General features: G+C 35.7%; 54 protein-coding genes, 2 riboswitches and 1 other annotated feature. Of the genes, 48 read left to right on the plus strand and 6 right to left on the minus strand.

Going from position 1 to position 57,671, the window contains the following annotated elements; genetic code table 11:
- Nucleotides 1-390: 390 nt before the first annotated feature.
- From FG384_RS04000 to FG384_RS04010, 3 genes are read right to left on the minus strand one after another with little or no spacing between them, the layout of a single operon-like run.
- Nucleotides 391-1,959, minus strand: a complete 1,569-nt coding sequence (locus tag FG384_RS04000; protein WP_142641300.1) for an ABC-F family ATP-binding cassette domain-containing protein — start codon at nt 1,957-1,959, stop codon at nt 391-393.
- 36 nt (nt 1,960-1,995) lie between these two features.
- Entirely contained in the window at nt 1,996-2,178 is a 183-nt protein-coding gene (locus FG384_RS04005) for an SE1832 family protein (RefSeq protein WP_142641301.1), read from the minus strand.
- A gap of 47 nt (nt 2,179-2,225) precedes the next feature.
- On the minus strand, nt 2,226-3,230 hold the full coding sequence (locus FG384_RS04010) for a type 1 glutamine amidotransferase family protein (protein ID WP_142641302.1): 1,005 nt from the start codon (nt 3,228-3,230) through the stop codon (nt 2,226-2,228).
- 231 nt (nt 3,231-3,461) lie between these two features.
- Between FG384_RS04010 and FG384_RS04015 the strand changes: the two genes are divergently transcribed.
- The 5 genes from FG384_RS04015 (at nt 3,462) to FG384_RS04035 (ending at nt 8,488) form a co-directional block, all read left to right on the plus strand.
- Nucleotides 3,462-4,217 carry an NAD(P)H-binding protein gene (locus FG384_RS04015; protein ID WP_142641303.1) on the plus strand — a complete coding sequence of 252 codons (756 nt, stop codon included), beginning with the start codon at nt 3,462-3,464 and terminating at the stop codon, nt 4,215-4,217.
- A 146-nt stretch (nt 4,218-4,363) separates the two neighbouring features.
- Nucleotides 4,364-4,927, plus strand: coding sequence for an NADPH-dependent FMN reductase (locus FG384_RS04020; protein ID WP_142641619.1), 564 nt, complete (start codon nt 4,364-4,366; stop codon nt 4,925-4,927).
- Nucleotides 4,928-6,175: 1,248 nt separating this feature from the next.
- Nucleotides 6,176-6,694 (plus strand): sigma-70 family RNA polymerase sigma factor, encoded by a 519-nt coding sequence (locus tag FG384_RS04025; RefSeq protein WP_142641304.1) that lies wholly within the window; start codon nt 6,176-6,178, stop codon nt 6,692-6,694.
- A complete protein-coding gene (locus tag FG384_RS04030; RefSeq protein ID WP_166462377.1) occupies nt 6,687-7,994 on the plus strand; it encodes a DUF4179 domain-containing protein in 1,308 nt (435 codons plus the stop codon). The genes FG384_RS04025 and FG384_RS04030 overlap by 8 nt, the downstream gene beginning before the upstream one ends.
- Nucleotides 7,995-8,314: 320 nt before the next feature.
- Nucleotides 8,315-8,488: a hypothetical protein gene (locus FG384_RS04035; RefSeq protein ID WP_420849944.1), complete on the plus strand. Its 174-nt coding sequence runs from the start codon at nt 8,315-8,317 to the stop codon at nt 8,486-8,488.
- Between the two features lie 98 nt (nt 8,489-8,586).
- On the opposite strand, the gene FG384_RS04040 is transcribed toward FG384_RS04035, so the two are convergent.
- Nucleotides 8,587-10,779, minus strand: coding sequence for a DNA topoisomerase III (locus FG384_RS04040; RefSeq protein WP_142641306.1), 2,193 nt, complete (start codon nt 10,777-10,779; stop codon nt 8,587-8,589).
- Between the two features lie 243 nt (nt 10,780-11,022).
- Between FG384_RS04040 and FG384_RS04045 the strand changes: the two genes are divergently transcribed.
- From FG384_RS04045 to FG384_RS04065, 5 genes are all read left to right on the plus strand, one after another.
- Nucleotides 11,023-11,937, plus strand: a complete 915-nt coding sequence (locus FG384_RS04045) for a plastocyanin/azurin family copper-binding protein (protein WP_142641307.1) — start codon at nt 11,023-11,025, stop codon at nt 11,935-11,937.
- An 87-nt stretch (nt 11,938-12,024) separates the two neighbouring features.
- Entirely contained in the window at nt 12,025-12,312 is a 288-nt protein-coding gene (locus tag FG384_RS04050) for a metal-sensitive transcriptional regulator (protein WP_142641308.1), read from the plus strand.
- Between the two features lie 98 nt (nt 12,313-12,410).
- A complete protein-coding gene (gene copZ, locus FG384_RS04055) occupies nt 12,411-12,614 on the plus strand; it encodes a copper chaperone CopZ (RefSeq protein ID WP_142641309.1) in 204 nt (67 codons plus the stop codon).
- A gap of 123 nt (nt 12,615-12,737) precedes the next feature.
- Nucleotides 12,738-15,155, plus strand: a complete 2,418-nt coding sequence (locus FG384_RS04060) for a heavy metal translocating P-type ATPase (RefSeq protein ID WP_142641310.1) — start codon at nt 12,738-12,740, stop codon at nt 15,153-15,155.
- Between the two features lie 125 nt (nt 15,156-15,280).
- The gene (locus FG384_RS04065; RefSeq protein WP_142641311.1) at nt 15,281-15,850 is read left to right on the plus strand and encodes a YdhK family protein; all 570 of its coding nucleotides are present in this window, start codon (nt 15,281-15,283) and stop codon (nt 15,848-15,850) included.
- A 293-nt stretch (nt 15,851-16,143) separates the two neighbouring features.
- Here the strand turns inward: FG384_RS04065 and FG384_RS04070 are convergent, their stop codons facing one another.
- Entirely contained in the window at nt 16,144-17,322 is a 1,179-nt protein-coding gene (locus FG384_RS04070; RefSeq protein ID WP_142641312.1) for an FtsW/RodA/SpoVE family cell cycle protein, read from the minus strand.
- A 389-nt stretch (nt 17,323-17,711) separates the two neighbouring features.
- Here FG384_RS04070 and FG384_RS04075 point away from each other — a divergent pair, with 389 nt between their 5' ends.
- The 27 genes from FG384_RS04075 (at nt 17,712) to spoIIP (ending at nt 44,242) form a co-directional block, all read left to right on the plus strand.
- On the plus strand, nt 17,712-18,125 hold the full coding sequence (locus tag FG384_RS04075) for a BlaI/MecI/CopY family transcriptional regulator (protein ID WP_142641313.1): 414 nt from the start codon (nt 17,712-17,714) through the stop codon (nt 18,123-18,125).
- Between the two features lie 3 nt (nt 18,126-18,128).
- On the plus strand, nt 18,129-18,977 hold the full coding sequence (locus FG384_RS04080; protein WP_142641314.1) for a M56 family metallopeptidase: 849 nt from the start codon (nt 18,129-18,131) through the stop codon (nt 18,975-18,977).
- Nucleotides 18,978-19,029: 52 nt separating this feature from the next.
- The gene (locus FG384_RS04085; protein ID WP_142641315.1) at nt 19,030-19,671 is read left to right on the plus strand and encodes a DsbA family protein; all 642 of its coding nucleotides are present in this window, start codon (nt 19,030-19,032) and stop codon (nt 19,669-19,671) included.
- The gene (locus tag FG384_RS04090; RefSeq protein WP_142641316.1) at nt 19,661-20,065 is read left to right on the plus strand and encodes a disulfide oxidoreductase; all 405 of its coding nucleotides are present in this window, start codon (nt 19,661-19,663) and stop codon (nt 20,063-20,065) included. The genes FG384_RS04085 and FG384_RS04090 overlap by 11 nt, the downstream gene beginning before the upstream one ends.
- Nucleotides 20,066-20,118: 53 nt before the next feature.
- The gene (gene resA, locus FG384_RS04095; protein WP_142641317.1) at nt 20,119-20,652 is read left to right on the plus strand and encodes a thiol-disulfide oxidoreductase ResA; all 534 of its coding nucleotides are present in this window, start codon (nt 20,119-20,121) and stop codon (nt 20,650-20,652) included.
- A 211-nt stretch (nt 20,653-20,863) separates the two neighbouring features.
- Nucleotides 20,864-20,992: riboswitch (FMN riboswitch) on the plus strand.
- A gap of 146 nt (nt 20,993-21,138) precedes the next feature.
- A riboswitch (FMN riboswitch) is annotated at nt 21,139-21,267 on the plus strand.
- A 153-nt stretch (nt 21,268-21,420) separates the two neighbouring features.
- Nucleotides 21,421-22,059 carry a riboflavin synthase gene (gene ribE, locus FG384_RS04100; RefSeq protein WP_142641318.1) on the plus strand — a complete coding sequence of 213 codons (639 nt, stop codon included), beginning with the start codon at nt 21,421-21,423 and terminating at the stop codon, nt 22,057-22,059.
- Between the two features lie 16 nt (nt 22,060-22,075).
- A complete protein-coding gene (locus FG384_RS04105; RefSeq protein WP_142641319.1) occupies nt 22,076-23,287 on the plus strand; it encodes a bifunctional 3,4-dihydroxy-2-butanone-4-phosphate synthase/GTP cyclohydrolase II in 1,212 nt (403 codons plus the stop codon).
- Nucleotides 23,280-23,747 (plus strand): 6,7-dimethyl-8-ribityllumazine synthase, encoded by a 468-nt coding sequence (gene ribH, locus FG384_RS04110; protein ID WP_142641320.1) that lies wholly within the window; start codon nt 23,280-23,282, stop codon nt 23,745-23,747. The genes FG384_RS04105 and ribH overlap by 8 nt, the downstream gene beginning before the upstream one ends.
- Before the next feature lie 534 nt (nt 23,748-24,281).
- The gene (locus tag FG384_RS04115; RefSeq protein ID WP_142641321.1) at nt 24,282-24,959 is read left to right on the plus strand and encodes a hypothetical protein; all 678 of its coding nucleotides are present in this window, start codon (nt 24,282-24,284) and stop codon (nt 24,957-24,959) included.
- Nucleotides 24,960-24,970: 11 nt separating this feature from the next.
- Nucleotides 24,971-25,450, plus strand: coding sequence for a Cys-tRNA(Pro) deacylase (ybaK, locus tag FG384_RS04120; protein ID WP_142641322.1), 480 nt, complete (start codon nt 24,971-24,973; stop codon nt 25,448-25,450).
- Nucleotides 25,451-25,560: 110 nt separating this feature from the next.
- A complete protein-coding gene (locus FG384_RS04125) occupies nt 25,561-26,211 on the plus strand; it encodes a YczE/YyaS/YitT family protein (protein ID WP_142641323.1) in 651 nt (216 codons plus the stop codon).
- Nucleotides 26,212-26,291: 80 nt separating this feature from the next.
- Entirely contained in the window at nt 26,292-27,353 is a 1,062-nt protein-coding gene (locus FG384_RS04130) for a hypothetical protein (RefSeq protein ID WP_142641324.1), read from the plus strand.
- 976 nt (nt 27,354-28,329) lie between these two features.
- A complete protein-coding gene (locus FG384_RS04135; protein ID WP_142641325.1) occupies nt 28,330-29,895 on the plus strand; it encodes a glutathione ABC transporter substrate-binding protein in 1,566 nt (521 codons plus the stop codon).
- Between the two features lie 126 nt (nt 29,896-30,021).
- Nucleotides 30,022-30,942, plus strand: coding sequence for a nickel ABC transporter permease (gene nikB, locus FG384_RS04140; RefSeq protein WP_142641326.1), 921 nt, complete (start codon nt 30,022-30,024; stop codon nt 30,940-30,942).
- 15 nt (nt 30,943-30,957) lie between these two features.
- Nucleotides 30,958-31,854, plus strand: coding sequence for an ABC transporter permease subunit (locus tag FG384_RS04145; RefSeq protein ID WP_142641327.1), 897 nt, complete (start codon nt 30,958-30,960; stop codon nt 31,852-31,854).
- Nucleotides 31,855-31,869: 15 nt separating this feature from the next.
- A complete protein-coding gene (locus FG384_RS04150) occupies nt 31,870-32,862 on the plus strand; it encodes an ABC transporter ATP-binding protein (protein ID WP_142641328.1) in 993 nt (330 codons plus the stop codon).
- On the plus strand, nt 32,855-33,826 hold the full coding sequence (locus tag FG384_RS04155) for an ABC transporter ATP-binding protein (RefSeq protein WP_142641329.1): 972 nt from the start codon (nt 32,855-32,857) through the stop codon (nt 33,824-33,826). The genes FG384_RS04150 and FG384_RS04155 overlap by 8 nt, the downstream gene beginning before the upstream one ends.
- A 67-nt stretch (nt 33,827-33,893) precedes the next feature.
- Nucleotides 33,894-34,784: a sugar phosphate isomerase/epimerase family protein gene (locus tag FG384_RS04160; protein ID WP_142641330.1), complete on the plus strand. Its 891-nt coding sequence runs from the start codon at nt 33,894-33,896 to the stop codon at nt 34,782-34,784.
- Nucleotides 34,785-34,806: 22 nt separating this feature from the next.
- Nucleotides 34,807-35,868, plus strand: a complete 1,062-nt coding sequence (locus FG384_RS04165) for a Gfo/Idh/MocA family protein (protein WP_142641331.1) — start codon at nt 34,807-34,809, stop codon at nt 35,866-35,868.
- Nucleotides 35,868-36,761: a sugar phosphate isomerase/epimerase family protein gene (locus tag FG384_RS04170; protein WP_142641332.1), complete on the plus strand. Its 894-nt coding sequence runs from the start codon at nt 35,868-35,870 to the stop codon at nt 36,759-36,761. Before FG384_RS04165 ends, FG384_RS04170 begins: the two co-directional genes overlap by 1 nt.
- Before the next feature lie 219 nt (nt 36,762-36,980).
- Nucleotides 36,981-38,135, plus strand: coding sequence for an ROK family transcriptional regulator (locus FG384_RS04175; RefSeq protein WP_142641333.1), 1,155 nt, complete (start codon nt 36,981-36,983; stop codon nt 38,133-38,135).
- Between the two features lie 188 nt (nt 38,136-38,323).
- Nucleotides 38,324-39,328, plus strand: a complete 1,005-nt coding sequence (locus tag FG384_RS04180) for an N-acetylglucosamine kinase (RefSeq protein WP_142641334.1) — start codon at nt 38,324-38,326, stop codon at nt 39,326-39,328.
- A 1-nt stretch (nt 39,329) separates the two neighbouring features.
- Nucleotides 39,330-40,487, plus strand: coding sequence for an N-acetylglucosamine-6-phosphate deacetylase (nagA, locus tag FG384_RS04185; protein ID WP_142641335.1), 1,158 nt, complete (start codon nt 39,330-39,332; stop codon nt 40,485-40,487).
- A 24-nt stretch (nt 40,488-40,511) separates the two neighbouring features.
- Nucleotides 40,512-41,243: a glucosamine-6-phosphate deaminase gene (gene nagB, locus FG384_RS04190; protein ID WP_142641336.1), complete on the plus strand. Its 732-nt coding sequence runs from the start codon at nt 40,512-40,514 to the stop codon at nt 41,241-41,243.
- A gap of 122 nt (nt 41,244-41,365) precedes the next feature.
- Nucleotides 41,366-42,562: a glycine C-acetyltransferase gene (locus tag FG384_RS04195; RefSeq protein ID WP_420849940.1), complete on the plus strand. Its 1,197-nt coding sequence runs from the start codon at nt 41,366-41,368 to the stop codon at nt 42,560-42,562.
- Between the two features lie 248 nt (nt 42,563-42,810).
- The gene (locus tag FG384_RS04200; protein ID WP_142641338.1) at nt 42,811-43,341 is read left to right on the plus strand and encodes an RNA polymerase sigma factor; all 531 of its coding nucleotides are present in this window, start codon (nt 42,811-42,813) and stop codon (nt 43,339-43,341) included.
- Nucleotides 43,331-44,242 (plus strand): stage II sporulation protein P, encoded by a 912-nt coding sequence (spoIIP, locus tag FG384_RS04205; protein WP_142641339.1) that lies wholly within the window; start codon nt 43,331-43,333, stop codon nt 44,240-44,242. The genes FG384_RS04200 and spoIIP overlap by 11 nt, the downstream gene beginning before the upstream one ends.
- A 73-nt stretch (nt 44,243-44,315) precedes the next feature.
- Here spoIIP and FG384_RS04210 read toward each other — a convergent pair whose 3' ends face one another.
- Nucleotides 44,316-44,951, minus strand: a complete 636-nt coding sequence (locus tag FG384_RS04210) for a hypothetical protein (RefSeq protein WP_142641340.1) — start codon at nt 44,949-44,951, stop codon at nt 44,316-44,318.
- Nucleotides 44,952-45,123: 172 nt separating this feature from the next.
- Here FG384_RS04210 and FG384_RS04215 point away from each other — a divergent pair, with 172 nt between their 5' ends.
- The 11 genes from FG384_RS04215 to ileS all read left to right on the plus strand — a co-directional run bounded on the left by FG384_RS04215 (nt 45,124) and on the right by ileS (nt 57,500).
- Nucleotides 45,124-46,065, plus strand: coding sequence for an L-threonine 3-dehydrogenase (locus FG384_RS04215; RefSeq protein WP_142641341.1), 942 nt, complete (start codon nt 45,124-45,126; stop codon nt 46,063-46,065).
- A gap of 1,853 nt (nt 46,066-47,918) precedes the next feature.
- Nucleotides 47,919-48,761 carry a sigma-E processing peptidase SpoIIGA gene (locus FG384_RS04220; RefSeq protein WP_166462378.1) on the plus strand — a complete coding sequence of 281 codons (843 nt, stop codon included), beginning with the start codon at nt 47,919-47,921 and terminating at the stop codon, nt 48,759-48,761.
- Nucleotides 48,761-49,468: an RNA polymerase sporulation sigma factor SigE gene (gene sigE, locus FG384_RS04225; RefSeq protein ID WP_142641343.1), complete on the plus strand. Its 708-nt coding sequence runs from the start codon at nt 48,761-48,763 to the stop codon at nt 49,466-49,468. The genes FG384_RS04220 and sigE overlap by 1 nt, the downstream gene beginning before the upstream one ends.
- A gap of 90 nt (nt 49,469-49,558) precedes the next feature.
- Entirely contained in the window at nt 49,559-50,347 is a 789-nt protein-coding gene (gene sigG, locus FG384_RS04230) for an RNA polymerase sporulation sigma factor SigG (protein WP_142641344.1), read from the plus strand.
- A 644-nt stretch (nt 50,348-50,991) separates the two neighbouring features.
- Nucleotides 50,992-51,228 (plus strand): PRC-barrel domain-containing protein, encoded by a 237-nt coding sequence (locus FG384_RS04235; RefSeq protein ID WP_142641345.1) that lies wholly within the window; start codon nt 50,992-50,994, stop codon nt 51,226-51,228.
- A 79-nt stretch (nt 51,229-51,307) separates the two neighbouring features.
- Complete coding sequence (locus FG384_RS04240; protein WP_142641346.1) at nt 51,308-52,000, plus strand: YggS family pyridoxal phosphate-dependent enzyme; 693 nt, start codon at nt 51,308-51,310, stop codon at nt 51,998-52,000.
- On the plus strand, nt 51,997-52,479 hold the full coding sequence (locus FG384_RS04245) for a cell division protein SepF (RefSeq protein ID WP_142641347.1): 483 nt from the start codon (nt 51,997-51,999) through the stop codon (nt 52,477-52,479). The genes FG384_RS04240 and FG384_RS04245 overlap by 4 nt, the downstream gene beginning before the upstream one ends.
- 19 nt (nt 52,480-52,498) lie before the next feature.
- Nucleotides 52,499-52,759: a YggT family protein gene (locus FG384_RS04250; protein ID WP_142641348.1), complete on the plus strand. Its 261-nt coding sequence runs from the start codon at nt 52,499-52,501 to the stop codon at nt 52,757-52,759.
- 234 nt (nt 52,760-52,993) lie between these two features.
- Nucleotides 52,994-53,782 (plus strand): YlmH family RNA-binding protein, encoded by a 789-nt coding sequence (locus tag FG384_RS04255; RefSeq protein WP_142641349.1) that lies wholly within the window; start codon nt 52,994-52,996, stop codon nt 53,780-53,782.
- A gap of 97 nt (nt 53,783-53,879) precedes the next feature.
- Nucleotides 53,880-54,389: a DivIVA domain-containing protein gene (locus FG384_RS04260; RefSeq protein ID WP_142641350.1), complete on the plus strand. Its 510-nt coding sequence runs from the start codon at nt 53,880-53,882 to the stop codon at nt 54,387-54,389.
- A 52-nt stretch (nt 54,390-54,441) separates the two neighbouring features.
- Nucleotides 54,442-54,666, plus strand: a binding site (T-box leader).
- A 71-nt stretch (nt 54,667-54,737) separates the two neighbouring features.
- Entirely contained in the window at nt 54,738-57,500 is a 2,763-nt protein-coding gene (gene ileS, locus FG384_RS04265) for an isoleucine--tRNA ligase (protein WP_142641351.1), read from the plus strand.
- Nucleotides 57,501-57,671: the final 171 nt, after the last annotated feature.

Here is a 57,671-nt window from a genome sequence, read left to right on the forward strand (position 1 = left end):
TATCTAGGGTAAACTTTAATTGGGTCATTATTAATCTCTCCTCATTGTTTATCGTCGTTGAAAACATTGTAACCAAGAGGGATTAATTTGACCCTTTTCCTTTTTACACAATTATATGGACTTAATCTTCAAATGTTAGCAGTTCGAGCATATGATGTGTTTATCCGAGCAAATGTGTTCTTTATGCGAGCATAAATGTAGCGTATGCGAGCCTAACGAGGTGGTAACCGTTCAAATGTTAGCAATTCGAGCATATGATGAGTTTATCCGAGCAAATGTGTTTTCTATCCGAACATAAACGCAACGTATGCGAGCATAAACCACTCGAACCAGAACTTTACCTCTTAATCTAAAAAAGCCCCTAGTTTACTAAACTAGGGGCTAAATAATTTATTCTTCCACTACTTCTTTTCCAGTAGAGAACCATTCTTCCACGTTCCATACTTTTGTTGCTAAGCCTTCGTAAAAATCGGGTTCATGGCTTACAAGGATGATGGTACCTTTAAATTCTTTCATTGCACGTTTTAATTCTTCTTTTGCATGAATATCTAGATGGTTTGTTGGCTCGTCAAAGATTAACCAGTTACTTTCTTCCATCATTAGCTTACATAAGCGAACTTTCGCTTGTTCTCCACCACTCAAACTAGAAAGTGGACGGGAAATATGCTCACTTTTCAAACCAGTTCGAGCTAGAGCTGCGCGTACTTGACTTTGCAGCATACTTGGATAAGCATCCCAAATAGATTCAATTGGTGTCATATTCCCAGGTTTTACTTCTTGTTCGAAATAAGATGGGAATAAGAAATCTCCACGAGTGACTTTGCCGCCTATAGCAGGGATTTTACCTAATATTGTCTTAAGTAATGTAGACTTACCAACACCATTCATGCCGACAAGGGCAATTTTTTCTCCACGTTCAATTGTGAAAGTTAATGGTGGAAGTAGCGGGTTATCATAACCAATTTGTAAATGCTCCGCTTCTACAACATAACGACCAGAACTTCTAGATTCTTTAAAACTAAATTCTGGTTTTGCCGCAGTTTCTGGGCGATCAATTCGCTCGATTCGATCCAATTGTTTTTGACGAGATTTTGCTCGTCCTGTTGTGGAATAACGTGCTTTATTTTTTGCTATAAAATCTTCTTGTTTTTTTATAAAGTCTTGCTGTTTTTCATATGCATCTAGGTGTTGTCTTTTATTCAATTCAGCTAGCTCTAAAAACTTATCATATGTCGCAGTGTAGCGAGTAAGCTTTGAAAATTCTAAATGGAAAATGACATCCACAATTCCGTTCATAAATTCCGTGTCATGCGATATTAATAAAAATGCATATGGATAGTTCTTTAAATAGTTAGAAAGCCATGTAACATGCTCTTCGTCTAAATAGTTCGTAGGCTCGTCTAATAAAAGGACTTTCGGTTTTTCGAGTAAGAGCTTAGCTAATAGTACCTTCGTACGTTGACCACCAGAAAGTGCTTCCACTGGACGCTCTAATCCAATAGCATCCAGTCCAAGCCCACGCGCAACCTCTTCAATTTTCATGTCCAATGTATAAAAATCACCAGCATCCAAAGCATCTTGTATATCCGCCATCTGTTCAAGTAATAATTCTAATTCTTCCGGTGTTGCATCTGCCATTTTTGAAGTAATTTCATTCAACTCTTCCTCTTTTTTATAAAGAGGTAAAAATGCATCGCGAAGTGTATCGAACATGGAACGTCCTGGTTGTAAACGAGTATGCTGGTCTAAATAGCCATAATGTGTCCCAGGTAGCCATTCCACGCGTCCTTGATCATAAATAATTTCGCCTGTTAATATGTTCATCAAAGTGGATTTACCTACTCCGTTAGCACCAACTAGACCAACATGCTCTCCTTCTACTAAACGAAAAGAAACCTCTTTAAAAAGTGTACGATCTCCGAATGTATGTCCTAAATTTTCTACGTTTAATAAGCTCATCTATTATTTCCTCCAAAAAGAAAGCTCTGCGGATAATTACAATTCCGCGAGCTGTTTGTTTAGTTCTGCAAGGTCTTCTTCCATTTTGGCCAGTCTACGTTCGGCATTTTCAACTTGAGTAGGTTGACCATTCGATTCAAGCTTTTCCATATCCCCCTGTAATCGAATGTAATCCATTTTTAACTCAGCGATTTGCGCTTGTAGTTGTTGTTTTGTCATGAATTTTCACCTTCAGCTTTTTGCATAATTGTAGCATAAAAAGTTTCCTAACGCGCAATTTCTTCCTCTGCTTTTTTATTTGCAATAGTTTGTTCAATGAGTTTAACGACTTCTTCTAAGTTAGTACTAAATTGGAATTGTTTTTGTTTTTGTATATATGCGTTCCTTCTATTGTCATGTAAGATGATTTCCATTACAGCATTTTGTAAATATGATTGTTTTATTTTTCGACCTAATCCTAAATTGGCAAAGCCATGTCCTTCTTGTGGGAAGGCATAATTGACTTCTTCTTCGTGAGCACAAAGAATAATACAAGGGATGTTAAGCTGTGCGACTAAAAAAGGAGTGTAGGAACCCGATGTAATAACCATATCGCTTGTATAAATAAAAGACTCAGGTTCATTCGTTGAAATAATTCGAATCGATTTTCGAGTTAGGGCGAATCGTTTAAGTTCGTTTATATCATGTTTATAGTGTTCGTCTACTAATACACTAATTTGTAAAGGGATATGCAATTGTACAAGATGTCTTAACGTTCGATACGTCAAATTTTCAGGATCTTCATGTGGAAAGGCAACGACGATATGCGGTGGATCTTGTAACGTGTTATTATTTTTATAGATAATTTTATGCACGGGAATATATCCTGTAGGAGCATAAACATAATGCTCTTTTGTAAGGTCCTTTGGATTTTCGTACAAAGTTTGAAATACAATATCCGCCAAAATGCCACCGTCTCCATGGTCGTCAAAATGGACAAGTGGGCAGTTAAAATCTTTTAAACGACGAATAAGATCCTTTTCAGAATTTCCACTATCATGAATAATGCAAGTTGGGTTAAACTGCTTCAGTTTCTCTAAAAGGTGAGCATTATTCCTGTATATACAAGTTTGAATATTTAATTTTTCAAAGTATTGAATAAGGCTTGTATTCGAACTAGGTATAAAAAATTGACTGTCTGAGGCTTTTAAAGCCGGTAATAATAATTTTGCTCGATCAGCAGGATATAGTCCACGGTGTGAAAATGTATTTAAAAGATAAGCTAGTTTCAAGGTTCATCTTCCTTTCCCGAGATATTCTATTTATTGTATGGAACGGGACAGGAGCATATGACAAGAAATTCTGCGACGATCTTGCGCAGGAGCATATGAAAAGAAATTCTGCGACGAGCTTGCGCAGGAGCATATGACAAGAAATTCTGCGACGAGCTATGCGCAGGAGCATATGACAAGAAATTCTGCGACGAGCTATGCGCAGGAGCATATGAGAGGAGATATGATGAAATGGAAAAAAGGACGGCTATTGTAGTTGGGGCTACTGGATTTACAGGAAGTTTTCTAGTGGAGCAGCTTTGCGAAAGTGAGGAGTACGCCGCTGTAACTGTTATTAGTAGGAGAACACTTGCATATGAGCATCCAAAACTAGAAGTGAGAATAAAAGATTTTGATAGGTTAGAAGAAAATGATTTAGAGATTGCCGATGATCTTTTTTGTTGTTTAGGAACGACAATGAAAAAAGCAAAGACTAAGAAGAACTTTGAGAAAGTTGATTTATTGTATCCATTACAAATTGCTTCATTAGCTAAAAAAAGAGGAATCAATCATTTTCTTGTCATTTCAGCAGCTGGTACGAGTACGAAATCTCCCTTTTTTTATAGTCGAGTAAAAGGGGAAATGGAGCAGCAACTGGTGGATTTAAATCTTCCCCATCTATCCATTTTTCGTCCTTCGTTATTGACAGGAAATAGAAGTGAATTTCGTTTTGGGGAGAGACTTTCTGAAGGGTTATTTCAGCTGTTAAACCCAATTTTAGTTGGTCCTTTTAAACGCTTTCGTTCCATTCCAGGAAAACAGTTGGCATACGCAATGTATCATTTTGCAGTTCATGGAACAAATAATAAAGTCACAATCTATACATCGATAAATATTCAAGAAGCAAAACCTGTTGAAAAATTAGAAGAGCCAATAAATCGTGAAGAAGTATTCAATTGGGAAAAGAGAAAAGGAATATTTATAGAAGATGATAATAAAAACGATTAAAGTGGCACTCTTTGAATGATTCTATGTTGTTTGTTTTAATAAACTTTCTCAGTCCAAAGAATGAACTTTCTTGATTTCAAACAATTTTGTCTCAAAAATTGCTCCAATTTGATACAATAAGGAACGGAAGAAGGAGGTTCTGTATGATGAAAATTCTACTCGTAGACGGAACGATTATCGGAACGAAAACAGGTGTAATTCTAGAACAAGTGAAAGACTATATAGAAAAGCTGAATATGAATTATACGTTAGAAATCGTAAGCCTTTCGAATTATGAACATCAATTTGTAGACGGCAGACCATTTGAAAAATATAATGACGATATGAAGCTGCTCGTAAGTAAATTCGAACAAGCAGATGGTTATATCATTGCAACACCTATTTTCCAAGGATCTATCCCTGGAGTATTAAAGAATATGTTTGACTTTTTACATCCGAAAACGATGCGCTATAAACCTGTATCGATTGTCGCGAATGGTGGAACATATCAGCATCATCTTGTTATCGAAAATCAGTTAAAGCCAATTTTGGACTATTTCAGATGTCTTGTAACACCAAATTATGTATACACACATACTAGCCATTTTGATGGAAACAATGTCATCGTGGACGAGGATGTACACAATCGCCTTCGAGAATTAGCTCGAGTGTTTGTGCAATATGCAGAAATGAGTAAGAGTCTATCGAAAGAAACGATAGATACACATTAAACAAATAACTACCACACAATTTGGATCGTGCGGTCAGATTGATGACAAAAGGTTTCGGTAATGTTGGACATTTCCGAAACCTTTTGATTTTTTATCCATCTTTTCTTCTAGTTAAGTCAATTTCTTTATAAGGGTAATTGATAAGCTAGTCCAACTCCTACCTTTATCAAGCGAGTTCATTTTGTATGTTTTTGGAAATCATCTCATAATGAATCCAATAAATAAGAAAATCGTTGAAACGGCTCCCTTTCCGGAGGCGTTGTCTCAGTCTCCTCGCTTCGCTCCGGGGTCTTCGACTAACGCTATTCCCGTAGGAGTGTCGCCTTTTTCAACGATTTTCTAGAAATAAAAAAATATTTTTCTTAAAAAATAGTCAGATTCAGTGTAACTGTATGTTTTGGGACATCAACTCATATTGATTCCAATAAATAAGAAAATCGTTGAAACGGCTCCCTTTCCGGAGGCCACTGAAAAAGTCACTTTTTTTCAAAAAATAAAAACGAAATCCCATAATTCCTTCACTTTTTAGGGTGTTTATGGGGACGTCATGCCAATTTTGATACAAATATACTTCTCAAGTGGTGACTTTATTTTCTGAATTTTGGTTTTTCAGTGGCCTCCCTTTCCGCGGGCGTTGCCTCAGTCTCCTCGCTTCGCTGCGGGGTCTTCGACTAACGCTATTCCCGCAGGAGTGTCGCCTTTATCAACGATTTTCTAAGAATGAAAAAGTGTTTATTACAATAATAGATTTTTAGACATCATCTGATTTAATTCTTTGATTCAATAAGTAGAGGAAAAAGCTGCGAGACTCCTGCGGAAAAACGGAGCGTCCAAGACCCCACGAGCCTAGCGAGGAGGAGGCTTGGCGATTCGTCCGCGGAAAGTGAGTGGCTTTTTCCGGACTCAACTAGTCTTCATTCTATTTTTGATGAAAAAAAATAAATCATCTCTAGCTGATCGTCTTCATTTTGTATGTTTTTTGGAGAACATCTAGTGTAACCCTTTGATTCAATGTAGAGGAAAAAGCTGCGAGACTCCTGCGGAAAAACGGAGCGTCCAAGACCCCACACTAGCCTAGCGAGGAGGAGACTTGGCGGCTCGTCCGCGGAAAGCGAGTGGCTTTTTCCGAATTAACCTAAATCTACTTTCTAATCGCACACCGTGGATTGTGCGTTTTTTTATATTAAAATGAACTTTTTCATGACTCAAATGTCTAATAAGTAATAACATGCGAGATGGGGTGACAGGGTGGAGGAAATTGAAACAGCTTGTAGTGCAATTAAAGGCGATGAACAAGCTTTTTTACAATTGATAAAGATGCACAAAGAAGCACTTTATCGAACAGCATTTGCATTTCTAAAAAATGAGCATGATGCAGTAGAAGCGATGCAAGAAGTGACTTTCAGGGCTTATCAAAAAATACATACAGTAAAAGATCCAAAATATATGAAAACATGGCTTATTCGCATTATGATGAACTACTGCCAAGATCAGTTGAAAAAGAGGAAACGTTTTATTTCGAATGAAGTTCTTCAAGAAATTGGATTCCATTCTAATGATACAACTCTTGAAATAGAAGAAGCCATAGCGTCCTTAACGAATAGCGAACAGAAGTTAATCTTCTTGAAATACTTCCAAGAAACGAAGATTAAAGATATAGCCGAACTTGAAAAAATTCCGGAAGGCACTGTAAAATCTAGACTTCATAAAGCACTCAAGTCACTGAGAAACTTCCTAACAGAGAAAGGAGATGCAGATCATGTTTGAAAAAGAAGAAAAAATGTTAAATGAATCTAAAAAGAAGTTGGAACAAACAGAAATTCCGGATCACCAGATAAATGATGCTATTCAGCAAGGTATATTAAAAGCGAAAGACAAAAAGAGAAAAAGGAAGAAAACTCTTTGGACGCTGACTGTTGCAGCTTTACTCATTCTTACTTTTATCACATCTATTCGGGTATCACCTGCATTCGCAAATGCAGTTGCATCTATTCCTGGTATGGAGAGGTTTGTTCATTTAATCCAGTTTGATAAAGGGTTGGAAGCGATTATTGAAAATGAGTATTATGAGCCAATTGGTGTGAGCCAAATAAAAGACAATATGACATTTACGATTGATGGAGTAATTATAGATGAAACGGGAGCAGAAATTTTTTATACGTTAGAGGCTCCTCATTCTATTAAGAACATTGACTATAATAAAATAGATTTATTAAATGACAATAGAAGTCTGATTGGTTCTATTGGGTATAATTCACCGAGGCAGGAGCATCCAAACAGAAAAGTAGATAAATTTAGTTTTGTTTTTGTAAAACCAGAGCAGTTCACATCCAATGAATTTGAAATTACATTTCAAATCGAAAGGGATAACGATAAAATAACAACTTTTAATGTTCCATTTACTCTTAAAAATGATTTGAAAAACGGTAAAGTTTATACCTTAAATCAAGAAGTAGAGATGGACGGACAAAAAATGCTTGTGAAAGATATAATGGTTTATCCACTCCGTGTAGCAGTAAATATTGAATTTGAAGAACAAAATGATATGGAAATTTTGCAATTTGAAGATATGCGTATTGAGGATGAAAATGGGGAAGTATGGAGCTCTATTCAAAATGGAACAAGTGGTTTTGGTGGTGTAGAAAACAAAGAAAGAACGTACTTTCTACAAAGTAACTACTTTAAAGAGCCGAAGGAACTGTATTTTAAATTCGACAAAGTCCAATCCTTACCTAAGGAAGAAAGTTATTTGTTAGTTGACTTTGGAAAGAAACAGGTTCTTAAACAGCCTTCTGAAGGAAAAATAGAAATAACAAACATCCATAGCAATTCATTAGAAATGAAATATCGTCCAATACGAGAAAACCACTCATATTCCTTATTTTCTCAAGGCAAGAATGCAAATGGAGGAGTAGTCGAAATACCAACTCAAAGTACATGGAATGATGAAGAATATCAATACTCAGAAATAACTTTAGATGCTGCAGATATTATTAATCCAGTGAAAATAGACTTTGTTGCTTATCCTAATTACTTAGATGGATCCGTTTCGATACAGATTAAATAATATTAAAGTGTCTAGCTTTTTAAACTGGGCACTTTTTCTGTAATAAAAACAGATCATATATATAAGTATTTGCATTTAAATTCAATGAGACTTGTTAGAAGGTGAACGTCTAAAAAAGCTATTTATAAGTTATAAATAGTTGAATCGGATAATAACGTAACAGAATCGGATAATAGGTGTTTATAATAGGATAATGAAACACAAAAATCGGATAACTATATAATATTATCGGATAATGCACAAGGGGTATCAAATTCGATCATTTTGCTGTCATTTTAGGACTTGGAACACGTATTTTTTCTGCACTTTTTGTTTTGATTATGTTGGGTGCCATTATGAAAGTAAAACTTTCGGTTGGATTTTTAGGTGCAACAGAGATGGCAGGTTATGAATTGGATCTTGCATTTTTAGTGATTGCTCTATTTTTGGCTATCAACGGAAGTAAGCTATTGGCAATTGACCAAGTTCTTGTTAATAAAGAAACCGTCGAATGATTTCAGAAGAAAGAAACTTACAAACGTAAAAGAAAACAACCTCTTTGCCAATTAAATTTGTCAGAGAGGTTGTTTTCTTTTGTTGATGGAAGAAGAAGTTATTCTAAATTCAACTTCTTCAAAGCTTCTGCTAATGCGTTATTCATAGGCTCTTCTTCTTGATTTTGCTTTTTCAAGTATTTTTGTACATCGCGTTTATCCGCTTTTCCCCCGGAGCTTTTTTTGCGACGTTCATTGAATGCAGATAGTTTTTCTCGATAGCCACATTTACAAGTGAAAATTTGGCCTTCACCTTCTCCGCGTAGCTCGAGTTTTTTCTTACATTGTGGACAACGAGCATTGGTAACCCGTGCAACATTTTTGAGGTGGCCACATTCACGATCTTGGCAAACGAGCATTTTACCTTTTTTACCATTTACCTCAAGCATTGGTTTACCGCAGTCCGGACAGCTTTTCGTAGAAATATTGTCATGTTTGAATTTTTTATCGCTGTTTTTAATGTCACTTACAATCGTTTTTGTATAGTTTTTCATTTCGTTAATGAAGACATTTTTGTTCAATTTACCATTTGCAATGGCTTCTAGTTTCTGTTCCCACTCGGCAGTAAGATCAGGAGATTTCAAGTCCTCTGGAACTAGTTCGAGAAGCTGTCTACCTTTGGAAGTAAGGTAAATGTCTTTTCCTTTTTTCTCCATTAAGAAAGAGTTGAAAAGTTTATCAATAATATCTGCCCTTGTTGCTACAGTTCCTAAACCACCCGTCTTACTAAGCGTTTTTGCTAATTCTTTATCTTGGTTGCCCATATATCTTGCAGGGTTTTCCATTGCTGTAAGTAAAGTAGCTTCATTAAATCTAGCAGGGGCTTTCGTTTGACCGGAAGTCTCTGTGACCAATGTAATGGAAATTTTATTTCCTTTTTCGATTCGAGGAAGTATTTGTTCCTTCATGTCTTCAGCATTTTCATCTTCATCAAAACGATTTTCATACACTTCTTTCCAACCAGACGAAAGAATTGTCTTTCCTTTAGCTACAAAAGTTTCCTCTCCGATTGAAGCTTTCATAGTAATCTGTTCATATTCGAATGGAGGATACAATACAGCTAAAAATCGTTTCACAACTAAATCGTAAATTTTGCGTTCTTTATCTGTAAAGTTTGTTAGGTTTACAATTTCTTCTGTTGGAATAATAGCGTGATGATCCGAAACTTTACTATCATCTACAAAGGACTTACTCGCTTTGATAGGTTTTAGTAAAACTTTGTTCGCAAGTTGTCTGTATTGTCCGATACCACATGATTTTAAGCGCTCAGATAAAGTTTCTACTATATCGCTTGAAAGATATCTAGAATCCGTACGTGGATATGTTAACACTTTGTGTTGCTCATATAATTTTTGCATAATGCCAAGAGTCTCTTTAGCAGAATAACCAAATGTTTTATTTGCATCACGTTGTAATTCCGTTAAATCATAAAGTTGTGGTGCAAAGCTTTTCTTTTGTTTCGTATCAATATCCACAACTGTACCTTGTTTTTTATCTACTTTTGCAAGGATTTGTTCGATTTTTTCTTTGGAAAACGTTTTCGTATCGTTTGTGTTGCTATCTTGCCACGTCAGTTTTAAATTTCTGTCCGTATGTGCTTCTATCCCGTAATACGTTTTTGGTTTGAAATTTCGAATTTCTTCTTCTCTTTTGGCAATCATTGCAACAGTAGGAGTTTGCACACGTCCACAAGACAATTGAGCGTTATATTTACTTGTAAGTGCTCTAGTTGCATTTAATCCGATATACCAGTCTGCTTCCGATCGTGACACAGCTGCATGGTAGAGGTTCTCATAAGCTTTACCTGGTTTTAAATTTTGAAAGCCTTCCTTAATCGCTTTGTCTGTAACAGATGAAATCCAAAGACGTTTTATAGGTTTGTTTACTTTTGCTTTATCGATAATCCATCTAGCAACTAACTCACCTTCACGACCAGCGTCAGTAGCAATAATAATATCGCTCACATCCGTTCGGATTAATTGGCTTTTGACCGCATTATACTGCTTGCTCGTTTGTTTAATCACGACAAGCTTTAAATCTTTAGGGAGCATCGGTAAATCTTCGAGATTCCATGTTTTATATTTAGTGTCATATACTTCGGGATCAGCTAGTGTAACAAGATGACCTAAAGCCCAAGTGACGATATATTTGTCACCTTCTAAGTATCCATTTCCTTTTTTATGACAATTCAATACTCGTGCGATATCACGAGCTACAGATGGTTTTTCTGCGATTACAACACTTTTTTTCATATTTTAACAACCTTTCGGTGAAACATTGAATATTTAATATAACATAAATTATCTCTAATACTCATTATACAAGGAGTTAACGCCGAAGTCCGTTCTAATACCCTCTATGCAGCTTTAAATAGCTTCCTTACTAAGTTTTCGATACATGATTAATTTATTTATATAAATTTTGCATACCTTAAAGGGGTATAAAGTATATTTAAAATTGAACAGTATATTCAAATTTGAAAAAAGGGTGGATAAATGGGGTATTATCAACTTTTTATATTGAGTTCAGTAGGTGTATTAACTTTTATAGTCGTTTTTTTATCTTTGATTTCCAAAAAGAAATTTAGCCCTATGCAAGGGATGGTAATATCCATGTTTTTCGGCATGAATACTGGATTAACTATAGGGGTACTTTTAGGAGGAACATTTCAAGGTAACTTATTTCTTTCCACAATTGTTTCGATGGCAATCGGAATGTTAGCTGGTTTGCTTTGTGGGATATGCTTTACCATTCTATCTATGTTGGAAGGTTTAATGGCTGGTTTGATGGGTGGAATGATGGGGGCAATGCTAGGGGAGATGGTAATTGAAGAGCAATTAATAGATTTAATAAGGATATTTCTATTGTTATCAATAACTACTATTTTTTTATTTGTCTTATTCCAACAACCAAAAAATCAAAAGACAAAGAATAATTTATGGTTATTAAAACCAATCCTTCTAGCAACAAGTATTCTTATTTTTATCGTTGTCGAAGATTCATTAGCTAAAAAACAAATAGGTTCTATATTCAAAGAATTTTCACAAAGTCACAGTAATCATTCAGTTAATATGAAGGGCAACACAGAACAAGTAATTTCGATACAAGCTGAAAAAATGAAATACTCCCTCTCAAATATTGAAGTGAAGAAAGATCAACAAGTCACGCTTATTCTTGAAAACCTAGATCCAGTTGAGCATGATATTGAGTTCAATACAACATTTTATGAAACAAAAAATGGAAGTCAGCATAAAAATCATTCTAATAAAGATTTCATACATCTCCATGCACAACCACAAACTAGTAGTAAGCAATCATTTGTTATGACTAAATCAGGTATATATGAATATTATTGTACTATAGCAGGTCACAAAGAATTAGGCATTGTTGGACGAGTGATAGTGAAGTGAAAGTTACAGTGAATAATATTGACTTGTAAATGTGGAAAAGTTAATATAGGGGTACAGGGTATATGTAGACGGAAAGGGGTGAGTGTAATGCATGAAACAAATAAAACAACTATCCAGCCAAATAAACAACAACTTCTTAACCGATTAAAACGTATTGAAGGGCAAGTAAGAGGGGTCCATCAAATGGTGGAAAATGATCGTTATTGTGTAGATATATTACATCAAATAAGTGCCATCCAATCAGCAATGAATAAGGTCTCTTTAGCCTTACTTGAAGATCATACACATCACTGCGTTTCGAGTGCCATTAAAGGTAATGATGGTGAAGCTGCTATTAAGGAATTGATGGATGTTATGAAGACGATGACTAAATAAAAAAAGTATTATATTAAATACTTTTTTATTTTTCATTTGACATACTATACAGGGGTATAGTAATGTGGAGTTATAAATTAAATAGGAGGTTTTTTGAAATGAAAGATACACTTAAGGTACAAGGAATGTCATGTAATCATTGTGTTAATTCTATCGAAGGAAGCGTTGGGGAACTTGCTGGTGTTTCCACAGTAAAAGTTGATTTAGCTGCTGGTGAAGTAGTCGTTGACTTTGATAACGAAAAAACATCCCTTGAACAAATTAAAGAAACAATTGAAGAACAAGGATACGACATTGTTTAATATTCAATTATATTTTAAAAAGCTCGTAACAAATATTCATATGCTTTAAGGAGATTGTGCCTATTGGTATGGTCTTTCTTTTTCAAATAAATATACCCCCACTAAGTATTGGAGGAGTTATAAATGGCGACTGAGGAAAAGACGCTGCAAATTAATGGCATGACATGTGCGGCGTGTGCAAATCGTATTGAAAAAGGTCTTTCAAAAATTGAAGGCGTAGAAAAAGCTAACGTGAATTTTGCATTAGAAAGATCAACTGTAGTTTTTGATCCGATTAAAACAAATGTAAAAGAGTTTCAAGAGAAAATTGAAAAGCTTGGATATAGCGTAATCCAAGAAAAAATAGATTTTGATATAACAGGTATGACATGTGCAGCATGTGCAACAAAAATTGAAAAAAGAATAAATAAGATGGATGGAGTTGCAAGCGCAAACGTTAATTTTGCACTGGAAACAATTACAGTTGAATACGACAGCAAACAAGTAGAAGCTAATGAAATGATAAATGCAGTAAAGAAACTTGGATACGAGTTAATACCTAAACTAGATAGCAAACAGAAGATGGATCATAAAGAACAAGAGATAAAAAAACAATATAAGAAATTTATATTTTCGCTTATATTTACAATCCCGCTGTTGTGGACGATGGTTTTACATTTTGAGTTTTTATCTTTTATTTACATGCCTCACATTCTTATGAACCCATGGGTACAGTTTGCATTGGCTACTCCTGTACAATTTATCGTTGGTGCACAGTTTTATAGAGGTGCCTATAACTCGCTAAGAAATAGAAGTGCCAACATGGACGTGTTAGTTGCATTAGGAACTAGTGCAGCTTACTTCTATAGTTTGTATCTAACATTAGAATGGATGAATGCAGGGGGAACTGGAAGCACCGAGTTATACTTTGAAGCATCTGCTGTAATTATTACGCTTATTGTTCTAGGTAAGTTGTTTGAAGTACGAGCAAAAGGTAAAACAAGCCAGGCAATTCAAAAGTTGCTTGGATTGCAGGCTAAAACTGCTCGTATCCTTAAAGATGGAGTAGAGAAGGAAGTTCCTATTGAAGAAGTTGTACTAGGGGATATGATCCTTGTAAAGCCAGGTGAAAAAATACCTGTCGATGGAGAAATTGTAGATGGTAGATCTGCAATTGATGAGTCAATGCTTACTGGAGAGAGCATGCCGGTTGATAAAGTTGCTGGAGACTCTGTTATTGGTGCTACGATCAATAAAAATGGTTCTTTGAAAATTAAAGCAACAAAAGTTGGGAAAAATACAGCACTAGCCCAAATTGTTAAAGTGGTAGAAGAAGCTCAGGGATCTAAAGCAGACATTCAGCGCCTAGCAGATAGGATTTCTGGAATCTTTGTACCAGTAGTAGTAGGAATTGCGATAGTTACATTCTTTATTTGGTATTTCGCTGTGACACCAGGTGATTTCCGTTCGGCACTTATGCCAACTATTTCTATTTTGGTTATTGCATGTCCTTGTGCACTTGGCTTGGCTACACCAACATCCATTATGGCTGGTTCAGGTAGAGCAGCTGAAATGGGGCTTCTTTTTAAAGGTGGAGAGCATCTAGAAAATACACAATCGATTAATACTATTGTTCTAGACAAAACGGGTACCGTGACTAAAGGAGAGCCTGAACTAACTGATATTTCAGTAGTAGAAGGATTTAATGAAGAAGAAGTGCTTCAATTAATCGGAACAGCAGAAAATCAATCAGAGCACCCACTTGCTCAAGCGATTGTTAAAGGTGTAAAAGAAAAAGGTATTGCGCTACTTGAGCCAAGTGAGTTTGAAGCATTACCAGGGTACGGTATTCGAGCTCTAGTGCAAGATCAAGAAGTATTAGTTGGTACAAGAAAGCTAATGAATCAACAAAATATTGATATTCTAGATTTAGAATCATTAATGGAAAAGCTTGAAAGCGATGGGAAAACAGCGATGATATTTGCACTAAATAATAAAGTTGCAGGTGTAGTAGCAGTAGCAGATACAGTGAAGGAAACATCTAGAGAAGCAATTGCACGAATGCAAAAATTAGGCCTAGAAGTTATTATGCTAACTGGTGACAATCAGCGTACTGCTGAAGCAATTGCCAAGCAGGTAGGTGTAACGAATGTCATTGCAGAGGTTTTACCAGAACAGAAAAGTGAAGAGATTAAAAAACTTCAAAAACAAGGGAAAAATGTAGCGATGGTTGGAGACGGTATCAATGACGCTCCTGCATTAGCGGTAGCAAACATTGGTATGGCGGTAGGTACAGGTACAGATATAGCGATTGAAGCTGCAGATATTACACTGATGCGAGGAGATTTAAATAGCGTAGCAGATGCAATTATTATGAGTCGTAAAACAATGAGAAACATTAAACAGAATCTATTTTTTGCCTTTATTTACAACACAATAGGCATTCCAATTGCGGCAATTGGCTTACTTGCACCTTGGGTTGCCGGCGCAGCAATGGCATTCAGTTCCGTTTCAGTTGTCGTGAATGCTCTACGTCTTCAAAAAGTAAATTTGAAAAACTAAATCTTTTAAGGGCCTATATTCAAAAGCAAATTTCACTTAATATATGCCCGTATTTGCACCTATAAAAAGAATTTAGTTTAAATGGAAAGTATGATGATTAAGCAAAGTATATGAGGAGGTTAAGAATGAGTAAAAAAGTATATTTAGGAATTATTAGTTTGGTTTCTATTTTGATGCTATACGCATGTGGCAATGGTGGAGAGAAGACGAATTCAAATGAAAGTATGGATAATAATTCTAAAACCGAAGAAAATATGCACATGAATCATTCTAGTTCAGGTGAAGTTCCTTCAAGTTTAAAAGTAGCAGAAAATCCTACTTTTAAAGTAGGGAGTAAAGCGATTATCGAAGCTGATCACATGGAAGGGATGAATGGTGCCGAAGCAACGATAGTTGGTGCCTATGATACTACTGTTTATACTATTTCCTATACCCCAACAAATGGGGGAGAAAGAGTAGAGAATCATAAATGGGTTATCCAAGAAGAGATCAAAGATGCTGGTGACAAAACTCTAGAACCAGGAACTGAAGTTACTATAGAGGCAGATCACATGGAAGGTATGGAAGGTGTTACAGCAGAAATTGATTCCTCGGAAAAAACGACAGTATACATGGTTAATTACACTCCAACAACTGGTGGAGAAGAAGTGAAAAATCATAAATGGGTAACTGAAAGTGAACTGACGAATAAGTGAAATAAGAGCCATAGATAGATTCCTCTTATCGATTGTGTTATCAATCATACAAAAGGAATATCTATGGTTTTTTATTTGAGTAAATTAATAAGAAACATTAAAAATATTTCGATGAGAGCGTCTATCTGGTGTTCTTTATCGTATTGTGTCCACTATTCCGCAGTAAGTTGATCTTTAATTAAGGGAGTTGGAAACAATTATTATCTACGTTGTGATCGGTTTGTGGTATTAGAACTGCAAAGATTTTTTCATAATGCTAAAATACTTCACAAATCAATCCAAGGATAATTATTCTACTCTTTTGTATTGTAATTATCTCCACCCCCGAACATATATTTTTTTGTATTTTTTGATATATTGATGATTATAGTTAATGCAAATATTGTTGCTAAAACAGAACTTCCCCCATAACTAAATAAAGGCAAAGGTATTCCTGTGATAGGTACTAAACCTATTACCATTCCAATATTTTCAAAAACATGAAAGGTAAGCATAGAACATACTCCCGAAGCTATTAAAATTTCATATTCACCTTTATTTTTGAAGGCTATCCTAAAAATCCTGTAGATTAAAGCAAAATACAAAGTAACTATTATAGAAGAACCAAGAAAACCAAATTCTTCCGAAATAGTAGTAAAAATAAAATCGGAATGGGCTTCAGGGACATATACAATACCTTCAGTAAAACCTTTTCCGTACAACATACCTGAAGCAATAGAAAGAATAGATTGGCTTAATTGATAACTAATACCCAAACTATCAGAGAAAGGATCCAACCAAGAATGAATTCTATCTAGTTGGTATTGTCCTAAGAAAGCTAATAATATTTCTTGATTGTATAAAAAGCACAAAGCTAAAAAAACTATTAAAGCAATTCCGCAACCAAATATGCTAACAATAATTCTCCAATCTATTCTTGATATAAGTATCATCCCCAGCATAATAGAAACAAAAACCATACCAGTTCCTGCATCCGGTTGAAGCACTACTATCAGTAAAGGAAGTAAAGTAATTAAAAAAATTTTAATAAGCAACCATATATCCAATCTCAAACTTTTTGTAGTATTTATATTGTTGTGGTCAGAAATTATTCTAGCCAGAAATAGAATTAGAAAGATTTTCATCAATTCTGAAGGTTGTATAGAACCAAATCCTGGTACTGAGAACCAGGCTTTTATTCCTTTAATCTCCGGTGCTATACTTTCCGGAGAAATCATAAGTAAAAGTAAGATTAGAATACCAAATAAATATAAGTACAAAGACAACTTTTTTATTTGTTCAAAATCAAATAAAAATATAAGTGATGACACTATTATGCCCGTAATAAACCAGACTGCTTGTTTTAAGGCAAAGTTATCAAGATAAGGCAAATCCTTTTGTGCACTATAAATAAACGCACAACTTATGCACATAAAAATAATAATTATCAAATAAATGCTAATATCTATTTTACTAATCTTATTTTCTTCCATTTATTTACCTCTTTCTCTTTAGAAAGTAAAAAAACATGATAACTTAATGTTGTTATCTATTTAGAAATTTACTTTAGAGGCCTCCCTCGAGAGTACACATAATTTATCACTATTTCCTTTATAAGATTATTAATCTCAACTTATCCATTACATTCCAGTTTTGGTTATATTATAACTTATCTTCTGATGGAGTGGGTTAGTTATTTCTATTTCACGCCTGTCCACATCATTTTTTTAGTCCCCTCAAAAAAATATTATTCTTTACGATCTTTTACATCTTCACTTGATTATTTTTTCTAGTAAAACCTATTAAAACGGAAATTTGGAGAATTAAATACTTTCATTTAAACATCATTTGCACTACAATGAGTAATGTGAGGTGGATTAACATGAGGATTCGTAAATTTAAGATGAATGAAAGTGGATTGGAACGCTTTTTTGGGCCACTTGAGGCAAAGATTATGGACATCTTATGGAACGATGTTGAGATGACTATTAAAGATGTCCAGCATGCTCTTGAACGAGAAAAAATGACGAATTTCAATACAGTCATGACCGTCATGAATCGATTAGTTGAAAAGGGGATTCTTCAAAAGAGAATAGAAGGAAGAGTATCCCTATTTAAACCAATTTTAACTAGAGTTGAGTTTTTGAATACACAATCAAAAGAAATGACGAATGAACTTATGAATGAATTTGGCAATGTTGTTGTCAGTCATATGTTAGATGCCCTTGAAGACGTAGATGATGACTTAGTCGCTAAACTAGAACGCAAAATTAAAGAATTGAAAAAGGATATGTAACTTATGTCCAAACGTCAATCATCTCTTATGCTCACCTTATCACTTATCATCTCGGGATTGATTTTTCTCCAAATGGGTTTATACGTTATCTCGATGCTGGGAGGGTGGAACGTTAAGTTTAACCTTGTCGTAGTATGTCACAGTTGGATGAAAGCAGTCGGTTTGTCGTCATTGGAATATGCACTGGATGCACTCGTTATCAATACTCTGTTTATTTCCATTTGGAATATAGGATCTCAATTGGTTCATACTTTTCGAATGAAAAAACGATTGGAGCAATATAAAGAGAAAACGCTCACTATCAGTATGGGGCAGAGATATAGCAGTGGGAAAGAAAATATTATTATCATTTCACATCCTGCGCCAATTGCTATTACGATGGGATTTATTTGGCCTAAAATCGTTATTTCAACAGGTTTGATGAATTTATTAAGTGAGGATGAACTAAATGCTGTCATTTCTCACGAGATGTATCATAAGGATAATCGTGATCCGCTTAAGATCTTTTTGTTATCACTTTGTGCGTCCACTTTATGGTATATCCCAATCTTGAAGTGGTTTAATCAAAAATATAAAATCATTCAGGAAATATTGGCGGATGAATTTGCTATAAAAAAACAGCAGACTTCAGTTAACTTGGGGAGTGCACTTTTGAAAATGCTGAAAGTAGGCAAGCTAGAAAAAATGCCTTTTGCATATGTATCATTTGCAGATACATCCGTAAATTATAGAATTGAATATATTTTGAATCCAATAAACGATGTTCGATTGCAAGTTCCAATGAAAGTCGCATTCATGTCGTTCACCATCTTTATATTAATTTGTGTATTTTTTATTTACGCGCTTGCGTAAATTTTTTACACTATCACACTACGCTATGTAGTTTAATGAGGAGAGTATTATTTTGTCGAAGAAAATATTTTGGATTATCGGTATAGTAGCTGTATGTATTGTAGGAATTATTGTATTAACAGATGTGAAAGAAAAAGCGGTAGCATTCGACTATGAAGGACAGCCTTTTTTAGGGGAAGAGTCGGCACCAGTTGAGATTGTGGAATTTGGTGATTACAAGTGTCCTCATTGTGAGGAGTTTAATAATAGTCTCTTCCCAATTATTAATGAGGAGCTAGTAGAAACAGGAAAAGCGAAATTTTACTTTATGAACTACTCATTTATTGCTGCTGATTCAACTACAGCTGCCCAATTTGCGGAAACAGTTTACAAGGAACTAGGCAATGGAAAGTTCTGGGAATTACATCACCTGCTATTCGCCAATCAAACGACAGAATCTGGACAAGAGAATTTAATGACAGAAGAATTTTTAAATGCAGTTTTATCGAAAGTTGCAACTCCTGATGAAACAGAAAAAGTGATGCAGGCTTTTAGTGAAGGCAAGGGGAAGGAAGCATGGAATAAAGATATGAGCACTGCAAAAAATCTTGGTGTCTCTTCAACTCCATCAATATTTATCGGTGGTAAAGAATTCAATGGGAGAACAATGAACGATTTTGTCAAAATGGTGGAAGAGGCTGCTGATGGTAAATAAGTCACTACTTTTTGCATGGATTGTGTCTATTATTTCGATGATAGGAAGCTTGTTTTTCAGCGAGCGAATGGGTTTTATTCCGTGTACTCTTTGCTGGTATCAACGTATTTTGATGTATCCATTTGTAATTTTTCTAGGTATCGCATTTTACCGTAATGATCGTGAAATATATAAATATATTCTGCCGATGTCTGTCATTGGGATGATTATGTCCAGTTACCACTATGCGTTGCAAAAAATTCCCGCGATGCATGAGTTTAGCGCTTGTACGAACGGAGTTCCATGTTCAGGACAATATATTAATTGGTTTGGGTTTGTTACAATTCCTTTTTTAGCACTCATAGCTTTTACATTCATTACAATTATGATGCTATTACTTTGGAAACGTAAATAATTAAACTTCTGCATCAAAACGTATTTTCAGAGGTAGAAAGGACAATCGTTACAATGAATAAGAAGAAAAAACGATTTTATGTACGTCTAATAATATTAGGATTAATGATAGGAGCAATCGTCTTTACCATTTACTCCAATTTAACTAAAGAGAGAACAGCGATATTGCAGGTAGGAGATGAAGCACCTAATTTTGCACTTGTTGATATGAATGGGGAGAAACATCAACTCTCAGATTACAAAGGACAAGGAGTCTTCTTAAATTTTTGGGGAACTTGGTGCAAACCTTGTGAAAGAGAATTCCCTTTAATAGACAAGCAGTATCAACAATATAAAGATCAAGGTCTTCAAATACTAGCTGTGAACATAGGTGAATCTAATTTTGTAGTTCAAAAATTTATCGATAGAAAAGGCTTAACATTCCCAGTATTAATTGATAACAATAAAAGTGTAATGGAAACTTACAATATTAATCCTTTGCCCACAACTTTTCTAGTTAATCCAGAAGGTAAAATAGAGAAAATAATTACAGGGGAAATGAGTGAAAAAAGTATAAAGAAAAATATGGAGCAAATAATGCCAAACTAGAAGTTTATTGGTTGGATTAAGTGTAAAACTGCGAAATGGATAAAATGCATGGAGCTATCTAATCTCTAGTAACGAAGGGCATTAGATAGCTTCTTCATGTTTAGAAGTGCTTAGTTACTTGAACTAAGATGCAAAACTAATTATTGTTATTTCAGTACGAGTACCTTGATTGAGATATTGATTAGTGATATATTACAAGGGAAAATTAAATATAGTCCTTCGGGGTAGGGTGAAATTCCCGACCGGCGGTGATGATGCAAATCTAAGCCCGCGAGCCTTTATGGCAGGATTTGGTGAAATTCCAAAGCCGACAGTACAGTCTGGATGGGAGAAGGACAGGATGACATGGCACTAATTCTTTTGCGAAAAATTACATCGTAAAAGGGTTATTTGATGTTGCTTAAAAATCATGAAAATCTCCCAACTCCTTAGGAATTCCTATGGGGTTTTTGTTTTTTTAATACTCATAGTTACAATTGAATATCGAAAGTCCTTCGGGGTAGGGTGAAATTCCCGACCGGCGGTGATGACGAAAATCTAAGCCCGCGAGCCTTTATGGCAGGATTTGGTGAAATTCCAAAGCCGACAGTATAGTCTGGATGGGAGAAGGACAAGATGACATGGTACGAATTCTTTTGCAAAAAATAGACTGAGCAAAAGGCTTATTTGTCTATGCCGAAAATAATCTCCCAAACTCCTTAGGTAAACCTATGGAGTTTTTATTATTGCTCGAAAAAAGTTTTTTTTGTACAGAAAAGGAGGGGTTTTATGTTTACAGGCATTGTAGAAGAAATGGGAAAAGTAACATCGATTAATAAAGCTCCAAATAGTATGGAACTAACGATTCAATCCAAAATCGTACTAGAGGATGTAAAACTAGGGGACAGTATTGCAGTAAATGGAGTTTGTCTAACGGTTACTTCCTTTACAAAAAATACTTTTACCGTTGATGTTATGCCGGAAACGGTTAAAGCTACAAATATTAAAAGCCTCCAAATTGGGACCCTTGTCAATTTAGAGAGAGCGATGAAATTTGATGGTCGATTTGGTGGACATTTTGTTTCTGGACACGTAGATGGAACGGGAGTCATTCTTCAAACTCAAAAAAGAGAAAATGCAGTGTATATTGATATTCAAATTTCCAAAGAGATCAGTGAATTATGTATTCCGAAAGGATCTATCACCATTGATGGTATTAGTTTAACTATTTTCAATATCACTCCTGAAAAAGTAACTGTATCGCTTATACCACATACATTTGAGAATACCGTTATAGGTTTTAAAAATGTACGTGATGTTGTCAACATAGAAAATGATTTACTCGGAAAATATGTCATTCATCAAATGGGAAAGAGAGAAAGAAAAAGTAACTTGTCATTTTCATACTTATCCGAGCGTGGATTTTGAAAGAGGGGTTTAAAGAATGTTTCATACAATAGAAGAAGCAATAGAAGATTTAAAAGCAGGGAAACCAATTATTGTGGTGGATGACGAAGATAGAGAAAATGAAGGCGACTTAGTAGCGTTAGCTGAAAACGTTTCACCTGAAACGATTAACTTTATGGCAACTTACGGTCGAGGACTTATTTGTACACCGATAACAGAAAAACTGGCAAAAATGCTAGATTTATACCCAATGGTCACAAACAATCAAGATCATTACGGAACGGCTTTTACAGTGAGTATTGATCATGAAAATACATCAACTGGAATTAGTGCATTTGATCGAGCTGAAACAATCGTGCAACTTTTAAATCCGCAGTCAACATCTGTAGATTTTCGTAGACCTGGACATATATTCCCCTTGATCGCAAAAGAGCACGGTGTACTTAAACGTCCCGGTCATACCGAGGCTGCGGTAGACTTAGCTATATTAAGTGGGTCAGCACCAGCTGGGGTCATTTGTGAAATTATGAGTGATAATGGGGAAATGGCAAGATTACCAGAGTTATTAAATTTTGCAGAGCAATATCAACTAAAAATTATTACAATAGAAGATTTAATAACGTTTAGACTCACTCATGATGTAGACGTTGTTAAAAAAGAAGCAACTGTCAATTTACCAACTGAATATGGTGACTTTCAGATGATTGGCTACTCGAATTTAATAGATGACTTTGAGCATGTTGCGATGATTAAAGGAGACTTGCGAAAAGAAGAAGCACCACTTGTACGTCTTCATTCGGAATGTTTAACAGGAGATATTTTCGGTTCCAAAAGATGCGATTGTGGCCCACAACTAAAAATGGCTATGTCCATCATAGAGCAAAACGAAAGTGGTCTTGTATTATATATGCGTCAAGAAGGCAGAGGAATTGGTTTGTTGAACAAATTACGTGCCTATGAACTGCAAGAAAAAGGTTACGATACAGTTGAAGCAAATGAAAAACTAGGTTTTCCTGCTGAAGCTCGTGATTATGCAATCAGTGCGCAAATTTTAAAAGATTTAGGTATTAAAAAAGTACGATTACTAACAAATAATCCAGATAAAATGGAAGGTCTACAGAAATACGGTATTACAGTTGTGGATAGAGTATCACTAGAAATTGGAGCAGAAAAAGAAAATGCGAACTATCTAGCAACTAAAAAATCAAAAATGGGGCACTTAATCAAAGGAGAGATTGGAAATGAATAAGAATTTTGAAGCTAATTTAATCGGAACAGATTTAAAAGTAGGTATTATTGTAGGTAGATTTAATGAATTTATCACTGGAAAATTATTAGATGGAGCACTTGATGGCTTAAAAAGACATGGAGTTGATGAAAGTAAAATAGATGTTGCTTGGGTACCAGGTGCTTTTGAAATTCCTTTTATAGCGAAGAAAATGGCAGAAACGAAAGAGTATGATGCTATAATCGGTCTAGGTACAGTTATTCGTGGATCGACAACTCATTATGATTATGTTTGCAACGAGGCGGCGAAAGGGATTGCTTCAGTTTCGTTGGAAACAGGTATTCCTGTTATTTTCGGAGTATTAACGACTGAAAATATCGAACAAGCGATTGAGCGTGCTGGTACGAAAGCGGGTAACAAAGGTTATGAAGCAGCAGTATCTGCAATTGAAATGGGTAATCTAACTAATATGTTTAAGTAATAAATGGAAACATCACTTGTCGTTAGACGAGTGATGTTTTTTTTCTAGGGTGTAACTTTATCGGATTATTAATACTTCCAATAACGTGGTACTGTCCGAAGTGTAGAAAATTTGAACATTGAGCACATAAGTAGGCGATAAAAGATAATTTCTTCCTATATAAAGCTCCATACCAACAAAGACTGCCGAAAATTAATGAAAATGGAGAAAGGAGAAATACAGAGTACTTTTAGTTGGAATTTTAATCCTTTTCGAGAGAAAACGACAATTACCCGAGAGAATAAAGAGTTCATCCGAGAGAATTCCCCACCTGTGACAACTTCAGGAACTTACGTCGAAAGTAAGCGCACTAGTGTGATACAACATTCATTTGAATTTACCAATTATAGGTAATTTGTTCTAATTTATATTAAAAATAATTTAGAAAAATCTGTGCCTTTTATCATATAAACCTTTATGACTATAGTATGTTTGATAATTCTGATTAAGTGGTAAAATGTTAATTAGAAGAATTATACAAAAGAGGTGAATTGTATGAATTTAGTAAAATCCACAGGCAACGGTATGTCTATTGTTTTAGGAAGTTTAGAGGAAAGAAAACGTGCGCTACAGCGGAAAGATGCAGGAGATGCCTACCGTAAGCACGCGGAATTTTTCTTTCCGAAAGCACCTTCCTTATCGGAACTAGAAGATCTATTACTTGGAAATAAAGAAAGAGAACCTGAAACACCAGAGGTAAGCGCTGCTGTTAGAGAATTTCAACAATTAGAGAAATCAAATAATATGTTAGATATAAAGGGTCCAGCAATACCTGTACAAACCATTGGTGGACCAACGCTTGAAAAAACAATTGAGCTTTTAGAAAAGGTAAGAAGCTCAGCGCTAGCTCCAGCTGAACCTACTCCACAGGACTTACGCGTTGCAGCCAGTGCATCTGCAAAAATTCAACAAGTGCAATCACAAATTAAGTTAAACCAAATAGCAAATAGTCAAATTGAAACAGAACTTATAAAACAAAAGGAAGACGAAGCATCCGTTTTGAATCGCTCTGTTCCATCGGATTTTCAATCTCCAAAAGTATTAGAAGAAGACTTGGAGAATTTGCAGAAAAAGCGATTAAAGGAGCAAGCTATTGCAAAATATTCGTATCAAGTACATTTGAAGCGATATGGTTTCACTGACCAACAAACTAGCTTCTTTCGCATAGCCTAGGAGTATCAAACATGGGGAAAAAACAAAAAACGAATGCTGTTCGAATACTGGAACAGCAAAAGATAGATTTTGAACTAATTGAATATGAGCTTACAGGAGACAAAGTAGACGGGGTAACTGTAGCAGGCATAATTGGCTACCCTGCTTTTGTTGTGTACAAAACACTTCTTGTAACAGCTGGCCCACAAAAAAATTATGTTTGCATTGTCCCAGTGGATGACGAATTAGATTTAAAAGCCGTTGCGAAAGTAGTTGGAGAGAAAAAGGTTGAATTGCTACCTGTAAAAGATCTGCTACTTACCACAGGATATATACGTGGAGGGTGTTCGCCGATTGGTATGAAAAAACTTCTTCCTACTGTAGTGGATACAAGTGCAGAAAATCTCGATTTTATCATTGTGAGTGGCGGGAGAATTGGGCTTCAAGTGAAACTATCTTTGTCAGATTTACTTGCGATGACTAAAGGCCGTGTTTCTACTATATGTAAATAGAAAATGAATAGAAATCCAATCTAAATAGGTTATAATTAATCTATTAGTATATTTACCATTCCAACTATGTTGAGAATGGTTTTTTTACGGGTATAGAAAGAAGGAGTAATATGAAGAAAGAATTGATTTGGCGCTGGACGTTTTTTATTGGTGGTGTCCTATTAATGGCTCTAGGTATTTCAATGACAATTAAAGGACAACGATTTGGAATTGCGCCATGGGATGTGTTACATGTAGGTTTATATAAACATTTAGGTTTATCAATTGGAGCATGGGCAATCTTAACAGGTATAATCATTGTCGTCGCAACAACTATAGGGACAAAGCGCATGCCGCAGTTAGGAACATGGCTTAATATACTTGTCATCGGTTCGTTTATTGATGTGTTTAATTGGCTTATACCTGACATTACAAGCTTCGCTGGACAGCTTACAATTTTTTTACTTGGACTTGTCGTTATGGCAATAGGCGTTGGGGTATACGTATCTCCGAATGTAGGAGCCGGTCCGCGTGATTCTCTGATGCTATTAATAGTGGCGAAGAAAGGTTGGAGTATTAAAACTGTACGTACAGGTATAGAAGTTATAGTAGCTGTTGTTGGGTGGATACTAGGAGGGCCTGTAGGTATCGGAACAGTTATGACTGCACTTCTACTAGGTCAACTTGTTCATTATACTATGCCTATGTCGCAAAAACTTTTACATAATATAAGTGGCTATTCACAGCCTTTCACGAAAATGAGTGCTGAAAATCAGGAATGATTTTTAGTGCTCTTTTTTTCATATATTCGTATGATGCCGCATACATTATCCATTGAACGAAAGATAGAGAGGATGACGATTTGAACGGTACAATTACACACTATATGGGGAAGTCTTATACGGGCCAAGGTGTTAAAAATTTCTATAAAGAAATCATTCAAGAAGCTAAAAAAGTTTACTTTTTCAAAGGACCGACTTCATATCGACTGACAGAAACATTAAAAGAAATAGCATACGTTGCAGTTCGAAGAGGTAAAAATATGGAGTGGTTTTATGATCCTCTTCAAGAAGAAGTGTTAGAAGCTGTATATATTGTGGACACCAAAACACTTTTTTTGCAAACTGATTCCGTAGATCCTACTTATTATGGAGCAGGGCATGAGTGGGTTCCCTACTATGAGGCATACAATGAAAAAAAACTTAGAGATATTGGTCCTTTGATTCGTGATAAGCAAATTGCAAATGATGTTTGGTTAAACAAAGGGCTTCAGGCATTATCTCGCGCGAAGGTCATACATGATGAATGGGAGCAACTTATACAACCTGCAATAAATTGGGATGGGATAAATAGTTTATTAGAAGAGTTGAAGAAAAAGGGTATAGGGAATATAGAACTGCAAAAGAATTCGAATGTAACACATCGTTTAATGGGTTCTCTTACTCCGTTCGGAGCGCAAGATACGCTTAAGTCAATCTCTAAAAACTTAAAATCTAGGCTGTTTATAAAAGGATTACCTGGCAGTGGGAAGTCTTCTTTTATGAAAAAGTTTGGAGAAGAAGCGAAAAGCCATGGTCTCGATGTTCGTTTAATTTGGTGTGGATTGGATGCAAATAGTGTGGATGGTATAGTTATTCCAGAGTTGCAGTTATGCATGGTAGATGCGACAAGTCCGCATGTATACGAACCTGAGCGAGAAGGCGATGAAATAGTCGATTTCTTTCCGTATATAGATCAATCATTACTGGATGAAGAAAAGCTAGCAGTAGTGAAAGAAGCTTATTCAAATGAAATGGAGCTAGCGCAAGACTATATTAGTACGTATGCAGGGGAAATGAAATTGATTAAAACGCTGTATGATTCAGCAATAGATGAAAATAAATGGACAGCTTTACAGTCTAAAATGGTTGCAACGATTAGTTAAGCGAGCGAATATTTCGCTCGTTTCAGACTGTAGACAAATTCGTTTTACAATGAGTAGAGATGTATAAGAAATCAGCAGGGCCCGTCACTTCGCTTTCCGTGGGCTTGGCTTCAGCCTCCTCGTCATAGGAAAAACATGTGCTCCTGCGGTTACTCGTCGCAAAGACACTGGCCAAATAAAGTTCGGCCACTGTCTTTCCTGCGTGGGCTTCAGCTCAAGCTATTCCCACAGGAGTCTCCGTGGCAGGCCCTGCCTATTTTTCAAAAGTTGAAAGTGGAAATCTGAAGATGCTGTGATCAATCAATGTTTCTCGGAATATCTGATAAAATAATGGATTGACTATCCTATTTCATCAAGTGAAAAGGCTTTAATTGTCCACTTTTTTGTTTATTGAAGTTAAAATAAGCGGAAGGCGGCGACTCCTGCGGGACAGCGAGACAGTCCAAGACCCCGCAGGCAAAGCCGAGGAGGCTTGGCGCGAGCCCGCGGAAAGCGCCGCCTGGAGCGATTGCTACAGGAAAAGCACAATTTTGATTCATAAAAATGCATTTGTCGACAAGCTGAAGCGAGCGAATATTTCGTTCGTTTTTTTAGTTCTCTAGAAATACATATTTTTAAACGTGTAAAGAGGATAGGGGGGATTTATTTTTACTTTCCGTATAAATTAAATGAAAATTTCTGTTGACTAAAAGCAGAATATTCTATAATCTATCGTAAACGTTTACATTTTTAGTGAATCTTAGCTATAAAAAATATTAGAATACGCCTATGACCAAATCCCTCATGTATTTTTTTACACAATTAATTTCACCATTGGAGAAATTAATTGTTTAAATGAGTGTTTTGGATAAAATTTAACTATAATTCGGTGTATTTATTTACATGGTGGGTAAAATTATTTTCGGTTTATTTTTTCATAGATACGAAAATATTTTATAGATTTACAAATAAACGAACAAAGGGGACGGATGTTGAAATGAGAAAGGCTAATCTTTGGAAAATGCTATTTTTCGCATTAGTTTGTTCAGTTTTACTTGTTGGTTGTTCAGATGAAAATGGCGGAGATAGCGAGAAGGGTCAAAAAGGTAGTGATAAAGAAATTGTAATCGCTGTTAATGAAAATTTTATTTCGATGGATCCACATAATACTGGGGATACAAATTCAAACTCTGTTCAATCAGCAATGTTAGAAGGGTTATTGGGTTTTGATAGTGATGGACAAATAACAACCGTATTGGCAGAGGATTACAGTGTAAGTGAAAATGCGTTGGAATATACATTTAAATTGAATCAGGGAATAAAATTCCATGATGGGGAAGAATTCAATGCGGAAGCTGTGAAAGTGAATATTGAAAGGATTATGAAAGATGAAAGCTTGCGCTTAAATAGTAGAGGTTTCAATTTAATAACTAGTGTGGATATATTAGGTGACTATGAAATTAAAGTCACTTTAAAGACACCTTATAGTGCAATGTTAACTCGATTCAGTGTAGCTAAAATGCTTAGTCCAAAGTTAATTAAAGAAAATAGCGATGATATTCCGAAGAGTCCAGTAGGTACAGGTCCTTTCAAATTTGTAGAATGGGTTCAAGGTGATCATTTAACAGTCGAAAGATACGATGATTATTGGAAAAAGGGAGAGCGTGTAAAGAAAATCACTTATAAGCCAGTACCTGAAAATGGATCACGCATTGCGATGTTAAAAACAGGTGAGGCAAGCGTGATTTATCCATTACCAGCACAAAATCTCCAAGAACTTGAAGGAAATAAAGACATTATTGTAAGTAAAATTCCTTCTACAATTGCTCGATATGTATCGATTAATACGATGAAGGAACCATTTGATGATGTACGAATTCGCCAGGCTTTTAACTATGCTGTAGATAAAAATGCTTATATTAAAGTAGTTAACTCAGGGTTTGGATTGCCTTTAGATTCCGTTATTCCTAGTAAAACACTTTATTATGTGAAGCAAGATGTCTATGAGCAAAACATCGAAAAGGCAAAAGAATTACTGAAAGAAGCAGGATTTGAAAATGGATTTACTGCAGAAATTTGGGGTAATACGAACTCGGATACGATGAAGGGCATGCAGTTTATTCAACAACAATTAAAAGAGATAGGTGTAACGGTAGAAATTAAATCTATGGAAGAAGGAACGCTTTCAGATGAAATATTTGGTGCACAAACACCGGAAGAAGCTAAGTTGCAAATGTGGTATGTAAGCTGGTCATCATATGCTTCTGATGTTACGAATGCTACAAAGCCATTATTCCATAGTGAGTCAATCCCGCCAAATAGTGCAAACACTGCTTACTATAAAAATACAGAAGTAGATTCGTGGATGAATGAGGCAAATTCTACTGGAGATGCAACTAAGCAAGCAGAATTGTACGAAAAAATTCAATCTACTATTTATAAGGATGCTCCTTGGATCTTCCTAGGAGTAGATGAACTTCTCGTTGGGACTCGCTCAGACATAGAGGGAATATATGTTGATCCTACAGGTGGAATCAATGTAAGTGACGCCAACTTCAAGTAGTTGAAACTATGAAGTTGGAACAATATAGGGCGACGATTTAAAAATCGCCCTATATTATATACAAGCAAAATTTAAAGATATAAATTTTGGTTTACATCCACCTTTGATAGAGAGGGGAAATTATTTGTGTTCCAATACATTTTAAAAAGAATCATAGAAATGATACCACTTCTTTTAGTTGTTTCTATTTTAACATTTCTTTTTATCCATATGATTCCTGGTGATCCGGCAAGGTTAGTAGCCGGGAAAGACGCAACACTTGAGGATGTCAACCGGGTGAGTATTGAATTGGGATTAGATCAGCCGATATGGAAGCAATATGTTACATTTATGGGTAATTTATTTAAGGGAGATTTAGGAACTTCATTAAAAACAGGTTTGCCAGTTTCTAATATGTTTGCAGATCGATTTATGCCATCAATCTATTTAACACTGCTAAGCATGGGCTGGGCATTGGTCATTGGCCTAATAATAGGAACACTTTCAGCTGTTTTTAAAAATAAGTGGCCAGATCATTTGGGAATGGTTACTGCTGTATCTGGTATTTCTTTACCAGGCTTTTGGTTAGGTTTAATTCTCATTCAAATTTTTTCTGTGCAACTAGGGTGGTTTCCAACAGGTGGTGCAGAGGGATGGAAGAGTTATGTTTTACCTTCTATAACACTTGGAGCAGGAATAATGTCTATGCTAGCACGCTTCACTAGGTCATCACTACTAGAAACTTTAAAAGCTGATTTTATCCGAACTGGAAGAGCGAAAGGTTTGAAAGAATCTAGTGTACTTACAAAGCATGCATTAAGGAACTCGTTAATTCCTGTTGTTACAATTGCAGGGTTACAATTTGGTTTCTTATTAGGTGGCTCGGTAGTTGTAGAAACTGTTTTTAGTTTTCCGGGAATGGGACGTTTACTAATCGATTCGATTGCATTTAGAGATTATCCTGTTATTCAATCCGCACTACTGTTGTTTTCAATTGAATTTATTTTGGTGAACCTAATCGTCGATATTTTATATAGTACACTAAATCCGAAAATTCAATATGAATAATAAAGGAGAGTAGGTATGGAATTTACAAGTACAGTAACTGAAAAGAAACAAGTTGTTCCTAAAAAGAAATACTCACCTGTCCGAGAATTTTGGGTGAATTTCAAGCATCAAAAGACTGCTTTCTTTGCAAGTATGTTTATTTTATTACTAATTATTATTGCGATTATAGGACCTTCCATTGCTCCATATGATCCTTATAAACCAGATTATGACGCAACATTACAAGGACCAAGTAGTGAACATATTTTAGGGACAGATGAATATGGTCGAGATATATTTAGTCGAATACTAGTTGGAACTAGAATTACATTAAGTGTAAGTACGTCATCTGTTTTACTAGGTGCTATTGTAGGTACTGTTTTAGGAATAATGAGTGGGTATTTTGGTGGTTGGTTAGATCGAATTATTATGAGATCAAGTGATGTAATGTTTGCGTTTCCAGATTTATTATTAGCCATTGCGATTGTGGCGGTTTTAGGGCCAGGACTGAATAACGTAATTATAGCGGTATCAGTGTTTAGCGTCCCTTCGTTTGCTAGATTAGTTAGGGGCTCTACTTTGGAAGCGAAAGAGAACACTTTTGTAGAAGCCGCGAAATCGATGGGGGCACCTCACAAAAGGATTATGTTTAAGCATATTTTTCCAGAGACAGTTAGTAGTTTAATAGTTTTCGTAACAATGCGAATTGGTACTGCCATAATAGCTGCATCTAGCTTGAGTTTCCTCGGATTAGGTGCTAGTCCAGAAACACCGGACTGGGGAGCAATGCTTAGTATGGGTAGAGATTATCTAGGGACCGCTTCTCATGTTGTCATGATGCCTGGAATTGCTATCTTTTTGACAGTTTTAGCATTCAATCTCGTTGGGGATGGTTTACGTGATGTCTTGGATCCTAAAACAAAGAACGAATAAGGGAGTTTGTTAAGGATGAGCGAAAAACTACTACAAGTCGAACAACTTCAAACTGAATTTACGAAAGACAAGCAAAAAATTAGAATCCTACACGGAGTAAATTTTCATATAAACAAAGGTGAAGTTATAGGTTTAGTCGGCGAATCTGGGTGTGGTAAAAGTTTAACGTCACTTTCAATCATGGGTTTATTTAAAGGAACAAGTGGAGAAATAACAGGTGGACATATTCGATTTAATGGTCAAGATATAACAAGCTTGAATGTAAATGAAATGAGAAAAATGCGTGGTAAACAAATTGCGATGATATTCCAAGAACCAATGACTTCTCTAAATCCAGTGATGAAAATAGGGGAGCAATTGATGGAACCAATTCGAATTCATTTGAACTTGAACAAAAAGCAGGCAAAAGAGCACGCGATTTCTATGCTAAAAAAAGTTGGGATTGCTCGTCCGGATGAAGTAATAAATGAATACCCACATCAATTATCCGGTGGGATGAGACAAAGAGTCATGATCGCTATGGCAATGTCATGTAATCCTAATCTATTAATTGCAGATGAACCTACAACTGCGCTTGATGTAACGATTCAAGCACAAATATTGGAGTTGATGAAACAGCTTCAACAGCAAGAAGATATGTCAATTTTATTAATTACTCATGATTTAGGTATTGTTGCTGAAATGTGTGATCGAGTAGTGGTTATGTATGCGGGAAGAGTTGTCGAAGAGGCGAATGTATTTGATTTATTTGAAGAACCAAAACACCCTTATACTAGAGGACTCATAGGTTCTGTACCTAAAATTGGTGATAAAAGGGATAAGTTAGATTCTATTAAAGGGAATGTCCCAGACCCTAGTGATATGCCGATTGGGTGTAAATTTGCACCGAGATGCACGCAAGTAATGCCGATTTGTTTGGAGGCAGAACCAACTAGTATCATGCTAGAGAACGATAGGCTGTGTAGCTGTTGGCTTTATGATCATGAAAGGGGGGAAATGCATGTCTAATAAGCTTCTAAAAGTTACAGGAATTAGAAAATCGTTTGAGATTCCGAGTGGTATTTTAGGGAAGAAAAAAATACTAAAGGCTGTTAACGATGTATCTTTCGAAATTATGGAAGGGCAGACGTTCAGTCTTGTAGGAGAAAGTGGCTGTGGGAAATCTACAACTGGTCGTCTTGTTTCTCGTTTACTTACACCGAGTGAAGGTGAAATTTGGATAGACGGTGAAGAAATATCTCAAAAGAAAGAATCACAGTTAAAGAAAATGAGACAAAAAGTTCAAATGATTTTTCAAGATCCGTATGCTTCTTTAAATCCAAGAATGAAAGTGCGAGATATTATAGCAGAACCCCTTTTAATTCATACAAAGTTATCAAAATTAGAGCAACAACGGCTAGTTTCAGAGATTTTAAAAGTTGTAGGATTAAATGAATCTCACGCGGATCGATATGCGCATGAATTCAGTGGTGGTCAACGTCAACGTATTGGAATTGCTCGTGCACTTATTATGAAGCCACGATTAATAATTGCAGATGAACCTGTTTCAGCTCTTGACGTTTCGATACAATCACAAATCTTAAATCTATTAAAAGATTTACAAAGTGAGTATAATATCACCTATTTATTTATCTCCCATGATTTAAGTGTAGTAGAACATATTAGCGATTACATTGGCGTAATGTATTTAGGAACAATCGTTGAATCAGGACCAAAAGATGCTATTTTCTCTAATCCGCAACATCCTTATACAAAGGCATTGCTATCTTCTGTGCCTATACCTGATCCAAAGTTAAGGAAAGAACGAATTATCCTAAAAGGAGATTTGCCAAGTCCGATGAATCCTCCAGCAGGTTGTCCTTTCCATACACGTTGCCCGGTTAGTATGGAAATGTGTAAAACGATAGTACCGAAAGTTACTCAAGTAGCATTAGACAATCATTTCGTTTCATGTCATTTGATGAGCTCGTAAATGTAGAAATGAATAACAATCAAGTGAATGTAAAAAAGAAACATATCAAATTGAAGAGGTGAAGAGAATGAAAGTAGGTTTAAGTACATACAGCCTAGTAAAAGAATTGAGAGAAGGAACAATGACAGTTTTGGATGTTATCCAATGGATTGCAGACAACGGAGGGGAACATATGGAAATTGTTCCTTATGGCTTCACTGTTGTGGATAATGTGGAATTAGCTGATCAAATAAAGGCGAAAGCAGAATCTGTTGGAATAGAATTATCTGCGTATTCTTTACCAGCAAATTTTGTACAAGAAACAGAAGAAGCGTTTGAGGAAGAAGTAACTCGTTTGAAGCAACATGTGGATATTGTGAACCGTTTAGGTATAAAAATTATGCGTCATGACGTTACAGCATTTACATTACAGCCTGAAGAAATGACGATTCACTACTTTGAGGAGCATTTCTCCAAATTCGTGAAAGGTAGTCAATTAGTTGCGGACTATGCTGCGCAATTCGGAATTACTACTACGATTGAAAATCATGGCTTCAACGTTCAAACGAGTGATCGAGTACAACGAGTAATTCACGCAGTGAATCGTGAGAACTTCAAAACAACTCTTGATGTAGGAAACTTCCTATGTATAGATGAAGATCCGCTTGTAGGTGTGAAGAAAAATATTAAGTATGCTGCAACAGTTCATTTTAAAGACTTTTATATCCGACCTTATTATGAAAACCCAGGTGACGGAGTATGGTTTAGAACGGTGAATGAAAACTATTTGCGCGGCGCTATTGTAGGACATGGAGATATCAATATTCGAGAAGTGATGAAATTAGTTAAAAACTCCGGTTACGATGGATACCTTACTGTTGAATTTGAAGGTATGGAAGATTGTAAAGTAGGTTCAAAAATTGGTATGGACAACGTAAGAAGATTTTGGGATGAAATAGAAATAAGAAAAGAGAATTAATGAGCTTAAAGGGGATATAACTTTGAAAAAACTAAAGGTTTGTATAATAGGAACAGGATCAATATCAGATTTTCATTTCAAGTCATATGCAAATAACCCAGACATTATCCTACACGGAATTTTCGATTATGTAACAGAAAGAGCTACGCAAAAAGCTGCTCAATATGGAGTTTCACATGTGTATCCAAGCTTAGATGAAGTATTTAAAGATCCACAGGTGGACGCAGTAAGCATTTGTACATGGAACAATACACATGCAGAAATCTCCATTGCAGCACTTAATAGTGGAAAACATGTACTTGTAGAAAAACCATTGTCTCTAAATGTGGAAGAAGCACTTAGAGTTCAAGAGGCTGTTGAAAAGTCCGGAAAAGTGTTACAAGTAGGCTTTGTGAGAAGATTTGCGACAAATACAAAAGTCTTAAAATCGTTTATTGATGCAGGTAAGTTAGGGGAAATTTACTATGCAAAAGCCTCATGTCTAAGACGTATTGGAAATCCAGGAGGATGGTTTGCTGATAAAGAAAGATCTGGCGGAGGGCCACTAATTGATTTAGGTGTTCACGTGATAGATATTTGTTGGTATTTAATGGGGCGACCAAAAGTAAAGTCGATTTCTGGAAATACTTATAGTAACCTGGGCAACAGAGGAAATGTAGAAAATTTAAGTTTTTATAAAGCGGCTGATTACGATAAATCCAAAAATACGGTAGAAGATTTAGCTAATGCTCTTATTACCTTTGAAAATGGGGCTTCTCTTTTTGTAGATGTTTCATTCACTTTGCACGCCAAAAAAGATGAAATTAACGTGAAACTGTTTGGAACAGAGGGTGGGGCTGAGTTAGAGCCTGAATTGGTTATCGTTAGTGAAGAAAATAATACGATTTTAAATATACATCCTCAGATGGATCATTTATCTTTTGATTTTGAAAAAGCATTTCAAAGTGAAATTGATTCATTTGTAAATAGCTGTTTAACGGGTGAGAAGCCAGTTGCTCCAATTGAAGATGGAGTGGAAATTATGAGGATGTTGGAAGGTATTTATGAAGCTGCGGAAAAAAAGTGTGAGGTGATTTTTTCTTAATGGGCTTACAAGTCAAATTATCGAACAAAATTGGTGTAATTGTAGATAGTCTAAGATTGCCACTTTATGAAGGTTTAAAAAAAGCGAAGGAAATAGGAGCAGACGGTGTTCAGATCTATGCAGTAGATGGGGGAATGGCACCGGAAAATATGAGCCCTATGACACGAAAAGAGTTAAGAAATTACCTAGATTCAATAGGATTAGAAATTTCAGCACTTTGTGGCGATTTAGGAGGACGTGGCTTTCAGGATGCTGCTCTCAATGAAGAAAAGGTTGAAAAATCGAAACGTATTCTAGACTTAGCAGTAGATTTAGGAACAAATATAGTTACTACCCATATTGGAATAATACCTGAAAATCAAAATAGCAAGATCTACGAGTCAATGCAAATTGCATGCGAGGAACTAGGTGTATATGCGAAAAGACTAGATGCATTTTTTGCGATTGAAACAGGTCCTGAAACAGCTAATAGATTAAAAACATTTTTGGACAGTCTTACCACAAACGGTGTTTCTGTTAACTTTGATCCGGCTAATATGGTAATGGTGACAGGAGATGATCCGGTAGAAGGGGTAAAACTACTTAAGGATTACATTGTCCATACACATGTAAAAGATGGTATTCAAATAAAAGCTGTTGATCCTCGAGATGTTTATGGATACTTAGGATATGGTGGAGGAGTAGACCATGCTAAAATTGCTGAAATGGTTTCCTCTGGTGAATATTTTCGAGAAATGCCATTGGGGAAAGGGCAAGTGGATTTCACGAACTACTTCGATGCGTTGAAAGAAATAAATTATCGTGGATATTTAACGATTGAGCGGGAAGTAAATCTTGATCCAGTCAAAGACATTACAGATGCGGTGCACTATATTCAGAAGTTTAAAAACTAGTCAGGTTTATAACAAAATCTATTTCCTAGGAATGACTGTAGCCTATCTGTGAGAAATCCAGTATAGGCTTCTCCTTATAGATTTATAAATGGATGTGCTTTATTATAAAATTAGCATGCCATTAATAATTGAAAAGATAAATTATTTCATGCGTTTAGGTATGTAAATAATGCTTGGTTGATTAGTAATAAACTAATCTCCAAAAAAGAAGGTTAATTGATGGAAAAACAAGACCAAATCTTAATGAAAAAACAAAATAAAACGTACGTACTTGAATTAATCAAAAATATGGCGCCTATTTCTAGAATGCAAATTTCAAAAAATACGAAAATGAGTCCTACATCTATTACTCGAATTGTTGGTGAGTTGCAGGAACAAGGGTTTGTTAAGGAAACCAAATTAGTTACTTCCGGTGTTGGGAGAAAGGCTACCTTACTTGATGTATGTGGTGATGTCTTATTCACTATCGGGGTAGAATTGGATAAAGCTGTTTTAAAAATTGGCATTGTGAATTATGTAGGTGGAATGATTGATTTGCAAACCTATGTAAGAAACCCACTAGAGTCATATGAAGAAACAGTTCAAAATATTAATGATAAAGTGAAAAATATTATTGAACAAAATGCAATTCCTGTGGGAAAAATTATTGGATTAGCGGTAGGACTTCCGGGTTCTATTGATTATGAGAATGGTATTGTGAGAGTTGCAGAGCAACTAAGATGGAAAGATGTTCATCTTGTACGTGATTTAAGTAAGTTAACGTCATTAAATGTTGTGATAGATAATGAATTAAAAATGAAAATTATTGCTGAAAACACGGTAGGGAAAGCGAAGGATTCGAAAAGTTCCATCTTAGTTGGTATTGGTTCGGGTATTGGTTCAGCAATTCTTCTAAATGGGGAAGTGCATCGTGGAGAATCTAATAATGCTGGAGAAATTGGTCACACAGTTATAGATCCAAATGGAAATGTATGTAGTTGTGGAAAATTCGGGTGCTTATGCACATATATTTCAGAAGGGGCTATACTTGCTGATGCGAAGAAAATGAAGGACATTTCTTCAATAGATGAAGTGTTCGTAGCGTTTAGAGATGGAGAATCGTGGGCGCTTAATATTTTGGATCGTACAGCGACTTATATTGCCCTGGCTATAAGCAATCTTGCGTGTTTATACGAACCTGAATGCATTATATTAAGCGGAAACTTAATCGATAAAATGCCCGAAATGAAACAACAAATTGAAGAAAAATGTGAAAGGTATATGTGGGAACCAATTAAAAAGAACTTACATATTGTCCATTCTAGTTTAGGTAGTCAAGGTGTTGTCCTTGGAGCGGCAATCCAAGCGCAAAATTCGTTATTTGATATAAATTAAAGATAAAAGATAATCGAAGTTGGAACAATCGAGGAACAATTGACCCTTGTATAAGTTTCCGTGTGGTTTCAGTGTATATAGGAAAAAAAGTAAGGGTGACTCAAAAAAGTAGTTTAAAACAACTTTTTAGATCATCCTATTTTATTTGGGATAAGTAGGAAAGGATTTTTTGGAATGGAGATGGGGACATGTACGTATTAGGAATTGATGGTGGTGGCACAACAACTTCTGCTGTAATTGCTGATGAGAATGGGAACATTTATAGCCAACTTATAGTTGGACGAAGTAATCCAACTGCAATGACAAAGCAAGAATTTGAGAAAGTAATACAAGATGTACTTCTCAACATTCAAAGTCAAAATCCGAATGTATTTAATGAGCTTTCCTGTTGTTACGCTGGTATGGCTGGTGTTGGAGAAGGTAACTATGAAGGAATGCTTCAGCATGCACTACAGCGATATTTGCCATCAAAGACAGAGATATTAATAGCAAATGACGCAGTTAATGCCTTATATTCAGGAACATTAGGAAGTGAAGGAATTGTTCAAATTGCTGGGACTGGTGCTATAACGGTAGGTATTAACGAGCAACATGAATTATTTCGTACTGCAGGATGGGGATATATATTTGATGACGAGGGTAGCGGTTACGATTTAGGGATAGGGGTAATAAAAGCTGTATTTAAAGCATTCGATGGACGAGGCTTAGCCACTTCATTGACTAACAGATTGATAAGTCATTTTAATGTTAGTTCAGTTCCAGACATAATTGAAAAAGTTTATGGTGGTGAACATCCCCGTTCGATTATTGCTCCATTGAGTGTTTATGCAGTGGAAGAAGCCTTAAATAACGACGTAATGGCACAATTAATCATTCAAAAAGCTTGCGAAGATTTATTCATATCTATTAAAGCTTGTCATAGCAAAATGAAACTAAAAGATAAAGAAACAATGGTTGTTTTATCGGGTGGGGTATTTTTAGAAGCAGATTTGTTTATTCCGAAATTAGAGAAGTTAGCGAAGATATCACAGTTAAATATTTCATTTATGAAGCCGCTTATTCCACCAGCTGGAGGCGCAATCATTGCTGGATTAATTTCTTTAAAAGCACCAATTAGCTCCGTATTTGTAAGAAAATTTAATGAACAATACAAAAGCAGTCACCAAATGAAGAAAGTTCGACAAGGTGGATAAAGTGACTGAAATTTTGATACAAAATATTCGAATTGCTTTAGAAAATGGTCAATTAATGAATGGGGACATCTTAATTAGAAACGGTAAGATTGCTCAAATTACTGAGGAATCCTTTCCAAATTATCGGGGAAAGACATTGAATGGGCAATCGTTATTAGCACTTCCAGGTTTTATTGATATCCATATCCATGGTGCTATGGGTGCAGATTTTATGGATGGAGAAAAGGAAGCTACCAATAGAATTGCGGAGTATCTGCCTAAGGAAGGGACGACCTCTTTCTTAATGACAACAATGACACAAGCACCTGAAAATATTCAAAAAGCAATTAAAGTAAACATGAAACTTCTAACAGAATCTAAAGGAGCTGAAATGCTCGGCATACATTTAGAAGGACCTTTTATTAATAAAGAGTTTGCAGGTGCGCAGCCCTTAGATTATATATGTAACCCATCAAAGTCCGTCATTGAAAAATGGTTTGGAGAACAGTTAGAACATTTGAAAATAGTAACATTAGCACCCGAAAAAGATACAAATTATGATGTTACGCGCTATTTATCCAATCATGGCATTATAGTTTCAGCAGGTCATACAAAAGCAACATCATTAGAGATTACTGAAGCGATGCAGAATGGACTGACACAATTAACGCATTATGCGAATGCTATGAGTGGACTCCATCACCGTGAAATTGGTGTTGTTGGTGCAGGACTTTTAAACGAAAACCTTTTGTGTGAAGTGATTGCAGATGGTATTCACCTCTCCGATGATATGTTGACGCTTATTTATAAAATCATCGGTGCAGATCGAATGATATTGATTACAGATTCAATGCGTGCAAAAGGTTTGTCTGATGGTGAATTTACGTTAGGAAACCAAAAGGTGAGAGTAACAGGAAATGAAGCAAGATTGGAAAATGGTACACTGGCAGGCAGTGTTTTAAAGATGAATGATGCATTAAAAAGAATATCTCGATTGGTAAATGCACCAATAGTAGATTTAATGAAAATGTCCTCATCAAATGCTGCGCATTGCTTGGGCATTTTCGAGCGTAAAGGAAGCTTGAAAGTCGGTAAGGATGCAGACATTGTCCTTTTAAATAATGAATTTGAAGTAATTTATACATTTTGTAAAGGGAAGTTAGTTTACTCTGCAAATTAAAAAAAGAAAGGTTTGCGAGCTAAAATGATTGAACAGGAGACGGTAAAGTGGATTAAAGTGGGCTCATATGAAGAAATGAGTAAGATTGCAAGCTCAATTTTTGTAAAACAATTACAAAACAAATCTAATAGTGTATTAGGTTTTGCTACTGGAGGTAGCCCTGTTGGCTTTTATAAGGAAATTGTGAAAAGCTATCAAGAGGGGAAAATTTCATTTGAAGAAGTGACGTCATTTAACTTAGATGAATATGTTGGTATTCCTTCTAGTAGCCCTGCTAGTTATGCTACTTATATGATAGAAAATCTATTTCAGCATGTGGACGTACCAAAAGAAAGCTACCACCTGCCAAATGGTAATGCAATTAATCTAGAAGAGGAATGTTTAAGATATGATAAAAGCATTGAAGCAGCGGGTGGTATTGATTTACAGTTGTTAGGAATAGGGGTAAACGGGCATATTGCTTTTAATGAGCCTGGAATTCCATTCACATCCTTAACGAATATAGTAGATCTTGCAGAATCGACACGTATAGAAAATGCTCGGTATTTTGAAAATCTAGAGGATGTACCGACACAAGCAATTACAATGGGGATTCAATCGATTATGAATGCTAAAAAAATTGTACTAATCGCCTTCGGAGATAAAAAAGTAGCAGCGATAGAGCGGTTATACAGAGGTACCATTACTGAAGATTTTCCAGCAAGTCAATTGCTAAAGCATTCGAATCTTACAGTTATTTACGGTAGTGAAGGATAAGAAAAAATACTATACTATGTACAAGAACACTGAATACGTCTGGAACTAGTATATACACAGAAGCTTACTCTTTTAAGAGGATTCATGCTAAACTAGAAAAGACTATTTCGCTTGAAAGGAAGATGACCTTGTCAAACGTATTAAACAATTTTTTAACAGAAAACCTAAACGATCTTAAAAGCCAAGGATTGTATAACGAAATCGATCCAGTAGAAGGAGCGAATGGTGCGAAGATTCAAGTTCGTGGTTCTGAACTTATTAACTTATCTTCTAATAACTATTTAGGCCTTGCAACGAATCCAGAACTTAAACAAATTGCAAAAGACGCAGTGGACAAGTATGGAGTTGGAGCTGGAGCGGTTCGTACTATTAACGGAACATTAGACCTTCACGTTAAATTAGAACAAAAACTAGCAGAGTTCAAAGGAACAGAAGCTGCGATTTCTTATCAATCAGGTTTCAACTGTAATATGGCAGCAATTTCTGCTGTAATGGATAAAAACGATGCGATTTTATCAGATCAATTAAACCACGCGTCCATTATTGATGGTTGCCGATTATCAAAAGCAAAAATCATTCCATTTAATCACTCGGATATGGAAGATTTACGTGCAAAAGCTAAACAAGCAACAGAATCTGGTTTATACAATAAAGTAATGGTTATTACAGACGGTGTATTCTCTATGGATGGAGATATTGCAAAGCTTCCAGAAATCGTAGAAATCGCAAAAGAGTTTGACTTAATCACGTATGTAGATGACGCTCATGGTTCTGGCGTAACTGGTAAAGGAAAAGGAACAGTGAAGCACTTCGGCTTGGAAAAAGAAATCGACTTCCAAATCGGTACTTTATCGAAAGCAATCGGTGTTGTAGGTGGATACGTAGCAGGGAAGAAGGACTTAATCGACTGGCTAAAAGTTCGCTCACGTCCGTTCTTATTCTCGACTGCATTACCACCAGGAGATGTAGCAGCCATCACTGCAGCAGTTCAAATGATCATCGATTCAACTGAGCTTCACGATAAGCTTTGGGAAAACGGGGACTATTTAAAAGCAGGATTATCAAAGCTTGGTTTCGATATCGGTGCATCCGAAACACCAATCACTCCATGTATTATCGGAGATGAAAAGCTAACACAACAATTCTCTAAACGACTTTTTGAAGAGGGCGTATACGCAAAATCAATCGTCTTCCCTACAGTACCAAAAGGCACTGGCCGCGTTCGCAACATGCCAACAGCCTCACATACAAAAGAAATGCTAGACGATGCCTTAGCTATTTACGAGAAAGTTGGTAAAGAGCTTGGGGTAATTAACTAAAAGAAACATCCGAAGTCCATAGTGGCTTCGGATGTTTTTTTACAATTGAGCAGCTAAAATTAATAAGTGCTAGTAAATCGAAAGGGATTTTTATCTCTTTTATTGAATTAATATAGAACAGAAAAAATCCATTTAATTGTTAAAGAGCGGAGTCTGATGAACTCTGCTTTTTTAATTGGGAAATATTATTGTAACTTTTTTATTACTACAAACGAATAATAGTTGAATACAAAATTGGAGGGAGACATTTGTTTGATTTTGAGGGAAGTATCAGTGAAATCTATAAAAATCATTATTTGGATGTTTACAGGTTCCTTATTTGTTTTTCAGGAGATCAAAGTGATGCGGAGGATATGACCCAAGAGGTATTTATACGTGTTCTGAACAACATATCCCTCTACAATAGTAGCTACAATTTAAAGACTTGGATATTTGCAATAGCAAAACATGTAGCTGTAGATCACTACAGGAAGAAAAGATTTACCACATTTTTTAAAGATGGTTTTTTTAATCAGCTAATATCAACAGACAAGGGACCAAATGAACTAATGGAACAAAGTGAAATGAAGAAATTAGTACATGAAGCAATTTCGATGTTAAAGCCTAATTATAGGATGGTTGTCATACTTAGAGGTATAAATGAATTTTCTATTAAAGATACTTCCCAAATTCTTCAATGTAGTGAATCAAAAGTTAAAGTAGATTACCACAGAGCATTAAAAATTTTGAAGAATAAATTGTTTTTAGATGCAAAGGAGGTAGTAGGAAATGCAAACTGATAAAGAATTATTTGATCTAATCAAAGAAACCTATCCCCTAAACCCAAGCAAAGATTTTATTGAATCAACGGAACATAAACTTAGAAAAACTGCAAAAAAACTAAATAGAAAAAGAATGGGGAAACACTTATCTTTTGCTTTCAGTGGAGTAATATTATTTATCCTTTCCGTATCATGGTTGTTCTTATTTGATGGAAAAGCAATGGTAATGACTACTCTCAACTCTTTTAGAGAAAATAATGCGGTATCATTGGTGGATGATGAGGAACCATTAGTTTTTATCTATCATACTCACAATACCGAAGGATTTTTGTCGGAAACTAATAAAAATAATCCAAGTGAAGTATTTCATGATACAAAAAATATTACACTTGTTGGAAATAAATTGAATGAAGCATTAAAAGAAAAAAATATTAATTCCATCCAAGATAACAGTAATGTAAACGGAATATTGGAAGAAAGAGGATTATATTCTAATGAGTCTTATATAATATCCGGAGAAGTTCTAAAAGACGCATTAAAAAGAAATAAAAGTATTAAAATGGCATTTGATATACACAGAGATTCAAGTAACAGGAATGTTACAACTCAAACACTTAATGGAATTGATTATGCTAGGATTTCATTTATTATTTCTCGCTCAAATAGTAACTACAAGGATAATTTGGAATTTGCAAAACTTCTTCATACTAAATTGGAAGAAAAGTATCCAGGTTTATCAAGAGGAATATTAGAAAAATCTAATGAAAACGTAAGCCAGCAAAGTACCTACAATCAAGAACTTCTAAAACAATCAGTACTGCTGGAAGTCGGTGGGATTGAAAATACATTGGAAGAAGAATATAGAACGGTAAATATATTTGCAGAAATTATTGCAGAAAATATGGATAAACTTAACTAAAAAAAGAAGAAATAATACGTTGGGTATCCACCTAATTCATAAAAAGAAGCAGCCGAGTTCCGGCTGCTTTTTCTCATAAACTATTTCTTTCCATATGTTGAAAAGAATATAAAAGGTTAAACTTCTGAATTCCTCTCGCATGCGCAACGCCAGCATCTGCTTCTTCACGAAATCTATTCAAATCTCTCTGTTCTTTCGCAATGATCGCTTCAATTGCATGTTGCATCCAAAGGACAGGCAAGCTCTTTTTTAATGCACGTGTTTCTTCGAAGTTTCCTTTTAATGCTTCAGCATATGCCATGTAATATGTTCGAAGAGGTTCTTTACTAATTTGTCTCGCGAGTTGTTCAATTTTAGAAACATTATTTTCATATAATGCTAAATTGGTTTTATAAACCTCTTGTATATAAGATTGTTTATGTTTATCTAGTATCGTTTGAATTGATTCCATTATTTTATCGGAATCTCCGGTTTTCACTGCAAGTGGATAGGCAAAAATGGGTTTCCGTTTATTTTTTTCTAAATATTGTTCGATGCGTTTTATATTATTTGATTTATAAACGATATATATTTGTGTTGCCACCATAATCAGAAGTAAAAGTATAACCACGCAAATATAAATAAACCAAATAGGTAAGTCCAACCGAAGCATTGCTATTGTAAGTGCTACACCAAATAGGAAGGTTAACAAATAACGAAATATTTTCATAGAGTACCTCTTTTTTCTTTTTATTATACCAAAACCTGTGAAATCTCTTTTTATTGTATTTTTAGAATGAACAGCATATAATATAATCTAGAAAAACCTTGATTTATCAATGATTTTATTAATATAATGTTCTTTCCAAAAATACATTTGTTTCTGAAAGGAAGAAAATATCATGAAAAAGATAATGATTACTGGAGCTTTAGGTCAAATTGGTTCCGAACTAATAACGAAACTTCGCAAAGAATATGGTGCCGAAAATGTACTTGCAACGGATATAAGACATAGCTCATCTGCTGTAACAGAAGGCGGACCTTTTGAAATTTTAGATGTAACAGACGGAGAGAAAATGCATCAGATTGCTAAGAATTTTGGTGCGGATACCATGATGCATATGGCAGCTCTATTATCAGCAACTGCAGAAGCAAAGCCTTTGTTTGCTTGGAATTTAAACATGGGTGGATTGATGAATGCTTTAGAAACTTCACGTGAATTAAACATGCAATTTTTCACACCAAGCTCGATTGGAGCGTTTGGTCCTTCTACTCCAAAACAAAACACACCTCAAGATACGCTTCAGCGTCCAACAACTATGTACGGTGTAAACAAAGTATCAGGGGAGTTACTTTGCGATTATTATTTTCACAAGTTTGGTTTAGATACACGTGGAGTAAGGTTCCCGGGATTGATTTCCAATGAGACATTACCTGGTGGAGGTACGACCGATTACGCGGTAGACATTTATTACAAAGCGTTAGAAGAAGGGAAGTACACATCATACATTGCAGAAGGAACATACATGGATATGATGTATATGCCAGATGCTCTTCAAGCGATTGTGGACTTAATGGAGGCAGATAGTTCTAAGTTAATTCACCGAAATGCATTTAACGTAACGGCAATGAGCTTTGAGCCAGAGCAAATCGCAGCTTCTATTAAAAAAGTTATTCCAACGTTTACACTAGACTACGATGTAGATCCTGTTCGCCAAGCGATAGCAAATAGCTGGCCAGACTCAATTGATGCTACTGCAGCTAAAAAAGAGTGGGGCTTTACTTATCAATATGATTTAGATGCGATGACAAAAGACATGCTTGAAAAATTAGCTTCTAAATAAGTATTTATATAATAAAACAGCTGATACTTAGATAATAAGTGTCAGCTCAGATTGAAGACAAAAGGCAGTTGGAATGAGCACATTCCAACTGCCTTTAAAATTTTTCTTAATTTTATTCAATATATCTCAATCATTAACTAGAACTTTAAATCAATCGTAACATCCAATTTACTTACTAAATAGTCTTGCAGAACAATTTGTTCCAATGCAATTACCTCTAATTGGTCCGCTCATCGTTTTTCATCACCTCAAGATTATTCTTATTACCAATCTATTTGTTATGATAAATACTTTTTCATTTCTAGAAAATCGTTGAAAAAGGCGACACTCCTGCGGGAATAGCGTTCGTCGAAGACCCCGCAGCGAAGCGAGGAGACTGAGACAACGCCCGCGGAAAGGGAGGGCACTGAAAAACCTTAGCTTTTAATTTTTTTATATACTCGCCATCAAAAAAGACAATTTTTCGTTCGATTTTGAACGAAAAATTGCCTTTTTCTCCTGTTTTTTTTTACTTTTCTTCCTTCAATAGGCTCATAATTCTTTTCAGATTTACTGCAAAGATTGCCATTGCACCTTGCATCTGTATACCGAATAGACCCGCGGATGATGCTACATCATACCCGTGTCTANAGAACGGGCTTAAGTTGAGGGTTTCTTGGTTTGAAATCATAGGAAGCACCACCTGCATATTAGTACTTTTATTATAATGGAGAAGGAAGGAATTGTGTGAAACTATGTGTTGTTTGGAGAAGCGTCCACTCGACTCCAGCGGGAAAGCGTAGTAATTTAGACCCCACAGGAGCTTGCGACGAGGAGGCTAAATTCTTCGCCCGTGGAAAGCGAGCGGTAAGCTTCGGAAAACTACGGGGGAACTACATTAAAAGTGAAACTATATGGACTTTTTCAGTGGCCTCCCTTTCCGCGGGCGTTCCCTCAGCCTCCTCGCTTCGAGGGCACTGAAAAAGTGTTATTCTAATAAATTTTCTTTCAAATAGTCGTTAAGAGAATTTATCGCTTTGGCACTCGCTTTCCGCAGGCGAGCGACGAGCCTCCTCCTTCGTTCTGCTTGAGGGCACTGAAAAAGTGTCATTCATATAAATTATCTATCAAATAGTCCTAAGAGAATTTAGCTCTTTGGCATTCGCTTTCCGCGGGCGAGCGACGAGCCTCCTCCTACGCTTCGCTTCGTGCGGGGTCTCGTCTGTCTCGCTTTCCCGCAGGAGTCTCATGCGTCGCGCTAAATTCTCTTAAATAAATACAGCAAATAGTTCCTATAAAAATAATAATTTTGAGTTTTTCAGTGGCCTCCTCTGCTTCGTGCGGGGTCTCCGACTGTCTCGCTTTCCCGCAGGAGTCTCATGCGTCGCGCAAAATTCTCTTAAATAAATACAGCAAATAGTTCCTATCAAAATACTAATTCGAGTTTTTCAGTGCGCTCCTCGCTTCGCTGTGGGTCTTCGACCAACGCTATTCCCGCAGGAGTGGAGCCTTTTTCAACGATTTTCTAAAACTAGAATAGTAAAGTGAAGATTGTGTTTGATCCCCTCTATTTTTTGCTCCAGACGTTCCTTATACAGGCGACGGACAAACGACTGCCATAGGATTACCGAAAAAGAGAACGGAAAGTGGTTTACCACTTCTCGTTCCTCTTAATGCTTATCCGGAAATAAGGTGGCCAACGTGCTGTCAAAAGCAAGCTAGAAACGATGAATAGAAGATGCACTTAAGAAGCTCTTGCGCTTTTGTTCATAATTCTTATGCAATAATTGTCGTAAAAAAAGAATGATTTGCACCGTTCATTTGACAAGTTTCTTATAAAAGTCATGCTACGATTTAGGCAAAGGAGGAGAGCTATGTACGCAGAAGTAATGATTGCGACCAATACTTTTTTCAACTACACCGTATTAGCATTTGCGAACAAGATTGGCTGGATTGAAAACAAAAAAAGATATTTGTTTCTTTCTGCTTTTACTGCTGGAGTTATTACAGTAACTTTCTCTCACCAAATCATTACTGTTTTTTTATCTTTCTTTCTGATGATTGGGATTGCATTTTGGAGAAAACGAACGCAAATCGTCAAAGCCATTTCGTTAACATTACTTGCTAGTCTATTTGCTGGAGGATTATTAACAGCAATTGCACCTTTATACAGTCGAAGTAGCAATCTCTTTATGATTGTGAATTTTGCGTTGATTGTAACAGGGGGATTATATTTCTTAACCAAACATGTATTGCAAATTCATATAGCTCATTCAGAAAGAGAATTGTTACTTACCTCCAATTTGATGTTATTTGGTCAAACTAAGGAACTAACTCTTTTTATTGACTCAGGTAATGTTTGCAAAGAACCACTTTCCAACGATCCCGTGCATTTTGTAGCCGCTGAAGTATTACAAGATATTATCCCCGATTCGTTGTTTCAAGCTCTATGTGATTGGAAGTTTGATAAAAGAGTTGGATTGGACAATCTACCAATAGAATATTCCAGCAAATTGCGATTAATACCAATTTCCACTATACAGCAAGAAAAAACCTGGGTCATTGGGATGAAGTACGATCGATGGACTATAAAGGAACAAGAATTACCAAAAGGATATATTGTCATGACAAAGCTGAGAGATAAATTTCCACATGGAGCAGAAGGAATATTACATAGCTCCTCATATTACCATCTGAAGAAAAGGAGTGTCGGATAATGTTGTTGAAGTTTTTTCGTCGTATCTATTATTGGTTTCTTTCATTTAAAAGAAGTGGAGTCCACTATATTGGTGGTAACGAATCGCTGCCTAAACCATTATCCAGAGATGAAGAAAGAGAAATGCTCCTTGCTTTTATGGATGGAGACGAATATGCACGTGATGTTTTAATCGAGCGAAATTTAAGACTCGTTGTGTATATTGCTAGGAGATTTGACCAAACAAATACGAATATAGAAGATTTAATAAGTATAGGTTCTATTGGACTTATAAAAGCAGTGGAAACATTTAATTTAGATAAAGGTATAAAATTAGCAACGTATGCATCAAGATGTATTGAAAACGAAATATTGATGCACTTGCGTAAAACGAATCGAATGAAATCAGAAGTGTCCTTCGATGAACCTCTAAATTCCGATTCAGATGGAAACGAATTGCTTTTATCCGATATTTTAGGTACAAGTGAAGATTTAATCATTGAAGATGTGGAAAAAAAGTTGGAACGTCAACATGTTTTTGAGGCAATTAATCTACTCGGAAACAGAGAAAAGTATATAATGCAATGTCGCTTCGGATTAAATGGGAGAGAAGAAATGACGCAGAAAGAAGTTGCGGATCATTTAGGGATTTCTCAATCATATATTTCACGCTTAGAGAAAAAAATAATTTTAGATTTAAAAGAGCTACTAAATGAACCTATAGCTTGATGGGTGAAATTGGATGAATCTGCTTTCGAATAAACTTCCAACTACCGGACAAACTGACTAAGAACAATTAAAAAGTCCGGAGGAAGATCTATGACGAGAACAAAAGTAGAATTATGCGGCATCGATACATCAAAGCTTCCTTTACTTTCCCATGAACAAATGAAAGCACTATTTATTCGTTTACAGGCTGGAGAAGATTCGGTAAAAGATGAGTTAGTTATGTGTAATTTAAGATTAGTATTAAGTCTTGTTCAACGATTTGCATATCGTGGGGAACAAGCAGACGACTTATTCCAAGTTGGCTGTATTGGACTAATTAAGTCCATTGAAAATTTTGACTTAAAGCATAATGTTCGCTTTTCAACGTATGCGGTTCCTATGATAATTGGTGAAATAAAAAGACATCTGCGTGACCATCATTCTGTAAGAGTTTCTAGGTCACTACGAGATATCGCATATAAAGCGATGAAAGCAAAGGAACAGTATATTAATGATCATTTACAAGAACCTACATTAGATGATTTATCTAAAGTGTTGGATATTCCAGTGGAAGATATATTATTATCATTAGACGCTATACAAGATCCTGTTTCGTTACAAGAACCCATTTTTAGTGATGGGGGCGATGCTATCTATATGATGGACCAATTATGTGATAATGATGTATCGGAAGAACAGTGGGTCACATATTTTACAGTAAAGGAAACCTTCCAAAAATTAGATACTAGACAGAAGAAAATCTTAACAAAACGAATTTATTATGGTGCCACACAAACTGAAATTGCTTTAGATCTTGGTCTATCACAAGCGCAAATTTCACGTTTAGAAAAGAGCGCATTGTCCACTATTCAAAGTCAATTGAATCCGAAAGAATCTTAACACTTTTCCTTTCTAGAAAAAGCGTTTCAGACTGTAGACTAACTCTAAAAATATGTTAGCTACAGTCTTTTTGTATTTATATAGGATGGGTTATGATTTCCGAAGCTTACCAATCGCTTACCGCAGGAGAGGGCACTAAAAAACTGTCTATTCGTTAAGATAAATACTTTTCATTTCTAGAAAATAGTTGAAAAAAGCGACACTCCTGCGGGAATAGCGTTAGCCGAAGACATCCGCAGCGCAGCGAAGGAGGCTACTGAAAAACTCAAAATTATTATATTTATAGGAACTATTTATTGTATTTCATTTAAAAGAATTTAGCACGACGCATGAGACTCCTGCGGGAAAGCGAGACAGACGAGACCCCGCACGAAGCGAAGCGTAGGAGGAGGCTCGTCGATCGCCCGCGGAAAGCGAATGCCAAAGCGATAAATTCTCTTAGGACTATTAATTTATTTGAATGGCACTTTTTCAGTGCCCTTGAGTATGGCAATCGAGTAGGCTAAAGCTATGCCCACGCCGCAGCGGAAATTAACTGCTTTCACTCTTATTTCATTATAAATAAAATTGACTGTTACGCTTTTTCTTTTTAGAAAAAGCGTTTTTTTGTTTGTCGTTCATATAATGAGTAAAGGAGGTTAAAGATGAAATTTTCTGAGGCGCAACAAAAGGAAGTAATTGAAGCAAGCAGTGGCCAATTACTAGGGTATATAGTGGATGCTGAAATTGACAAGGAAACAGGATTCATCGTGTCATTCCTCGTAGAAGCTCAAGGGGCCTACCCAACATTTTTTAACAAAAAAAGGGAAACTAAAAAAATTGCTGTTCAAAATATAGCTATAATTGGAAAAGATGTTATTATTGTTGCAAAAAATATGTAACAAGATTGATTCAGCATTGATAAAACAGCCTTTCATTGATACAATAAACAGAAACAAATGATGAAAAGTTGGTTTATACATGACAAATGTTCAACAAAATTTAAATCAAATTACTAATAATGTGAACGATGCTTGTACACGTTCGAATCGTAACCCTTCGGAAGTTACTATTATTGCTGTTACAAAAGAAGTATCCGTAGAAAGAACCGAAGAAGTAATTCAATCAGGTATTACGCATTTAGGTGAAAATAGACCTGAAGGATTAAAAAAGAAACTGGATGCCATTAAGAATAATATTAAATGGCATTACATAGGGACACTACAAACGAGAAAAGTGAAATCTGTGATAAATGATGTAGATATTTTGCATTCATTGGATCGACTAAGTTTAGCAGATGAAATAGAAAAGAGAGCGGTTTCTACAAAGGATTGCTTTGTACAAGTAAATGTTTCAGAAGAGGAATCGAAACATGGATTATCAATGGAAGCTGTAGAAGATTTTATAAAAAATCTTGAAAAATATTCTCGAATTCGAGTTATTGGATTAATGACGATGGCACCGATTACAGAAGATGAATCCGTTATTCGTACAGTATTCAGCAACTTAAAAAAGTTACAATTGAAAATTGCTGGACAACAAATACCATATGCACCTTGTACAGAATTATCGATGGGAATGTCTGGAGATTATGAAATTGCAATAGAAGAAGGCGCAACATATGTAAGAATTGGAACAGCACTAGTCGGTAAAGAGAGGGTGGAAATTAAATGAGCATGAAAGACTGGATGAAAAATTTCTTCTACCTAGATGAAGAGGAAGAAACTTCAACAGGACAACAGCCAAAACCTCAACAACAAAAATCAGTGGAAAATCAAATGAGACAGCAAAATGTAAAACAGCCTGCAGTAAAAGATAAAAAAATTAATTCAACACAAAAGGAAATGGCTGCAACTAATCTTGTGAGCATTCAAAATGTACAAAAGTCATCTAAAGTAATCTTAATCGAGCCGCGTGTCTATGCAGAAGCTCAAGATATTTCAGAGCATTTGAAGAGTAAAAAAGCCGTTATTGTAAATTTACAACGAATTGACAAAGAACAAGGAATAAGAATAATCGACTTTTTAAGTGGAACAGTGTACGCTTTAGGTGGAGACATACAAAGAATAGGTACGGATATTTTCCTTTGTGCACCAGATTCCGTAGAAGTAGCTGGAGCAATATCGGACTATTATTACAACGACCTAGATTAATAGAGGAGTAATAATTATTATGGTATTAGTATTAACATTGTTAAATCAAGCAGTTGTACTGTATACGTACGCATTAGTAATTTACATTTTAATGTCATGGGTACCTAGCATACAGGAATCAAGTTTTGGACGATTATTAGGGAAAATTTGTGAACCATATTTAGATCCATTTAGAAAGATCATTCCGCCACTGGGAATGATTGATATCTCTCCGATTGTTGCAATATTTGTTTTAAATCTTGCGAGAAAAGGGATTTTTTCATTAATAGTATATCTCTAAACCTCACTAAAGTGAGGTTTCATGTAGTAGAAAAATTAAGTTTTCGAAGGTATCACTTCAGACTGACTTGAAAACGCTTGTCAGTCGAGGCGCAGAAGCGCGAGGCGGAAGCGAATAGAACTTAAGTTCATGAGCTTACAACGAGCGCAAGCAACGAAGAATGAAAGCGTTTGTCAACAGTCTGAAACCTCACTAAAGTGAGGTTTTTTACTATATCTGAGAGGGAATATTAACATGGAAAATGTACTACAACACTTTAGAAAAGAAGAACAGCCTTTTATTGAACAAGTTGTAAATATGATGCGGGAAATAGAGGATCGTTATGCACCAAAGTTAACAGATTTTTTAGATCCAAGACAGCAATTCATTGTAGATTCTATACGTAGACAATATGAAGATATTGAATCCCGTACAGAAGGTGTTTTGGATGATGCAGAAAGAAATAGAGTCTTATTATATCCTTCCTATTATGCCCCAACTAATGAGGAGTTTGCGATGGTTGTAGTAGAAGTGAATTATCCTATGAAATTTATTACGCTACTCCATAAAGATGTATTAGGATCTATAATGTCTCTCGGAATCGATCGAAGTAAGTTTGGGGATATTCGAGTAGAAGATGGGATCGTTCAATTTGTTGTGGCAGCTGAAGTGATCGACTACGTTAGAGCAAACTTAACGTCCATTGGAAAAGTAAAAGTACAGGTTGAAGTTGTGGACGACCCATCTAAGTATATTTTACAGAAAGAGGAATGGCATACTGAAGCTCTTACAGTTAGTTCCTTAAGATTAGATACTGTAATTTCTGCTGTTTTTAATATATCGAGACAAAAATCCTCCTCTTTCATTCAAGGAGGTAAAGTTAAGGTGAACTGGGCCGAGAAAGATCAAATATCTTTGGAACTTCAAGAATTAGACTTACTTTCTATAAGAGGATTAGGTAGAGTCAAGTTATTAATGATTGAAGGTAGAACAAAAAAAGACAAAATACGACTTCAAATTGGAAGGTTAGAGCAAAAAAATTAAATAATCTGTAAAAATGTTCGAATTATGATGTTTTCACTCTATAGTGAAGGTATAATAGAATGTAAGAATGATAGCCAAAGTAAAGGAGATGGAATATATGCCATTAACACCTCTTGATATACATAACAAGGAATTCAGTAAAGGATTTAGAGGATACAACGAAGATGAAGTAAATGAATTCTTAGATCAAATTATGAAAGACCTTGAGATTCTTATAAAAGAAAAAAAGGATCTTGAAACAAAGTTGAAATCGTCAAGCGAAAAAGTAGGGCATTTCACATCAATTGAAGAGACTTTACATAAATCTATTGTTGTCGCACAAGAAGCAGCGGAAGAGGTTCGACGTAATTCACAAAAAGAAGCGAAGCTAATTGTGAAAGAAGCAGAAAAAAATGCAGATCGAATTGTAAACGAAGCACTTACAAAAGCTAGAAGGATTGCTTTAGAGATTGAAGAGTTGAAAAAACAATCTAAAGTGTTCCGGAATCGCTTTAAAATGCTAGTAGAAGCTCAATTAGACTTAATCAATACAGATGATTGGAATCATTTAATGGAGTATGATGTCGATACTACTACAATAGATCGTATTTCTGCTACAGAAGACTAATACATTTCTTGACTGATGGACCTACATTTCCTATAATAATTTCATATCAAATAAACATGCGTTGAAAAAGACGTCTAAATTAGATTTCGAATAAGCGACTTGGGGATGGTGAAAGCTCAAGCAATGAAACTTTTTTAGATTATCACTTTGGAGCAAAGACACTGAATAAAGCTAGTAAGTATCTTCGGATTATGCCCCGTTACGGCATACTAAGCGGCGGTTTTTTCGGAAATCGCAAGTAGGGTGGTACCGCGAGTATGAACTTCTCGTCCCTTTTTGGGATGAGGAGTTTTTTTGTTGCTCAAAAGCAAGGCGCTTTCGCTTTTAAAATAAAAGGAGGAATTTTAGATGGAATACAAAGACACGTTATTAATGCCAAAAACAGATTTCCCAATGCGTGGAAATTTACCGGTAAAAGAATTAGAAATACAAGAAAAATGGGCTGAAATGGATATTTATAAAAAAGTTCAAGAAAGAACAGCAGATCGTCCTTTCTTTGTATTACATGATGGGCCTCCATACGCTAATGGTGATATTCATATTGGGCATGCATTGAACAAAGTATTAAAAGATATGATTGTCCGTCATAAGTCAATGACAGGTTTCCGTGCACCATATGTACCAGGTTGGGATACTCACGGTTTACCAATCGAGCAAGCACTAACAAACAAAGGTGTTAAACGAAAAGAAATGTCATTAGCAGAATTCCGAAAGCTTTGTGAAGAATATGCTTACGAACAAATTAACAACCAACGTACTCAATTTAAACGTCTAGGTGTTCGTGGAGATTGGGATAATCCTTATGTAACACTTACTCCAGCATTTGAATCTCGGCAAATCGAAGTATTTGGTGCAATGGCGAAAAAAGGCTATATCTATAAAGGATTGAAACCTGTATATTGGTCACCATCAAGTGAATCTGCACTAGCAGAAGCAGAAATTGAATATCAAGATAAAAAATCACCATCTATTTATGTAAGTTTTGCAGTTACAGAAGGAAAAGGTGTACTTGAAGAAGGAACTAAGTTCATCATCTGGACGACTACGCCTTGGACAATTCCAGCAAACCAAGGTATAGCACTTCATCCAGAAGTAGAATATGCAGTCGTTCATGCGAAAGACTCTAAATATGTTGTAGCTAAAGACTTAGTAGAATCTGTTGCAACAGAGCTTGGTTGGGAAGAGTATTCAGTTGAACGTACACTAGCTGGAGAAAAAATGGAGCGTATCATTGCTAAACATCCACTTTATGATCGCGACTCATTAGTAATTCTTGGGGATCATGTTACAACTGAATCTGGTACTGGATGTGTTCATACAGCACCAGGACATGGGGAAGATGACTTCTACGTTGGTAAAGCATACGGTTTAGACGTATTAAGTCCAGTTGATGATCGTGGTGTAATGACTGCTGAAGCTCCTGGCTTCGAAGGGTTATTTTATGATACTGCAAACAAAGCAATTACAGAAGCTTTGGATGCAGCTGGAGCACTTGAAAAGCTTACTTTCTTTACACATTCGTATCCACATGATTGGCGTACAAAAAAACCAGTAATTTATCGTGCAACTGCTCAATGGTTTGCTTCGATAGAAGCATTTAGAAGCGAACTATTACAAGCAATTCGTGATACTAAATTCACACCTGCTTGGGGAGAAACTCGATTATTTAACATGATCCGTGATCGTGGAGATTGGTGTATTTCCCGTCAACGTGTTTGGGGTGTTCCGATTCCTGTGTTCTATACAGAAGATGGAGAACCAATCTTGACAGAAGAAACAATTTTACATGTATCGAAATTATTCCGTGAACATGGTTCAAATATTTGGTTTGAAAAAGAAGCAAAAGAATTACTACCAGCTGGATTTACACATCCAGGAAGTCCAAACGGTCTTTTCACGAAAGAAACAGATATTATGGACGTATGGTTTGATTCAGGTTCTACACATCAGGCTGTATTAGAAGAACGAGATGATTTAGTTTTCCCAGCTGATTTATATTTAGAAGGATCCGACCAATATCGAGGTTGGTTTAACTCCTCACTAATTACTAGTACTGCAATGTTCGGTCATGCACCGTATAAAGGACTTTTAAGTCATGGATTTATACTAGATGGTGATGGTCGTAAAATGAGTAAATCGCTTGGTAATGTAGTCGTTCCGGCTAAGGTGATGAATCAACTAGGTGCAGATATTCTTCGTTTATGGGTTGCTTCAGTTGATTATACGGCAGATGTACGTGTATCTGATGCAATCATTAAACAAGTAACAGAAGTATACCGTAAGATCCGTAATACATTCCGCTTTTTACATGGAAATATTACAGACTTTCATCCAGTGAATGACCGTGTGGAATTTAAAGAGCTTCGTGAAGTAGATCAATATATGTATATGAAACTTCAAGAGGTTATTAAATCAGTAAGAGCTGCTTATGATCGCTATGATTTTGCAAGTGTTTATCACAATGTAAATAACTTTGTTGCAGGTGAATTAAGCTCATTCTATCTAGATATTGCTAAAGATGTTGTCTATATCTATGGTGCTGATAGCAAAGATCGCCGTGCGATGCAAACGGTTATGTATGATACACTTCTTTCACTATTAAAATTAATGACGCCAATCTTACCGCATACGACAGATGAGCTTTGGGCTTATTTAGAACATGAAACAGAAGAAAGTGTTCAATTAACAGATATGCCGGAAGCTACGGAGCATCCAGAATTTGAAACTTTAGCTCCAAAATGGTTGAAAATTATGGAATTACGAGATGATGTATTAAAAGCTTTAGAAGAAGCTCGAAATGCAAAAACTATAGGTAAATCTCTTGAAGCGAAAGTAACATTATATGTAAACGATGAATTCCGTTCATTGCTTGAAGTGGAGAACATTGACTTTGCTCAATTATTTATCGTATCCCAATTTGAAATTGGAGGATCACGACAAGATGCTACGGAAGATTGCTTAGCTCTTGAAAATGCCTCTGTATTAGTTGAAAAGGCAGTGGGAGAGAAATGTGATCGTTGTTGGACAATTTCAGAAACAGTTGGTGCAAATGAAGCACATACAACATTATGCGCACGTTGTGCTGAGGTTGTTGAAAAGTATTACGTATAATAAATTAGATAGAGCCAATATCTCCAGAGTAGGAGCTAGGTTTCATAAAGGTAGAATTCCTAATATTTTCTAATTTACTTTTGGGAGTGTGGTCCGAATTTAGTAGGACCACACTTTTCTATATAAAATGGAAAGTGATTATGATAGCTCTTTTACGAATAGAGACAATGT

The organism is Psychrobacillus vulpis (assembly GCF_006861825.1).
Lineage (GTDB): Bacteria > Bacillota > Bacilli > Bacillales_A > Planococcaceae > Psychrobacillus > Psychrobacillus vulpis.

Bases quoted from the DNA above. Each gene is read 5' to 3' on its own strand.
- FG384_RS04000 (WP_142641300.1), bottom strand. From the start codon at position 1,959: ATGAGCTTATTAAACGTAGAAAATTTAGGACATACATTCGGAGATCGT.
- FG384_RS04005 (WP_142641301.1), bottom strand. From the start codon at position 2,178: ATGACAAAACAACAACTACAAGCGCAAATCGCTGAGTTAAAAATGGAT.
- FG384_RS04015 (WP_142641303.1), top strand. From the start codon at position 3,462: ATGGAAAAAAGGACGGCTATTGTAGTTGGGGCTACTGGATTTACAGGA.
- FG384_RS04020 (WP_142641619.1), top strand. From the start codon at position 4,364: ATGAAAATTCTACTCGTAGACGGAACGATTATCGGAACGAAAACAGGT.
- FG384_RS04030 (WP_166462377.1), top strand. From the start codon at position 6,687: ATGTTTGAAAAAGAAGAAAAAATGTTAAATGAATCTAAAAAGAAGTTG.
- FG384_RS04035 (WP_420849944.1), top strand. From the start codon at position 8,315: ATGTTGGGTGCCATTATGAAAGTAAAACTTTCGGTTGGATTTTTAGGT.
- FG384_RS04040 (WP_142641306.1), bottom strand. From the start codon at position 10,779: ATGAAAAAAAGTGTTGTAATCGCAGAAAAACCATCTGTAGCTCGTGAT.
- FG384_RS04045 (WP_142641307.1), top strand. From the start codon at position 11,023: ATGGGGTATTATCAACTTTTTATATTGAGTTCAGTAGGTGTATTAACT.
- FG384_RS04050 (WP_142641308.1), top strand. From the start codon at position 12,025: ATGCATGAAACAAATAAAACAACTATCCAGCCAAATAAACAACAACTT.
- copZ (WP_142641309.1), top strand. From the start codon at position 12,411: ATGAAAGATACACTTAAGGTACAAGGAATGTCATGTAATCATTGTGTT.
- FG384_RS04060 (WP_142641310.1), top strand. From the start codon at position 12,738: ATGGCGACTGAGGAAAAGACGCTGCAAATTAATGGCATGACATGTGCG.
- FG384_RS04065 (WP_142641311.1), top strand. From the start codon at position 15,281: ATGAGTAAAAAAGTATATTTAGGAATTATTAGTTTGGTTTCTATTTTG.
- FG384_RS04070 (WP_142641312.1), bottom strand. From the start codon at position 17,322: ATGGAAGAAAATAAGATTAGTAAAATAGATATTAGCATTTATTTGATA.
- FG384_RS04075 (WP_142641313.1), top strand. From the start codon at position 17,712: ATGAGGATTCGTAAATTTAAGATGAATGAAAGTGGATTGGAACGCTTT.
- FG384_RS04080 (WP_142641314.1), top strand. From the start codon at position 18,129: ATGTCCAAACGTCAATCATCTCTTATGCTCACCTTATCACTTATCATC.
- FG384_RS04090 (WP_142641316.1), top strand. From the start codon at position 19,661: ATGGTAAATAAGTCACTACTTTTTGCATGGATTGTGTCTATTATTTCG.
- resA (WP_142641317.1), top strand. From the start codon at position 20,119: ATGAATAAGAAGAAAAAACGATTTTATGTACGTCTAATAATATTAGGA.
- ribE (WP_142641318.1), top strand. From the start codon at position 21,421: ATGTTTACAGGCATTGTAGAAGAAATGGGAAAAGTAACATCGATTAAT.
- FG384_RS04105 (WP_142641319.1), top strand. From the start codon at position 22,076: ATGTTTCATACAATAGAAGAAGCAATAGAAGATTTAAAAGCAGGGAAA.
- ribH (WP_142641320.1), top strand. From the start codon at position 23,280: ATGAATAAGAATTTTGAAGCTAATTTAATCGGAACAGATTTAAAAGTA.
- FG384_RS04115 (WP_142641321.1), top strand. From the start codon at position 24,282: ATGAATTTAGTAAAATCCACAGGCAACGGTATGTCTATTGTTTTAGGA.
- ybaK (WP_142641322.1), top strand. From the start codon at position 24,971: ATGGGGAAAAAACAAAAAACGAATGCTGTTCGAATACTGGAACAGCAA.
- FG384_RS04125 (WP_142641323.1), top strand. From the start codon at position 25,561: ATGAAGAAAGAATTGATTTGGCGCTGGACGTTTTTTATTGGTGGTGTC.
- FG384_RS04135 (WP_142641325.1), top strand. From the start codon at position 28,330: ATGAGAAAGGCTAATCTTTGGAAAATGCTATTTTTCGCATTAGTTTGT.
- FG384_RS04145 (WP_142641327.1), top strand. From the start codon at position 30,958: ATGGAATTTACAAGTACAGTAACTGAAAAGAAACAAGTTGTTCCTAAA.
- FG384_RS04150 (WP_142641328.1), top strand. From the start codon at position 31,870: ATGAGCGAAAAACTACTACAAGTCGAACAACTTCAAACTGAATTTACG.
- FG384_RS04155 (WP_142641329.1), top strand. From the start codon at position 32,855: ATGTCTAATAAGCTTCTAAAAGTTACAGGAATTAGAAAATCGTTTGAG.
- FG384_RS04160 (WP_142641330.1), top strand. From the start codon at position 33,894: ATGAAAGTAGGTTTAAGTACATACAGCCTAGTAAAAGAATTGAGAGAA.
- FG384_RS04170 (WP_142641332.1), top strand. From the start codon at position 35,868: ATGGGCTTACAAGTCAAATTATCGAACAAAATTGGTGTAATTGTAGAT.
- FG384_RS04175 (WP_142641333.1), top strand. From the start codon at position 36,981: ATGGAAAAACAAGACCAAATCTTAATGAAAAAACAAAATAAAACGTAC.
- FG384_RS04180 (WP_142641334.1), top strand. From the start codon at position 38,324: ATGTACGTATTAGGAATTGATGGTGGTGGCACAACAACTTCTGCTGTA.
- nagB (WP_142641336.1), top strand. From the start codon at position 40,512: ATGATTGAACAGGAGACGGTAAAGTGGATTAAAGTGGGCTCATATGAA.
- FG384_RS04195 (WP_420849940.1), top strand. From the start codon at position 41,366: ATGACCTTGTCAAACGTATTAAACAATTTTTTAACAGAAAACCTAAAC.
- spoIIP (WP_142641339.1), top strand. From the start codon at position 43,331: ATGCAAACTGATAAAGAATTATTTGATCTAATCAAAGAAACCTATCCC.
- FG384_RS04210 (WP_142641340.1), bottom strand. From the start codon at position 44,951: ATGAAAATATTTCGTTATTTGTTAACCTTCCTATTTGGTGTAGCACTT.
- FG384_RS04215 (WP_142641341.1), top strand. From the start codon at position 45,124: ATGAAAAAGATAATGATTACTGGAGCTTTAGGTCAAATTGGTTCCGAA.
- FG384_RS04220 (WP_166462378.1), top strand. From the start codon at position 47,919: ATGTACGCAGAAGTAATGATTGCGACCAATACTTTTTTCAACTACACC.
- sigE (WP_142641343.1), top strand. From the start codon at position 48,761: ATGTTGTTGAAGTTTTTTCGTCGTATCTATTATTGGTTTCTTTCATTT.
- sigG (WP_142641344.1), top strand. From the start codon at position 49,559: ATGACGAGAACAAAAGTAGAATTATGCGGCATCGATACATCAAAGCTT.
- FG384_RS04235 (WP_142641345.1), top strand. From the start codon at position 50,992: ATGAAATTTTCTGAGGCGCAACAAAAGGAAGTAATTGAAGCAAGCAGT.
- FG384_RS04240 (WP_142641346.1), top strand. From the start codon at position 51,308: ATGACAAATGTTCAACAAAATTTAAATCAAATTACTAATAATGTGAAC.
- FG384_RS04245 (WP_142641347.1), top strand. From the start codon at position 51,997: ATGAGCATGAAAGACTGGATGAAAAATTTCTTCTACCTAGATGAAGAG.
- FG384_RS04250 (WP_142641348.1), top strand. From the start codon at position 52,499: ATGGTATTAGTATTAACATTGTTAAATCAAGCAGTTGTACTGTATACG.
- FG384_RS04255 (WP_142641349.1), top strand. From the start codon at position 52,994: ATGGAAAATGTACTACAACACTTTAGAAAAGAAGAACAGCCTTTTATT.
- FG384_RS04260 (WP_142641350.1), top strand. From the start codon at position 53,880: ATGCCATTAACACCTCTTGATATACATAACAAGGAATTCAGTAAAGGA.
- ileS (WP_142641351.1), top strand. From the start codon at position 54,738: ATGGAATACAAAGACACGTTATTAATGCCAAAAACAGATTTCCCAATG.